Source organism: Georgenia wutianyii, from assembly GCF_006349365.1.
Taxonomy (GTDB): Bacteria; Actinomycetota; Actinomycetes; order Actinomycetales; family Actinomycetaceae; genus Oceanitalea; species Oceanitalea wutianyii.
Genome location: NZ_CP040899.1, coordinates 113,683 through 171,353, shown reverse-complemented (window position 1 = coordinate 171,353; position 57,671 = coordinate 113,683). Strand labels below are relative to the sequence as shown.

At 72.5% G+C, this 57,671-nt stretch carries 45 protein-coding genes and 3 tRNA genes (1 of these 48 running past the window's edge); 16 read left to right on the top strand and 32 right to left on the bottom strand.

Going from position 1 to position 57,671, the window contains the following annotated elements:
- Positions 1 to 120: 120 nt before the first annotated feature.
- The 3 genes from FE251_RS00760 to FE251_RS00750 form a co-directional block, all read right to left on the bottom strand.
- Positions 121 to 1,992, bottom strand: a complete 1,872-nt coding sequence (locus FE251_RS00760; RefSeq protein ID WP_139947413.1) for an MDR family MFS transporter — start codon at positions 1,990 to 1,992, stop codon at positions 121 to 123.
- Positions 1,992 to 2,447: a MarR family winged helix-turn-helix transcriptional regulator gene (locus tag FE251_RS00755; RefSeq protein WP_218013659.1), complete on the bottom strand. Its 456-nt coding sequence runs from the start codon at positions 2,445 to 2,447 to the stop codon at positions 1,992 to 1,994. Before FE251_RS00755 ends, FE251_RS00760 begins: the two co-directional genes overlap by 1 nt.
- 86 nt (positions 2,448 to 2,533) lie before the next feature.
- On the bottom strand, positions 2,534 to 2,806 hold the full coding sequence (locus tag FE251_RS00750; protein WP_139947411.1) for a DUF7218 family protein: 273 nt from the start codon (positions 2,804 to 2,806) through the stop codon (positions 2,534 to 2,536).
- A gap of 172 nt (positions 2,807 to 2,978) precedes the next feature.
- Between FE251_RS00750 and FE251_RS00745 the strand changes: the two genes are divergently transcribed.
- Genes FE251_RS00745 through FE251_RS00735 form a run of 3 tightly spaced genes read left to right on the top strand, consistent with a single transcriptional unit; the run spans position 2,979 to position 5,310 of the window.
- Positions 2,979 to 3,713: an ABC transporter ATP-binding protein gene (locus FE251_RS00745; RefSeq protein ID WP_139072455.1), complete on the top strand. Its 735-nt coding sequence runs from the start codon at positions 2,979 to 2,981 to the stop codon at positions 3,711 to 3,713.
- Positions 3,710 to 5,083: an FtsX-like permease family protein gene (locus FE251_RS00740; protein ID WP_230976486.1), complete on the top strand. Its 1,374-nt coding sequence runs from the start codon at positions 3,710 to 3,712 to the stop codon at positions 5,081 to 5,083. Before FE251_RS00745 ends, FE251_RS00740 begins: the two co-directional genes overlap by 4 nt.
- Positions 5,080 to 5,310, top strand: a complete 231-nt coding sequence (locus FE251_RS00735; RefSeq protein WP_139947409.1) for a hypothetical protein — start codon at positions 5,080 to 5,082, stop codon at positions 5,308 to 5,310. The genes FE251_RS00740 and FE251_RS00735 overlap by 4 nt, the downstream gene beginning before the upstream one ends.
- Before the next feature lie 65 nt (positions 5,311 to 5,375).
- Here the strand turns inward: FE251_RS00735 and FE251_RS15380 are convergent, their stop codons facing one another.
- From FE251_RS15380 to FE251_RS00675, 7 genes are all read right to left on the bottom strand, one after another.
- A complete protein-coding gene (locus tag FE251_RS15380) occupies positions 5,376 to 11,861 on the bottom strand; it encodes a ThuA domain-containing protein (RefSeq protein WP_168202603.1) in 6,486 nt (2,161 codons plus the stop codon).
- 64 nt (positions 11,862 to 11,925) lie between these two features.
- The gene (locus tag FE251_RS00700) at positions 11,926 to 12,783 is read right to left on the bottom strand and encodes a sugar phosphate isomerase/epimerase family protein (RefSeq protein ID WP_139947407.1); all 858 of its coding nucleotides are present in this window, start codon (positions 12,781 to 12,783) and stop codon (positions 11,926 to 11,928) included.
- Positions 12,784 to 12,879: 96 nt separating this feature from the next.
- On the bottom strand, positions 12,880 to 14,121 hold the full coding sequence (locus FE251_RS00695; RefSeq protein WP_139949217.1) for a substrate-binding domain-containing protein: 1,242 nt from the start codon (positions 14,119 to 14,121) through the stop codon (positions 12,880 to 12,882).
- Between the two features lie 82 nt (positions 14,122 to 14,203).
- Positions 14,204 to 15,241 (bottom strand): ABC transporter permease, encoded by a 1,038-nt coding sequence (locus FE251_RS00690; RefSeq protein ID WP_139947406.1) that lies wholly within the window; start codon positions 15,239 to 15,241, stop codon positions 14,204 to 14,206.
- On the bottom strand, positions 15,238 to 16,326 hold the full coding sequence (locus FE251_RS00685; RefSeq protein ID WP_139072644.1) for an ABC transporter permease: 1,089 nt from the start codon (positions 16,324 to 16,326) through the stop codon (positions 15,238 to 15,240). The genes FE251_RS00690 and FE251_RS00685 overlap by 4 nt, the downstream gene beginning before the upstream one ends.
- Positions 16,323 to 17,834, bottom strand: a complete 1,512-nt coding sequence (locus FE251_RS00680; RefSeq protein WP_456237471.1) for a sugar ABC transporter ATP-binding protein — start codon at positions 17,832 to 17,834, stop codon at positions 16,323 to 16,325. The genes FE251_RS00685 and FE251_RS00680 overlap by 4 nt, the downstream gene beginning before the upstream one ends.
- Positions 17,831 to 18,961, bottom strand: a complete 1,131-nt coding sequence (locus FE251_RS00675) for a Gfo/Idh/MocA family protein (RefSeq protein WP_139947404.1) — start codon at positions 18,959 to 18,961, stop codon at positions 17,831 to 17,833. Before FE251_RS00675 ends, FE251_RS00680 begins: the two co-directional genes overlap by 4 nt.
- 152 nt (positions 18,962 to 19,113) lie before the next feature.
- On the opposite strand from FE251_RS00675, the gene FE251_RS00670 reads away from it, so the two are divergent.
- The gene (locus FE251_RS00670) at positions 19,114 to 19,779 is read left to right on the top strand and encodes an SIMPL domain-containing protein (protein ID WP_139947403.1); all 666 of its coding nucleotides are present in this window, start codon (positions 19,114 to 19,116) and stop codon (positions 19,777 to 19,779) included.
- Here the strand turns inward: FE251_RS00670 and FE251_RS00665 are convergent.
- Positions 19,776 to 20,321: a pyridoxamine 5'-phosphate oxidase family protein gene (locus FE251_RS00665; protein ID WP_139072642.1), complete on the bottom strand. Its 546-nt coding sequence runs from the start codon at positions 20,319 to 20,321 to the stop codon at positions 19,776 to 19,778. The two genes, FE251_RS00670 and FE251_RS00665, sit on opposite strands and share 4 nt — an antisense overlap.
- Before the next feature lie 153 nt (positions 20,322 to 20,474).
- Positions 20,475 to 21,371, bottom strand: coding sequence for an alpha/beta fold hydrolase (locus tag FE251_RS00660; protein WP_139947401.1), 897 nt, complete (start codon positions 21,369 to 21,371; stop codon positions 20,475 to 20,477).
- A gap of 86 nt (positions 21,372 to 21,457) precedes the next feature.
- On the opposite strand from FE251_RS00660, the gene FE251_RS00655 reads away from it, so the two are divergent.
- Complete coding sequence (locus tag FE251_RS00655) at positions 21,458 to 21,991, top strand: CGNR zinc finger domain-containing protein (RefSeq protein WP_139947400.1); 534 nt, start codon at positions 21,458 to 21,460, stop codon at positions 21,989 to 21,991.
- 21 nt (positions 21,992 to 22,012) lie between these two features.
- On the opposite strand, the gene FE251_RS00650 is transcribed toward FE251_RS00655, so the two are convergent.
- From FE251_RS00650 to FE251_RS00625, 6 genes are all read right to left on the bottom strand, one after another.
- Positions 22,013 to 23,497: an aldehyde dehydrogenase family protein gene (locus FE251_RS00650; protein ID WP_139947398.1), complete on the bottom strand. Its 1,485-nt coding sequence runs from the start codon at positions 23,495 to 23,497 to the stop codon at positions 22,013 to 22,015.
- A complete protein-coding gene (locus FE251_RS00645) occupies positions 23,494 to 24,702 on the bottom strand; it encodes a fumarylacetoacetate hydrolase family protein (RefSeq protein ID WP_230976485.1) in 1,209 nt (402 codons plus the stop codon). The genes FE251_RS00650 and FE251_RS00645 overlap by 4 nt, the downstream gene beginning before the upstream one ends.
- On the bottom strand, positions 24,699 to 25,877 hold the full coding sequence (locus FE251_RS00640; RefSeq protein ID WP_139947396.1) for a mandelate racemase/muconate lactonizing enzyme family protein: 1,179 nt from the start codon (positions 25,875 to 25,877) through the stop codon (positions 24,699 to 24,701). The genes FE251_RS00645 and FE251_RS00640 overlap by 4 nt, the downstream gene beginning before the upstream one ends.
- Before the next feature lie 5 nt (positions 25,878 to 25,882).
- Entirely contained in the window at positions 25,883 to 26,716 is an 834-nt protein-coding gene (locus FE251_RS00635) for a carbohydrate ABC transporter permease (protein WP_223147554.1), read from the bottom strand.
- A complete protein-coding gene (locus tag FE251_RS00630) occupies positions 26,713 to 27,621 on the bottom strand; it encodes a carbohydrate ABC transporter permease (protein ID WP_139947394.1) in 909 nt (302 codons plus the stop codon). Before FE251_RS00630 ends, FE251_RS00635 begins: the two co-directional genes overlap by 4 nt.
- Before the next feature lie 88 nt (positions 27,622 to 27,709).
- A complete protein-coding gene (locus tag FE251_RS00625) occupies positions 27,710 to 28,972 on the bottom strand; it encodes an ABC transporter substrate-binding protein (RefSeq protein ID WP_139947393.1) in 1,263 nt (420 codons plus the stop codon).
- Between the two features lie 127 nt (positions 28,973 to 29,099).
- Here FE251_RS00625 and FE251_RS00620 point away from each other — a divergent pair, with 127 nt between their 5' ends.
- The 3 genes from FE251_RS00620 to FE251_RS00610 all read left to right on the top strand — a co-directional run bounded on the left by FE251_RS00620 (position 29,100) and on the right by FE251_RS00610 (position 33,192).
- Positions 29,100 to 29,849: an IclR family transcriptional regulator gene (locus FE251_RS00620; RefSeq protein ID WP_139947391.1), complete on the top strand. Its 750-nt coding sequence runs from the start codon at positions 29,100 to 29,102 to the stop codon at positions 29,847 to 29,849.
- A gap of 295 nt (positions 29,850 to 30,144) precedes the next feature.
- Entirely contained in the window at positions 30,145 to 31,980 is a 1,836-nt protein-coding gene (locus FE251_RS00615; RefSeq protein WP_139947390.1) for an alpha/beta hydrolase-fold protein, read from the top strand.
- A 270-nt stretch (positions 31,981 to 32,250) separates the two neighbouring features.
- The gene (locus FE251_RS00610) at positions 32,251 to 33,192 is read left to right on the top strand and encodes a COG1470 family protein (RefSeq protein ID WP_139947388.1); all 942 of its coding nucleotides are present in this window, start codon (positions 32,251 to 32,253) and stop codon (positions 33,190 to 33,192) included.
- A 78-nt stretch (positions 33,193 to 33,270) separates the two neighbouring features.
- On the opposite strand, the gene FE251_RS00605 is transcribed toward FE251_RS00610, so the two are convergent.
- The 4 genes from FE251_RS00605 to FE251_RS00590 form a co-directional block, all read right to left on the bottom strand.
- Positions 33,271 to 33,343, bottom strand: a tRNA-Arg gene (locus FE251_RS00605).
- A 161-nt stretch (positions 33,344 to 33,504) separates the two neighbouring features.
- Positions 33,505 to 35,883: a family 43 glycosylhydrolase gene (locus tag FE251_RS00600; RefSeq protein WP_139947386.1), complete on the bottom strand. Its 2,379-nt coding sequence runs from the start codon at positions 35,881 to 35,883 to the stop codon at positions 33,505 to 33,507.
- Positions 35,884 to 36,058: 175 nt separating this feature from the next.
- Positions 36,059 to 39,022: a beta-xylosidase family glycoside hydrolase gene (locus FE251_RS00595; RefSeq protein ID WP_139947384.1), complete on the bottom strand. Its 2,964-nt coding sequence runs from the start codon at positions 39,020 to 39,022 to the stop codon at positions 36,059 to 36,061.
- Positions 39,023 to 39,150: 128 nt separating this feature from the next.
- Positions 39,151 to 39,552 (bottom strand): MerR family transcriptional regulator, encoded by a 402-nt coding sequence (locus FE251_RS00590; RefSeq protein WP_230976484.1) that lies wholly within the window; start codon positions 39,550 to 39,552, stop codon positions 39,151 to 39,153.
- 31 nt (positions 39,553 to 39,583) lie between these two features.
- Here FE251_RS00590 and FE251_RS00585 point away from each other — a divergent pair, with 31 nt between their 5' ends.
- Positions 39,584 to 40,792 (top strand): MFS transporter, encoded by a 1,209-nt coding sequence (locus tag FE251_RS00585; protein ID WP_139947382.1) that lies wholly within the window; start codon positions 39,584 to 39,586, stop codon positions 40,790 to 40,792.
- A gap of 45 nt (positions 40,793 to 40,837) precedes the next feature.
- Here the strand turns inward: FE251_RS00585 and FE251_RS00580 are convergent.
- Together FE251_RS00580 and FE251_RS00575 are read right to left on the bottom strand one after the other, a co-directional pair.
- Positions 40,838 to 40,926, bottom strand: a tRNA-Ser gene (locus tag FE251_RS00580).
- A gap of 69 nt (positions 40,927 to 40,995) precedes the next feature.
- A complete protein-coding gene (locus FE251_RS00575; RefSeq protein WP_230976483.1) occupies positions 40,996 to 42,327 on the bottom strand; it encodes a threonine/serine exporter family protein in 1,332 nt (443 codons plus the stop codon).
- On the opposite strand from FE251_RS00575, the gene FE251_RS15375 reads away from it, so the two are divergent.
- The 3 genes from FE251_RS15375 to FE251_RS00565 are packed head-to-tail and all read left to right on the top strand — an operon-like array spanning position 42,326 to position 44,511.
- The gene (locus tag FE251_RS15375; RefSeq protein ID WP_168202602.1) at positions 42,326 to 42,502 is read left to right on the top strand and encodes a hypothetical protein; all 177 of its coding nucleotides are present in this window, start codon (positions 42,326 to 42,328) and stop codon (positions 42,500 to 42,502) included. The genes FE251_RS00575 and FE251_RS15375 overlap by 2 nt on opposite strands.
- Before the next feature lie 59 nt (positions 42,503 to 42,561).
- The gene (locus tag FE251_RS00570; RefSeq protein WP_139947380.1) at positions 42,562 to 43,143 is read left to right on the top strand and encodes a PepSY domain-containing protein; all 582 of its coding nucleotides are present in this window, start codon (positions 42,562 to 42,564) and stop codon (positions 43,141 to 43,143) included.
- Positions 43,144 to 43,179: 36 nt separating this feature from the next.
- Entirely contained in the window at positions 43,180 to 44,511 is a 1,332-nt protein-coding gene (locus FE251_RS00565; RefSeq protein ID WP_139947379.1) for a M15 family metallopeptidase, read from the top strand.
- Positions 44,512 to 44,526: 15 nt separating this feature from the next.
- Here the strand turns inward: FE251_RS00565 and FE251_RS00560 are convergent.
- Positions 44,527 to 44,614 (bottom strand) — tRNA-Ser (locus FE251_RS00560).
- Positions 44,615 to 44,691: 77 nt separating this feature from the next.
- Here FE251_RS00560 and FE251_RS00555 point away from each other — a divergent pair.
- Positions 44,692 to 45,663: an NAD(P)H-quinone oxidoreductase gene (locus FE251_RS00555; RefSeq protein ID WP_139947377.1), complete on the top strand. Its 972-nt coding sequence runs from the start codon at positions 44,692 to 44,694 to the stop codon at positions 45,661 to 45,663.
- A 267-nt stretch (positions 45,664 to 45,930) separates the two neighbouring features.
- Here the strand turns inward: FE251_RS00555 and FE251_RS00550 are convergent, their stop codons facing one another.
- The 6 genes from FE251_RS00550 to serS form a co-directional block, all read right to left on the bottom strand.
- Positions 45,931 to 47,175: an AGE family epimerase/isomerase gene (locus tag FE251_RS00550; RefSeq protein WP_139947375.1), complete on the bottom strand. Its 1,245-nt coding sequence runs from the start codon at positions 47,173 to 47,175 to the stop codon at positions 45,931 to 45,933.
- A gap of 104 nt (positions 47,176 to 47,279) precedes the next feature.
- Complete coding sequence (locus FE251_RS00545) at positions 47,280 to 48,233, bottom strand: carbohydrate ABC transporter permease (RefSeq protein ID WP_139947373.1); 954 nt, start codon at positions 48,231 to 48,233, stop codon at positions 47,280 to 47,282.
- Positions 48,230 to 49,216, bottom strand: a complete 987-nt coding sequence (locus FE251_RS00540) for a carbohydrate ABC transporter permease (RefSeq protein ID WP_139072631.1) — start codon at positions 49,214 to 49,216, stop codon at positions 48,230 to 48,232. Before FE251_RS00540 ends, FE251_RS00545 begins: the two co-directional genes overlap by 4 nt.
- Before the next feature lie 65 nt (positions 49,217 to 49,281).
- The gene (locus FE251_RS00535) at positions 49,282 to 50,667 is read right to left on the bottom strand and encodes an ABC transporter substrate-binding protein (RefSeq protein ID WP_139947371.1); all 1,386 of its coding nucleotides are present in this window, start codon (positions 50,665 to 50,667) and stop codon (positions 49,282 to 49,284) included.
- Positions 50,668 to 50,827: 160 nt separating this feature from the next.
- Positions 50,828 to 51,682 (bottom strand): HAD family hydrolase, encoded by an 855-nt coding sequence (locus tag FE251_RS00530; RefSeq protein WP_139072629.1) that lies wholly within the window; start codon positions 51,680 to 51,682, stop codon positions 50,828 to 50,830.
- Entirely contained in the window at positions 51,679 to 52,944 is a 1,266-nt protein-coding gene (serS, locus tag FE251_RS00525) for a serine--tRNA ligase (protein WP_139947369.1), read from the bottom strand. The genes FE251_RS00530 and serS overlap by 4 nt, the downstream gene beginning before the upstream one ends.
- Positions 52,945 to 53,018: 74 nt before the next feature.
- On the opposite strand from serS, the gene FE251_RS00520 reads away from it, so the two are divergent.
- Positions 53,019 to 53,600, top strand: a complete 582-nt coding sequence (locus FE251_RS00520; protein WP_139072627.1) for a 1-acyl-sn-glycerol-3-phosphate acyltransferase — start codon at positions 53,019 to 53,021, stop codon at positions 53,598 to 53,600.
- Between the two features lie 119 nt (positions 53,601 to 53,719).
- A complete protein-coding gene (locus tag FE251_RS00515; RefSeq protein WP_139947367.1) occupies positions 53,720 to 54,925 on the top strand; it encodes a diacylglycerol/lipid kinase family protein in 1,206 nt (401 codons plus the stop codon).
- Positions 54,926 to 54,932: 7 nt separating this feature from the next.
- Here FE251_RS00515 and pheA read toward each other — a convergent pair whose 3' ends face one another.
- The gene (gene pheA, locus FE251_RS00510) at positions 54,933 to 55,883 is read right to left on the bottom strand and encodes a prephenate dehydratase (protein WP_139072625.1); all 951 of its coding nucleotides are present in this window, start codon (positions 55,881 to 55,883) and stop codon (positions 54,933 to 54,935) included.
- An 88-nt stretch (positions 55,884 to 55,971) separates the two neighbouring features.
- Here pheA and FE251_RS00505 point away from each other — a divergent pair, with 88 nt between their 5' ends.
- A protein-coding gene (locus tag FE251_RS00505; RefSeq protein ID WP_139072624.1) for a hypothetical protein crosses the window boundary here: on the top strand, positions 55,972 to 57,671 show its 5' portion. The gene runs 634 nt beyond the window's last position; only the first 1,700 of its 2,334 coding nucleotides appear in the window; it begins with the start codon at positions 55,972 to 55,974; the stop codon falls past the right edge of the window.

Here is a 57,671-nt window from a genome sequence, read left to right as displayed (position 1 = left end):
TCGACCCGGCGCTCCGTCAGGGACGGGGCGCCGGGTGCGGGCGGTGTGCGGCCCGCGGGTGCGGGGCGCATGGGTGTGCGGCGCACGGGTGCGGGTATGAACGCAGGTCGCGAGGTTCGGTCAGCGCGACGTGCCGGTGCGCGGCTCCTCGGTCTCCCTCGCCTCGCACCCGGCGCCGACCGACGGTGCGGTCTGCCGGACCGGACGGCAGATCCCCCGGTCGGTGACGCGGGGTCGCACGTGGGCACGGGAGTCGTCGCGCGGCGCGTCGGTGGCTCGCGGACCAGCGCCGGCACCGGACTCCCCGCGCTCCTGGACGGCGGCGTCGTCGTTCGGCTCGTCGACAGCGGGGCCGACCGGGGTGACGGCCTCGTCGGCGACGTTCACCGTGGCGGGCCCGGCCGGGATGCTCGCGCTCTCCACGGCGCGCTTGACCTCGAGGTCGACGGTGTCGCGCAGCGTCGACCCGCGCATGAGGCCCGCGGCCACCAGCGCCACGACCGAGCAGACCGCCATGATGAGGAAGATGAGACCCATGCCGTCGCCGTAGCCACTGCGCACGATCTCCTGGAGTGGCGCGGGCAGCGCGCCGATGTCGAGGTCCCCGGTCCCGCTCGCGGCACCGGACTCGTAGCCGGCGGCGGTGAGGCGGCTGACGAGCAGCGAGCCGATGTGCGCGGTGAGGATCGCACCGAGCACCTGGACGCCGATCGCACCACCGAGCGACCGGAAGAACGCGACGGCCGAGCTCGCGGCCCCCATGTCCTTGAGGGGCACCGTGTTCTGGACCGCGAGCACGAGGTTCTGCATCGAGGCACCCTGACCGATGCCCATGAGCGCGAGGTAGGCACCGACGAGCCACAGCGGCGTGGACGCCCCGACCGTCGCCATGAGGCCCACACCCAGCGCCTGCACCGAGAGCCCCGCGATGACGTAGCGCTTCCACGTCCCCCTCCGGCTCACCAGCCGCCCGGCGATCGTCGAGGAGAGGAACACGCCGAGCATCATCGGCACCATGAGCAGCCCGGCCGCGGCAGGGCCGTAACCGCGCCCGATCTGGAAGTACTGGCCGAGGAACACCGGCGCGGCGAACATGATGACGCCGACCGAGAAGCTCGCGACGATGCTCAGCGCCGTCGTCCGCTCGGTGAGGATCCACATCGGCACGACCGGCTCCGCCGCACGCCGCTCGACGAGGACGAACACGACCGTACCGAGCACCGCTCCGCCGATCATCGCCGCGCTCGTCCACGACACCCACTCGAAGTACGTGCCGGCGAAGGAGAGCCACAGCAGCAGGAGGGTGACCGACAGGACGATGAGCGCCGAGCCGGCGTAGTCGACCTTCGGCTTGCGCCGGGTGCTCGGCGGCACGACCAGGCGCCGGTGCAGCACCCAGATCGCGATGAGCGAGAACGGGATGGCGCTCCAGTACGTCCAGCGCCAGCCGAGCCACGGGGTGTCGACGATGACCCCACCGATGAGCGGCCCGGACACGGTCGCCACGGCCATGACCGCGCCCATGTAGCCGTTGTACCGGCCGCGCTCCCGCGGGGAGATGATCGAGGCGATCGTCACCTGGACGAGCGCCATCTGCGCGCCCATCCCCACGCCCTGGACCACCCGGAACGCGATGAGCATGTTCGGGTCCTGCGCCATCCCGGCGAGCAGCGAGCCCACGCTGAACAGCCCGATCGCCATGAGGAGGAGCTTCTTCTTGTCGAAGAGGTCGGCGAGCTTGCCGAAGATCGGGGTGCTCGCCGTCGAGGCGAGCAGGGCCGCGGTGACGATCCACGTGTACTGCAGCTGGGAGCCACCGAGGTCGGCGATGATCACCGGCAGCGCGTTGCCGACGATCGTGCCCGAGAGCATGGCGACGAACAGCGCGAGGAGCAGGCCGGTCAGGACCTTCATGACCTCGCGGTGCTTGGTCTCCTCGGCCGGGCCCCGGCGGCTGCCGCCGAGCCTCCCGCGGCGGGACGGACGCGCCATCAGCGGCCCACCTCCTGTGCCGCGTCGAGGAACCGGGAGACCGTCCCGAGCGTCGCGTTGAGGTCGGCGACCTCGTCCTCGTCCCACCCGGCGAGCGCCTCCTGCAGATGACGACGGCGCAGCCGCCGCACCTCGGCGAGCGTCTCCTCACCGCGCTGCGTCAGGCGGATGAGGGTGGCACGCCCGTCGGCCGGGTCGGGCCTCCGCTCGACGTTGCCGCTCTGCTCGAGCTGGCTCACGTGCCGGCTGATCACCGACGGGTCGACGAGCAGCTCCTCGGCGAGGTCGCTCATCCGCGACTCCCCGAGTCGTGCGGCGACGGCGAGCACGGTCACCTGGGCGGCCGGCAGACCGGACTCCCGGTAGACCCGCAGGGTGAGGTTGCGGTGGCGGCGGGCGACGTCGGCGAGGGCGTCGATGAGGCCCTCGAGAGCGTCGGTCGGAGCAGAGGTCACGATGCCCGATTCTAACTGTTACATGCTGCATGCATCTATCTGCGGACGGGGTGACCTCCGTCTCCGGACCGGGGCGCCGGGCCCGGTCAGTGGTCGCGCAGCGCCGTGACGAGCTCGTCCTTCGTCATGCTCGACCGGCCCTCGATGTCGAGCTCGCGGGCACGCCGGCGGAGCTCCTCGACGGTCCAGTCCTCGTAGGACCCGGACCTGCCACCCTTCGCGCCCACCTCCCCGCGCGAGCGGTTCGCGGCGGCGTTGGCGATCCGCGCCGACTTCTCCTTGGAGTTCCCCTCCTCCCGCAGCGCCTCGTAGAGCTCCTCGTCCTTGACGCTCGGGCCGGGGTCCTGCTTCGCGGGCATGGTCGCCTCCTTCTCCTCGGGACAAACAGGATCGGCCGGGGCACGGGCGATCGCATCCGCTGTGTCCACCCGCGGGTGGACCCGCAGCCTCCACCCGGGAGTGGATGCCGCCGTCCTGCGGTCAGCCTGCTACCCGACGCGGCGAGGACCTCCCCCGCCCCAGGCTGGCCGTATGACCGCACACGCCTTCGCCTCGCCCCCTCCGACCCGAGCCGCGGTGCCCGTGCTGCGTGCCCGCGGCCTCACCAAGACCTACGGGATGACCCACGCTCTCGCCGGCGTCGACCTCGACCTGCTCGCCGGGCAGTCGGTGGCCGTCATGGGCGCCTCCGGCTCCGGGAAGACCACCCTGCTCCACTGCCTCGCCGGGATCGTCCGGCCGAGCAGCGGCAGCGTCGTCCTCACCACGAGTCAGGGCAGCGTGGAGGTGAGCGCCCTGCCCGACTCCCAGCGCTCGCGCCTGCGCCGCGAGCGCCTCGGCTTCGTCTTCCAGGAGGGCCTGCTCATCCCCGAGCTCACCGCGGTGGAGAACGTCGCCCTCGCGCTCATGCTCCGCGGGGTGCCCCGGCCCGCGGCCGAGCACCACGCCGGGCTGTGGCTGCAGCACCTCGGCCTGGCCGGCATGGAGGACCGTCGCATCGGTCAGCTCTCCGGCGGGCAGGCCCAGCGGGTCGCGATCGCGCGCGCCCAGGTGACGGGGGCCGAGGTCGTCTTCGCCGACGAGCCCACCGGCGCCCTCGACCACGCCACCTCCCGGGAGGTCATGCACGCCCTCCTGCAGGCGACGGTCGGCGGGGGCCGCACCGTCGTCGTCGTCACCCACGACGACGCGGTCGCCGCCCAGTGCCAGCGCGTCGTGCGGCTGCGCGACGGCCGGGTCGTCGCCGACTCCCTGGAGCAGGCGTGAGCACGCCCGCGACCCCCGCCCCTCCCCCGCCGCCCGCCGGGGACCGCGGCCCGGTCGTCCTCCGGGCCGCCCGGCTCTTCGCCCGCCGCGACAGCCGCACCTCGGCAGTGCTCGTCCTGCCGGTCGTGGCCTTCGCGACGACGACGACGCTGCTCCTCGTCGTCCTCGCCGGCGCCATGTCCTTCCTCCGGTGGGACGACGACCTCGCGGTGACCTACCAGCTGCTCGCGGCGCTGGCCGTCGTCCTCCTCGTCGTCCCGCTCGCCTCGCTCGGGGGCGCGGCAGCGCGGCTCTCGGCACGTCGCCGGGACGACCGGCTCGCCACGCTGCGGCTGCTCGGCGCCACGACGGCCACCGTCGCGCGGATGACCGTGCTCGAGTCCGCCGCGGTGGCGCTCGTGGGTGCCGTCGTCGGCGTCGTCGGCTACGTCCTCGTCGCGCCCTTCGTCCAGCTCGTCCACTTCCGGGGCGAGCCGATCGGCGGGGCGTTCTGGCTCGCGCCCTGGGTCGTCGCCGCCGCTGTCGCCGCGGTCGTGCTGCTGGCCGCGGTGAGCGCGGTCGTCGGGCTGCGGCAGGTGAGCATCTCCCCGCTCGGGGTCCGGCGTCGGCAGGACGTCCCGCGGATCGGGTGGGCCCGTGCCGTCGTCAGCGCCGTCGTCATCCTCACCGTCATCCTGGCGATGCAGGGCGAGTACGCCGACCTCGCGGTCCTCGTGGCCGTCGTCCTCGGCGGGTTCGCGGCGGCGCTCGGTGTGCTCAACCTCCTCGGCCCGTGGGTGGTCTCGGTCATCGCACGGCGTCAGGTGCGTCGAGCCGACCGCCCGGAACGGCTGCTCGCCGCACGGAGCATGGCCCAGTCCCCCAAGGCGGTGTGGCGACAGGTGAGCGGCGTCGTCATGGCGTGCTTCGTCGCCGTCGTCGCCGGCAGCGGCGTCGCCACCATGGCGATGGCGGACGACATGCCCAGCCACAAGGACCAGCTCCTCCTCGTGGACGTGCAGACCGGCATCCTCATCACCGTCGTCGCGAGCTTCCTCATGGTCGCCGCCTCGGCCGGCGTCACACAGGCGGCCGAGGTCCTCGACCGGGGCGAGCTCTACCGCAGCCTCGACAAGCTCGGCGTGCCCGAGGCGACGATGGTCGCGGCGCAGCGACGCACGATCATGACCCCGCTCGTCGTCATCACCGGGATCTCCGTGGCGCTGTCCGCGACGCTCGTGCTGCCGCTCGTCGGGATCGCCGTCGTCACCGCGCCGGTGAGCGTGCTCGTCACGGCGGGCTGCATCGTCGCCGGCGTGCTCCTCGTCCGGCTCGGGGTCACGACCTCACGGACCGTGCTGCGCGGCGTGCTCGCGGAGGGACGGTCGTGACCGCCGCGATCGACCGGGGCGCCTGGGCGGCGGCCCCACGTCCCGGGAGCCCGGTCGCCGACGAGCCGCAGACGCCCGGCAGGGGCCGCGCGCTCACCTGGCTCCTCCTCTTCCTCCTCGGCACCGGGCTCGTCGCGGTCGGCCTCGCCCTCGGGCTGGGGGCGGTGTGGGAGGACCTCTTCGCGTGGGCGCTGCCGCGGGTCGCCGGCGAGCCGTTGCCCGGCTGACCCCGGCAGCACCGAAGCATGCCGGTGGCCGGGCTCCGCGGAGCCCGGCCACCGGCGTCTCTGCGTCAGCCGAGGAGGCCGAGGATCACCTCCACCCGCGCGTGCAGGTCCTCACGCGCCTCGGTGTGGAGCGTGTCGGGCCGCGTCGGGTGCTCGAGGTGCCGGACGAACCGGTCCAGCGCACCCCGCGCCTGCTGCTCGCGCCCCGCCTCGAGGTGGCGCTCGGCCAGCTCGAGCGTGTGGGCCAGCTGGCGGGCGATCGGCCCGGCGACGGCGCCGGAGGCGACGTGCCGGTCGAGCGCCCCGGAGAGCTGTGCCAGCGCCTCGGTCGGGTCCGCGGGTGTCCCGCCGCCCGTGGCGAAGGCGTGGCTCCACTCGGTGACCGCGCCCTCGGCGAGCTCGTAGCCCTCGGCGGCGCGGGCGGTGACGGTGACCGTCCCGCTGCCCGGGTAGGTGCCCGCCGCGACGACCTGACCGTCGACGACGTACTCCACGCCCTCGACCGCCGGGATCGTGTACGTGTCGTCCGCGGTCCCGTCCTCGTCGGTGAACGTCACCGGCGCGGGCGTGACCTCGGCCGGCTCCTCACCGGCGACGGTGAAGGTGAGCTCACCCTGCTCGCTCGTGTTGCCGGCCGCGTCCGTGGCCCGGAAGGCCACGGTGTGCTCGCCCGGCGCGGACACCTCGACGGCGCCCGCGTAGGCGACCCACTCCCCGCCGTCGAGGGAGTACTCGAGCGTCTCGACGCCCGACCCCTCGCCGTCGTCGGCCGCGAGGACCAGGCGAGCCGGTGCCTCGTAGGCCGAGAAGTCGGCGCACGCGATGGGCAGGCCGGGCAGCTCGGGCTCGTGGATCATGATCGACAGCGGCTGCTGCCGGGCCACCCACGTCGCCCCACCGGAACCGATCGCCACGCCCTGCTGGTTGGGCACCAGCCCGCCGCGCGGGTCGCTGCCCGAGGTCGCCCAGATCTCGTTGGGCGGGGCCATCGGGCCGTCCGGGTCGTGCATGTAGTGCCCGCCGTGGTCGTGGCACGCACCGTCGTGCAGGTGCGCGGGGTACTCCGCGCCCCCCGGCAGCCCGGTGACCCGGACCGACACGTCGGTGCGGCCCGAGGACTTCACCAGCGTCGCGGTGCCGGCGATGTCCAGGTCGGTGCGGTCCGTGGGGTGGAACTCCCCGCGGGAGGTGCCCAGGACGTTGCCCTCGACGGTGGGCGCCTCCTCGTCCACGGGCGGCTCGACGTCGCCGCCGGTCACCCGGAACCAGTCGAAGCTCACCGTCACCGGCTCGGTCTGCTGCGGGCCGACGGCGACGAGGCCGACGGCCGAGAGGTCACCCGCGTGCGTCACCGGGCTGCCGAGGGAGGTCCAGGTCTCCCCGTCCTCGCTCACCCAGCCCTCGTAGCTGTCACCGGTGCGGCTCAGCCGCAGGTGCCAGTACTCGCCCTCGGGGTTCCCCGCGAGGTCGATCGCCGAGTTGCCGCCGGCCCCGAAGGACCCGCCGACCTCGGAGACGAGCTCGGCGCCCAGCGAGAGCGGCTGCCCCGGCTCGTTGCGCGCGACGACGTCGAGCTTGACGTACTCGTCGTCGCTCCCGTAGGCGAGCAGGCCGGCGTACTGCCAGCGGTGCGCGAGGGGCGCGTGGAACCGCGTCTCCACGGTCCAGTCACCCTCCGGCGCCGTCTGCAGGACGAAGTTCTCCGGCGAGAGGGGGTTGGCGTTGTCGATGTCGCCCGGCGCGGTGGTGATGTGGAGCTCCCCGTCGGAGACGGAGAGGTTCTCCTCCACGTACCGCACCGTGGCGTCCCAGCGGCACCCGTCCAGCGCGTCGCCGTCGAACTCGTCGTCCGGCTCGCGCTGCCCGTCGTCCTCCCGGTCCGGGGTGAACCGGACGTGGTCGACGACGGCGACGGCGTCGGGCGTGCCCGTGTCACCGGCCGCGACCACGCCGATGCTCGCCCCGGGGTCGAGCGTCGCCGCGCCGTCGAGCGCGGTGAAGGACTCCCCGTCGAGCGAGTACGCCGCGATCACGTCCTGCCCGTCGCTGGTCAGCCGCAGGTGCACGGTGGCCGGCGCGTCGGCCGGGAGCGTGAGGTTCGGGGCGTGCTCGGTGCGCGACCCGCCTGCCTCGGTCCAGTACTCGAGGAACCGGCTGCCGTCCTGGTGCTTGGTGAACGTCAGCTTGGTGTAGTCGTCGTCGGTCGTGTGGAGCATGAGACCGGCGTACTGCCAGTGACGCTCGTGCTCGAGGGTGACCGTCGTGTCGACCTGCCACTCCCCGGCCGGCACCGGCCGGCCGACGAAGCTGATGTCACCGGCGTTGGCGCCGTCGATGTCGCTGCCCGTCACCGGCAGGTGCAGGGCACCGTCGGCGACGGTGACCGGCGCGCCCTCGGCGGACCGGACCGTCGGCCAGCGCCGCGGGTCCAGCTCGCCGTCGAACTCGTCGCTCATGCTCACCGGGCACACCGGGCCGGGGCCCGGCTCCGGGTCAGGTCCGGGCGAGGTCGGGTCGTCGTCGAAGACGAAGTCGCTGAAGACGACCTCGCTCGTCGCAGTGGCGTGGTGCGCGGTGACGAACAGCCCGAGGTCCTGCACCGACGCGGCGCCGGGCAGGGTGACCGGCTCGCCGATCTGCGTGAACGTCACGCCGTCGGTGCTGTGGAACGCGGTGTACTCCGCCCCGTCGCGCACGATGCGCACCCACGCGGGGTAGGCGGTGGAGCCGGACCCGGTCGAGGCGTTGAGCTGGCCGTTGCCGTTGGCCGAGCGCAGCCACTCGAACCCGCCGCTGGGGCGGATGCCGAGCGCCGCGTAGCCGGGGGACTGCCCGGGCGCGGTGATGTCGTTGCGGACGATGAGCCCGGCCTTGGCGCTGCCGTGCGAGTTGCCCTGGCTGACGATCTTCACGGTCGCCGACCAGTTCTCGTCCGCGCCGGCCGGCAGGTACAGCGAGCTGTACTCGTCGGCGGCGTTCCACATGTTCGCCCCGCCGGAGGTGATGACGAACGAGCCGTCCTCACCGCGGTCGAACTGGCCGCGGGCGTTGGTGAACTGGCTGAAGTCGCCGAACGGCTCACCGACGGTCACGGGCACGATGCGCGACGTCGTCGAGACGCCGTTGTCGTTGGTCGCGACGGCGGTGAGCTGGAAGACCGACTCCTCGGTGATGTCCCACGTGACGCCGTAGGGCGCCTCGGTGTCGACCCCGATGGACTGCCCGTCGACGAAGAACTCGACCTGGGTGATCTCGTTCTCGGCGTCCTCGGCGTCCGCGGTGACGGTGACGGTTCCCGGCTCGAGCGACTCGTCGGCGACCGGGGCGGTGATGGTGACGCGCGGCTTGGTCGTCGGGGAGACGCCCTTGCCGTCCGCCTCGATGAAGTTGAGCCGGATCTCCCCGTCACCGGGGAAGACGACGTACAGGGTGAAGGACTCGCCCGGGTCGGCGAGCTCCACCGGGACGTCGGTGTAGCGCGCGAGCCCGCCGGTCGACGGGACGCTCGCGGTGGCGAGCAGCTCCCCGTCCGGGGCGTCGCGCCGCAGCTCGACGTCCCCGCCGGTCGCGGAGGCGACCCGCAGGAGCAGGCGGTCGACCCCGACGAGGTTGACCGGGTCGTAGGAGGCCCACGCCCCGCCCTGGCCGCTGATCGAGGTGCCGTGGCCCTCGACGTCGCGCGACGGGGCGGTGGTGGTGCCCTCGGAGTCCGTGTGGAACTCGGCCTCGCGAGCCTTGGGGAAGAGCAGCGAGGTGTCCTGGCCGACGAGGCTCGGGACGCCGTCGCCGCCGGAGTCCTGGTACCGCGCGTCGAGCACGTAGAAGACGTTCATGTCGTCGCTGTGCCCGCCGCCCAGGCTCGTCGTCACCGAGCCGGTGCGCCCGGTGAACGGCTCGGCCGGGTGGGCGTGGCCGTCGTGGCCGAGGGCCGGCTGGACGATGATGTCCGCGTCGGCGATCTCCTCCTCTGCGTCGCTCGCCTCGATGTCCCACGTGATCGTGTCGCCGAAGTCGAAGAACGCGCCGGTCGGCGGCATGGTGAAGCGGATGTCGGGGCGGGTGTTGCCGACGGTGACCGGGACGGTCGTCGTGCCGACCTTGCCGTGCGGGTCGGTGACGGTGAGGCGGGCGTCGTACACGCCGTTCTCGGTGTAGGTCGTCGTCGGGCTGACCTCGGTGGAGTCGGTCTCCCCGTCCCCGTCGAAGTCCCACGCGTAGGTGAGGTCCTCACCCTCGGGGTCGGTGCTCCCCGAGCCGTCGAAGGTCACCTCGAGCGGCGCCTGGCCGCTGTCCGGCGTGGCCGTGGCCACCGCGGACGGGGAGCGGGAGCCGGTGACGTAGTCGATCCGGTGCAGGCCGGAGTCGGGGTTGTGCCGGCCGAAGCCGCCGCCCCAGTCCAGGACGTACATCGACCCGTCGGGGCCGAACTTCGCCTCGATGGGCGCCATGAACGGCTCGGAGGGCAGGAAGGCGTTGACCTTCTCCAGCCCGCTGCCGTCCTCGGTGAGGAGCATCGAGTACATCGTGTTGCGGGCCCACTCGAAGAAGAACGGCTGCCCGTCGAAGTACTCGGGGAACTTGGTGTCGGACTCCAGCTCGGGGTCGAACCGGTAGAACGGGCCACCCATCGGGGCCAGGCCGCCCCCCTGGGTGACGATCTCGGGGTGGGAGGCACGCTGGTAGCCGTACCACATGTCCGGCGCGACGGCCGGGGGCAGCTCGGTGAGACCGGTGTTGTGGATCGAGTCGTTGACCGGTGCGTCGCAGTCGAAGAACTCCCCGACCGTCACCGGGTTGGTGCGGTAGTCGACGTCGCGGAACGGCTCGTTGTCACCCATGCACAGCGGCCAGCCGTAGAAGCCTGGCTCCTCGACGATCATCCACTCGGCGATGCCCGCCGGGCCGCGGTTCGTGGGGTTGTCGTTGCCGTTGTCCGGGGAGTAGTCGGCGAGCGACAGGTTGCCGGTCACCGGGTCGATGGCGAACTGGAAGGGGTTGCGGAAGCCCATCGCGTAGATCTCGGGCAGCGTCTTCTCGGTGCCGACGGGGAACATGTTCCCCTCCGGGATCGTGTACGTGCTGCCTGCGCCCGGCTCGGCGTCCGGGGCGATGTCCTCCAGCGGCGTGATCCGCAGGATCTTGCCGCGCAGGTCGTTGGTGTTGGCCGACGTCGCGCGGGCGTCGTGGAACTGCCCGTCGCGCTCGGAGATCGGGGCGTAGCCGCCCGACGGCTCGGAGTGCGGGTTGACGTCGTCGCCGACGCCGAGGAAGAGGTTGCCCTCCGCGTCGATCTCGACGACGCCGCCGGTGTGGCCCGGCTCGTCGGGCAGGCGCCGCGCCGGCACCTCGAGCAGCACGCGCTCGGTGTCCGGCTCGATGAGCCCGGTCGAGTGGTCCATGGTGAAGCGGGACAGGACGTTGACGAAGTTCGCCGGGTCGGTGTCGTCCTCGCTTGCCGGGGAGTAGTACAGGTAGAGGTGACCGCTGTCGGCGAAGTCGTTGGCCAGCGCGATGCCGAGCAGCCCGTCCTCACCGCCGGAGTAGACGTCGAGCTCCAGCGCCGTCGTCGTCGTGTGGGAGGCGGGGTCGTAGACCCGCACCTGGCCGCGGACGAGCTCGGTGAAGAAGACCCGGCCGTCCTCGGCGATGTCCATCCCGAAGGGGGCGGAGGTGTTCTGGTCGAGCGCGACGCGCTCGTACATGCTCCAGTCGGTGCCGCCGCAGTCACCCTCGGCCAGGCCCGCTGCCCACTCGACGCCGCCGAGGATGTGCCCGACGAGCTCGGGCTCCTGGAAGTGGGAGGGGAAGTGGCCCATGCCGGTGGCCCAGGCGCGTCCGCCGTCGTAGAGCTTGCACCAGGAGATCGGGTGGTCGTAGCCCATGGCGTTGCCACCCGGCGCGTACGTCGTCTCGTCCATCGTCGCCAGGACGTGGGCGGTGCCGCGGACGTTGTTGGAGAAGTTGTACCACTCGTCCGCGCGCTCCCAGCGCTGGGGCAGGTGCTCGGTCGAGGGGTGGGCGCGGTCCTCCACGCGCACGGTGCCGGGCAGGCCCGGGTCGGTGCCGGTGGCGGCGTGGCCGGGCATGAGGGAGCCGACGAGCTCGTCCCACCACGCGTAGTCGCCGCGCATGTCGGTGGCGTTGTGGATGGCGACGATGCCGTTGCCCGCCTGCTGGTAGGCCTCCAGGGCCGCCTTCTGGTCCTCGGTCCACGGGTCGCCGGAGGTCTGGAACATGACGAGGGCGTCGAACTGCGCGAGCCCCTCGTCGGTGAAGATCTCCGGGTCCTCGGTCCAGACCGAGCCGATGCCCTCGGCGGCGAAGGCGTCGAGCAGCAGCGGGGTGCCCTGCTCGATGGTGTCACCGTGGCGCCAGGCCGCGGTGGCGGTGAAGACGAGGACGTCTGCCCGTTCGCCCTCCCGCGTGTCGATGATGTCCAGGGCCGGGACGGTGTCGGCGGCGGCGGGTAGCGCGGCGAGCAAGGTCAGACCTAGCGCGCCGGCAGACACCGAGGCCACCGCCCGTCCCCAGCCGGGGCGTGCAGTGCTCATGAGTGTGGTTCCTCCTGGTCGAGACTGTGTGCGTCCAGCCGCCCGTCGCCGGGCGGTCCCCCCGTCAGCTCCGCGGCATCAGTCCCTTCAGGTGGGCCAGGCCATCGACGGCGATGGCGTCCTGGGTGACGGCGAGCGGCCTCCAGATGGAGGCGGCCGTCGCGATGGTCTCGTTCTCCCCGGTGAAGGACTCGATGCACAGCGGGCCGGTGTACCCGGCGTCGTCGAGGGCCGCGAGGATCTGCGGCCAGGGCAGGTGGTCGGCGCCGGGGGCGCCGCGGTCGTTGGCGCACACCTGGACGTGGGCGATGCGCGATCCGGCGCGCCGGATCGCGGCGGGCACGTCCCGCTCCTCGATGTTGAGGTGGTAGACGTCGAGGAGGAGCCCGACGTCGGGCAGCGCGGCGAGCGCCTCCAGTGCCTGGTCCACGGTGTTGAGCAGCGACGTCTCGTACCGGTTGAGCGGCTCGACGGCGATCCGCACCCCGGCCTGGCGCCCGTGCTCGGCGACGGGCGCGAGGTTCTCGGCGAGCTCGGCGTAGCAGCGGCGCCGCTCCTCCTCACCCATCCGCCACGTGCGCCCGACCGAGGCGTAGGCCGGCCCGGCGATGACCGGGGAGCCCACGGCGTGCGCGGCGTCGACGACGCCCCGCAGGTAGTCCTGCGTGGCGCGCACGGTCTCGGCGTCGGTGGCGACGAGCTCGCTGCCCTCCCCCATGACGAGGGTGACGGTGGCGCCCAGGCCGAGGTCGGCGAGCAGCCGCGCGGCGGCCTGCGGGTCCCAGTCGCCGAGGTGCTCGACGGGCAGCTCGATGAGGTCGAAGCCCCAGTCCCGGACCCTGGGGGCCAGGCGCCGCAGGGACTCGTCGGTCAGCGGCGAGGTCCACACCCACGTGTTCACGCCGATCGGGCGAGACGTCATCGTCCATCCACTTCGTCGTCGGGCCGGGCACCGGTGCCCGGCAGGACCGCTGCGGGACGCCACCCCCCGGGGCGTCCCGCAGCGGGGTGCGGTGGCCTACCGGCCCTGCCACGCCTCCGGGTAGCCCGGGAGGTCCTCGCCGCCGAACTTGGCGTAGTGCAGCGAGGGCATCTCGGCGTTGCGCTCGAGGTACTCCTCGAGGTCGTCCTCGGTGACCGGCTGCTGGGGCAGGACCCACTCGGCCGGGACCTCCTCGCCGGCCCAGATCATCTGGGCGGCGAGCACGGGCGTGCGCCACTGGAAGTTGGAGTAGCTCAGGCCGATGGCGTTCATGTCGGTCTCCTGCCACTTGCGCATGAAGCTGAGCTCGTCCTCCCCGACGAACACCGGGTAGTCCGCGCCCATGTCCTCGAAGGCCTCGACGGCGGCGACGGCGCCGTCACCGGCGTCCATCCAGATGCCGTCGACGTCCCCGCGCTGGAGGTACTGGGTGACGACGTCCTTGATGCGGGCGGCGTCGCCCTCGGTGAACTCCACCCCGACGACCTCGAGGTCGCTCTGGGAGAAGATGTCGTTCGCCGCGCCCCAGCGGTGCTCCAGGACGTCGACGCCGGGCAGGATCCGCAGCGCGAGGACGCTCGAGCCCGGCTCGAGGTTGTCCACGAGGAACTCCGCGCCCGAGGCGCCGTAGGCGTAGCCGCCGATCGGGTGGATGAAGGTCACCGCGCAGTCGGTGTTGACGCCGCGGTCGAAGACGATGACCGGCGCGCCGCTCGCGCAGGCCGCCTCGACGGCCGGGGTGAGGGTGGCCGTCGTCGAGGGGGAGATGACGATCGCGTCGCAGTCTCCGTCGGAGACGAAGGACTGGATGTCGGAGATCTGCTTGTTGTCGTCGTCGGCGGCGTCCGCGACGCGGAACTCCCCGATGACGCCCTCGGCCTGGAGGACCTCGACCTGCTGCTGCATGGTCGTCCAGCCGGTCACGCGCCACGGGTTGGAGACCGAGGCGTTGGAGAAGCACAGGGTGTTGGGGCCCTCGGAGACGAACTCGGAGGTGTCGACCATCTCGACGGGCTCGATCATCTGCAGCCACGGGGTGGCGTCGTCGCCCTCCGGGGTCATGTCACGCTGGGCGAGCTCGCGCTCGTAGTCGGTGCGGACGAAGAACTCCCCCTCGGGGGTGCCGCCGGTGGTCTCGGCGCCGTCGGTGGGGGCGTCGGTCGCCTCGGTGGCCGCGGGCGTGGGGTCCGCGGACTCGGTCGGTGCGTCGGTCGTGCAGGCGGTGAGGACGAGGCCCAGGCCGAGGAGGCCCGCGGTCAGGCGTAGCGTTCGCTGCATCATTACCCTCCTTGGTAGCGATGAGTGGTGGGTGTCGGGTCGTCGGGACGGCGGACTGGCACGCAGATCTGCACGGGTCAGGTCATCGGACTCCCACGGGCTGCGGCTCGGCAGGCGTCTGGGGTGCTGTCCTGCCCCGCCGGGTGCGCGACTGGTTCGCCGCGAAGGCCACCGCGGCGATGATGATGACGCCCTGGATCGTCGGGTTGAGCGTCGAGGGCATGTCGAGCTGGACGAGCAGCCGCTCGAGCAGCTGGTAGGTGAGGGCGCCGGCCATCGCGCCGACGACCCAGCCGCGGCCACCGCCGAGGAGCACCCCGCCGAGGACCACCGCGGTGATCGCGGTGAACTCCAGGCCCTGGCCGACCTGGGCGGAGACGCCGGCGAAGCCGCCGATGAGGATCCCGGCGACGGTGGCGAACAGGGCCGACAGGACGAACGCGCCGGTGCGCACGAGCCACACCCGTCCGCCCGCGTACGTCGCGGCGGTGGCGTTGTCGCCGGTCGCGACGAGCACCCGGCCGTAGGACGACCGCATGAGGAGGATCCCGACGACGGCGAGGGCGACCATGATGAGCAGCGCGTAGGGCAGCTGGCGCAGGACGGGCATGTCGATGCCCGTCCGGCCCCACTGGCGGAAGCCCTCGGACAGCGCGCCGGTGGGCGAGCCGCCGGTCCACAGGCGGATCGCCCCGAAGAGCACGAGCATCGTGCCGAGGGTGGTGATGAACGAGGGGACCCGCAGGAGGGTGGTCACCAGGCCGTTGACGAGGCCGACGAGGAGCCCGAAGCCCACCATGAGGGCGATGACGGGCCACGTGCGGTCCTCCTCGCCGTTGATGAGGCGGGCGGCGATGACGACCTGCGCCCCGACGAGGCTGCCGACGGACAGGTCGAACTCCCCCGAGACGATGACGAAGTACTGGCCGATGGCGAGGACGACGAGCGGGGCCGCGTTGCGCAGGAACGCCATGAGCGACGGCGGCTCGTAGAAGCCGGGGTTGAGCACGGCCATGGCGAGCACGAGCACGGTGAGCACGACGAACACCGGGCCGCTGCCCGCGCGGCGCAGCCGGTCGAGCACGGACGGACGCGCCGCCTGGTCCGGCGTCGTCGTCATGAGCGGCCTCCTCGGCTCGTTGCCCCGGCTGCCCGGGAGGTGACGTCCCGGAAGCGCGCCCTGGCCTTCCTCGGGTCGATCTGGCGGCGGGCGTACAGGGCGACGGCGGCGATGATGATGACTCCCCGCAGGACGTCGCGGAAGAACGGGTTGATCTGCAGCTCGTTGAAGAGGCTGTCGAGCACCGCGAGGATGAGGACGGCGGCGATCGTGCCACCGATCCCGCCGCGGCCGCCGAGCAGGAGCGTGCCGCCCAGGACGACGGCGGCGATGGAGTCGAGGTCGTACCCGGCGCCGTAGATCTGGGCGCCGACGCCGGTGCTGAAGCGCGCCGCGAGGAGCAGCCCGGCGAGCCCGGCCATGAGGGAGCACAGGACGTGCGCGACGACGAGCGTGCGGTCGGTGCGGATCCCGGAGAGCCGGGCGACGTCGATGTTGCCGCCGACGGCGAACATCGAGTGCCCCAGGCGGGTGCGGTGGAGCAGGACGACGCCGGCGGCCGCGATGACGAGCATGACGACCGCCGACAGCGGCAGCACCCCGATGCGGGTGTACCCGAAGCTCTGGAAGGCGGAGGGGACCGACCCGGACGGGCCGGGGTAGCGGGTGTCGAGGAACCCCTTGATGATGAGGCCGGAGCCGAGGGTCGTGATGAAGGCGTGGACCCCGAGCCTCGTCGTCACGAGGCCGTTGAACAGCCCGACGGCGGCCGAGACCCCGAGCGCGGCGGCCACCCCGAGGACGATCCGCGAGGGGTCCCCGTCCATGACGACGGCGGCGACGAGGCTGCTCAGCGCCGCGACGTACCCGACCGACAGGTCGAGGGAGCGGCACAGGATGACGAGGGTCTGCCCGATCGCGATGAAGCCGAGCAGGCTGGAGCGGGTGAGGATGTCGACGATCGACCCGCCGCTGAGGAGGTTGTCACCGCGGGCCGCCATGAGCACGGCGGCGACGACGAGCAGGATGAGCAGCGCGACGTAGATGAGCGGGACGTGACGCAGCGCCGAGACGCGGCTGGGCATCGGCCGGGGCGCGGGCGGTCGGCCGGTGGGCGCGGTGCCGACCTCGGGACGGGCGGTCATGCGCTCTCCTCCACGGTGTCGTGCCGGGTGGCCAGGGCCATGACGGCCTCCTCGTCGCAGCCGCCGGGCAGCTCGCCGCTGATCTCGCCGTCGTGGAGCACGATGATCCGGTCGGCCATGCCGATGACCTCGGGCAGCTCGGAGGAGATGAGGACGATCGCCACGCCCTCGGCGGCGAGGTCGCGCATGAGCTCGTAGACGGCGTGCTTGGCCCCGACGTCGATGCCGCGGGTGGGCTCGTCCATGACGATGACGCGGGGGTCGGTGACCAGCCACTTGGCCAGGACGACCTTCTGCTGGTTGCCGCCGGACAGGAAGCGGACCTCGTGGCCGCCGCTGCGGGCGGTGAGCTCGAGGGAGGACAGGATCCCGGGGATGCGGCGCGCGCGCTCCGCGGCCCGTCGCGGGGTGACGGCGTCGAGCACGAGGCGGGCGTTGGCGACGACGGACTGGTTGAGGGCCAGGCCCTCGGCCTTGCGGTCCTCGGTGACGAGCGCGAGGCCGGCCCGGACCGCCTGGCGCGGGGAGCGCGGGGAGACGGGGCGGCCGTCGACCTCGATCTCGCCGGTGCGGAAGCGGTCGACGCCGAACAGGCCGTGGGCGATCTCGGTGCGCCCGCTGCCCTGGAGCCCGGCGAGCGCGACGATCTCCCCCGCCCGTACCTCGAAGCCGATGTCGCGGACCATGTGGTTGCCCGCCCCGCGGACGGTGAGGCGGACGTCGCCGAGCGAGGTGCCCTCGCGGGGCGCGGGGAACAGCGAGCTGATCGAGCGCCCGACCATCGTGCGGACGAGCTCGTCGGGCGTGATGTCCGCGGCGTCGACGGTGGCGACGAGGTTCCCGTCCTTGAGGACCGTGATCCGGTCGCACAGGTCGAAGATCTCCTTGAGCCGGTGGGAGACGTAGAGGACCGCGACCCCGCGGTCGCGCAGGCGGCGCACGAGCCGGTAGAGCAGCTCGACCTCGTGGTCGGCGAGCGCCGCCGTGGGCTCGTCCATCGAGATGATGCGGGCGTCGAAGGACATCGCCTTGACGATCTCGACGACCTGCTGCTCGGCGACGGACAGGCTGCGCACCTTGACCTGCGGGGAGATCGTGTCGACCCCGAGGTCCTGGAGGAGCGCACCGGTGTCCTTGACCATGCGGGCGCGGTCGACGAGGCCTCGGCGCCGCGGCTCCCGGCCGAGGAAGACGTTCTCCGCGACGGTGCGCTCGGGCAGGAGGTTGAACTCCTGGAAGACGGTGGTGACGCCGGCGGCCTGCGCCTCCAGCGGGTGGCCGAAGCTCACCTGCTCACCGTCCAGGGTCACGGTGCCGCTGTCGGCGGGCTGGACCCCGGCGAGGATCTTCATGAGGGTCGACTTGCCGGCGCCGTTCTCACCGACGAGGGCGTGGACCTCACCGGCCCGGACCTCGAGGTCGATCCCGGACAGGACCTGGACCCCGAAGAAGGACTTGGTGATGCCCTCCATGCGCAGGAGCGGGGCCCCCCGACCCCCGGTGGTCACGACTCGACCTCGGTCCAGGCCTGTGTCTCGGCGGAGCGGAGGACGGCGTCGGCGATCCGGCAGGCGCGCAGGCCGTCGGCGAAGGTGGGCAGCCCGTCCGGGGTCTGCCCGCCGATGGCCCGGGCGGTGTCGGCGACGAAGTTCGCGAAGCACTCCTGGTAGCCCTGCGGGTGCCCGGCGGGCACGCCGGCGTACGGGGCGGCGGCGGCCGACAGGACGTCGGGGTCGCGCACGAGGAGGCGCGAACCCTGCCGGGCGCCGACCCAGAGCTTCTCCGGGTCCTCCTGGTCGAAGGAGATGCTCGCCTCGGAGCCGGACACCTCGAGGAGGAGGCGGTTCTTGCGGCCCGGGGAGACCTGGGAGACCGTCGCGGTGCCGAGCACGCCCCCCTCGGTCTCGAACTGGAGGACGACGACGTCCTCGGTCTCGACGGCGGAGCGCCCCCCACGCTCGGCGTTGACGGTGGCGCTCCGGGCGTTGACGGCGCGGATCGGGTCGGCGGTGACGAACTCGAGGAGGTCGCACCAGTGGGAGCCGATGTCGCCGAAGGCGCGGCTGGCGCCGCCGAGGCGGGCGTCGACCCGCCAGTTGTCGTCCTGGGCGCCGCTGAGCCAGTCCTGCAGGTAGGAGCCGTGGGCGAGGACGACGCGGCCCAGGCCGCCGGAGCGCACCATCTCGCGCGCCTCCCGGACCATGGGGTGGAACCGGTAGATGAAGGGGACGGCGCCGACCAGGCCCCGGGCGGTGACCGCCTCGGCCATCCGCACGGCGTCCTGCGGGTTGGTGGCGAGCGGCTTCTCGCACACGACGTGCTTGCCGGCCTCGATGGCGGCCATGGCCAGCGGGTAGTGCAGGTAGTTGGGCGTGCAGATGTGCACGACGTCGATGGCGTCGTCGGCGAGCAGCTCCTCGACGGCGGCGTACCCGCGGGTCGCCAGCAGCGTGTGGGCCGCGACGGCGGCCCGCCGCTCGCTGCTGGCGACGACCCCGGCGACCTCGCCGCCGTTCACCCGGATCGCGCGGGCGTGGACCTCCCCCATGAAGCCTGTGCCGATGATCCCGGCGCGGTAGGACGTGGCGGACCCCTCAGTGCGCCCCCCGTCAACTGTGACGTTCGCAACTGTCATGGTTCGAGAACGTATTGGAGCCTTTCGTCGCGCGTCAAGCAAAAGCCGCATATCTCTTTTTGCACATGTGTGTCCCGGCTCGCGGGGGCCGCCTCGACACAGGTCGCGCCATCACCCTCCGCACCGCGCTGACCTGCTGGTACGTTGCCCAGGTGACCGACGTCGAGATCACCGTGCGGGGCGCGTGCCGGACGTCCCACCCCGCCGAGCGGGGGACCGTGAGCGCCCACATCTCGGTCGAGGGCGACGACGCCGCGCGGGTCTTCGCCGCCGTCGTCGAGCACTCACACCTTGCGCGCACGAGCGTCGTCGCCCTGCACGACCCGGAGGCCGGACCGGTGACGTCGTGGGTCGGCCAGGACGTGCGCACCTGGGCGACGCGGCCGTGGAGCCAGGACGGTGCGCAGCTGCCGCTCGTCCACCACGCGCGCACCGACCTGCGGGTGACGTTCCGCGACGTCGTCGCGCTCGGGGCGTGGCTCACCGAGATGTCGACGGTCGAGGGCTTCGGCGTCGAGCAGGTCGAGTGGACCCTCACCGAGGCGCGCGAGGAGGAGCTCACCCGCACCGCCCGGTCGCGGGCCGTCGCCGACGCGCGGTCCAAGGCGCGGGACTACGCCGCCGCCCTCGGGCTGGGCGAGGTGCGCGTCGTCGCGCTCGCCGACGCGGGCATGCTCGGGCCCCACCCGCCGGAGGAGCCGGGCCACCTCGCGCGGGTGGCGCTCGCCGGCGGCGGACCCGACCTCGCGCTGGTGCCGCAGGACGTCGAGGTCTCCTGCGAGGTCGACGCCCGGTTCACCGCCGGGCCGCCCGCCTAGGGGGTCGGCAGACCGGTGGGCAGACCGTCGAGGCTCACCCGGTTCTTGCGCTGCTGGTAGTCGCTGACGCCGTCGGGACCGCGCTTGCGCGCCCAGGACTCCATGAGGGGGCGCTGGTCGACGTAGTCGAGGAGCGGGACGCCGAACCCGCACGAGGTCATGGCGAGGTCGACCTCGAGGTCGAAGACGTTGCGGGCGCCCTCGAGCGGCGGGAAGAGGCCGAGGAGCTCGGGCCAGTCCGCGTCCCCGGCGTGGACCGCGCGGGCCGTGCCGTAGAGGCGCAGGATGAGCGGCTTGCCGGCGAAGGCGCAGAACATCAGCGTCATCCGCGGGGTGTCGAGCAGGTGGGCGGCGGTCTCGTTGCCGCTGCCCGTGCCGTTGAGCCACACGACGCGGTTCGGCCCGAGCACCCGCAGGCTGTCCAGGCCCTTGGGCGAGACGTTGACGCGGCCCTCACGGGCCGCCGTCGCGACGAAGTACATCGGCTGCGCCTCGATGAAGGTGCGCAGCTCGTCGGTGATCGCGTCGTACTGGCGGGACATGAGGCCAGTCTGACAGTCCTGGTGCGTGGGTACCGAGTCGCGCTCCGCGTCGAACCGGTCCCGCGCCGGTGGCGATCGGCGTCGACCACCTCTTCGAGCCGGTCGTTCTCGTCGAGGCGGGGGCGTACGCGATCCTCCACTGACCGCCCGGACCTACGCCCGCGCGGCTACGGCGGGAGCCGGCGTCGGGAGTGCGGTGGCGAGGAAGTCACGGATGATCGCGGCGACCTCGTCGAGGGCGGACTCGAGGAGGAAGTGACCGCCGGGCAGCAGCTCGACGCGGGCGTCGGGCAGGTCCCGGGTAAACGCCGCGGCGCCCGCCGGGCCGAAGATCTCGTCCCCCTCGCCCCACACCGCGAGCAGGGGCACCCCGGTGGTACGGAAGTACTCGTGCAGCCGCGGGTAGAGCGCGCGGTTGGTGACGTAGTCACGGAACAGGCTGAGCTGGACGAGGTCGTTGCCGGGCCGGGAGACGAGGGCGTGGTCGTGCTCCCAGGTGCCGGGGTCGACGAGCGAGGGGTCGGCGACGCCGGTCAGGTACTGCCAGCGGATGGCCTCTCGGGTGAGCGCCTGGCGGACGGGCGCCTCCGTCGTCGCGTCGGGGTGCGCGGCGTAGGCCCACAGGTCGGCCCAGAAGTCGTCGACGAAGCCCTCCTCGTAGGCGTTGCCGTTCTGGGTGATGACCGCGGTGACCGCGTCCGGGTCGGCGAGCGCGAGGCGCCAGGCGATCGGCGCGCCGTAGTCCTGGACGTAGACGGCGTACCGCTCGACCCCGAGGGAGGCGAGCAGGCCGGCGGTGATGTCGGCGAGGGCGTCGAAGGTGTAGTCGAAATCCTCGACCGGGGGCGCGTCGGACAGGCCGAAGCCGAGGTGGTCGGGCGCGATGACGTGGTAGCGGTCCGCGAGGAGCGGGATCAGGCCGCGGAACATGTGCGAGCTCGTCGGGTAGCCGTGGAGCAGGACGACGGTCGGGGCGTCGACGGGCCCGGCCTCCCGGTAGAAGACGCGGTGCCCGTCGACGACGGCGTGGCGGTGGTGGACTGCGCTCATTGCTCTAACCCTTTCTCGATGTTTGATGTGGTTAGACAACCACCGCAGGTGTAACCTGTCAACAGCCGATGAGGAGGTTAGACCTGATGGACGTCGTGACCCGCGCCGACGAGGACCTGCTCCTCGACCTGCTCAACACCACCCCCGTCGTCGCCGGGAGCCAGGTCGACGAGCTCCTCGGACCCGACGCCGGCCGGTGGGCGGCCGACCACGGGGGCACCGGCGCACCCGCCGAGGTGACCGCCCTCCGCGAGGCCCGCGACGCCATGCAGGCCGTCGTCTCCGGGGAGGCGCAGGCCTCCTCGCTCGCCCCCCTCCTCGCGCAGGTCGCCGTCCGCCCGCGCTGGCAGGACGGCGCCCTCACGTGGGAGGTCTCGAGCGGTGACGGCAGCACCCTCGCGGCGCGCGCCCTCCTCGCCTGGGCCGCGGTGACCGAGCGCTCCCCCGAGCGGCTGCGTCCGTGCGCGAACCCCGAGTGCTGCCGCTTCCTGCTCGACCGGAGCAACGCCAACGCCGCCCGGTGGTGCTCGATGGCACTGTGCGGCAACCGCGCCAAGGCGCGGCGCCACTACCGCCGCAGCCGGGCCGGTGACGCCGATGGGACCGCCCAGCCCGGGTGACCCGCCCGCGAGCGCCCGGCGTCAGGACCTGAGCACGCCGTCCACCCGCCGGGGCACCTCGCTGTCGTCCCTCATCTCGGCGGGCAGCACCCACTCCGGGGCGTTCTGGAACGCGACCGGACGCAGGAACCGGCGGATCGCCGTGGCACCCACCGACGTGTGCTGGGAGTTCGTGCTCGGCCACGGCCCGCCGTGGTGCTGCGCCCAGGAGACCCGGACACCCGTCGGGTAGCCGTCGAACACGATCCTGCCGGCCCGCTCGGTGGCCACGGCGAGCACCTCGGCAACCGCGTCACGGTCCACGTCGTCGGCATGGATCGAGACCGTCAGCGACCGCGCCATGTCGCGCAGGGCCCGCACCACCTCACCTGTCGCGCGGTACCGGACGACGGTGAGGAGCGGTCCGAAGCACTCGTGCGCGTCCTGCGGGTCCAGCCGCTCGGCATCGGTCTCCAGCAGCTCGGCGGCGACGCCGATCCCGGCGGGGTCCGGGCGGGAGGAGGCCACCCGCACGGCACCAGCCGCCACCTGCGCCTCGACGCCGTCGGTGAAGCTCTCGCGGATCGTGCTCGACAGGAGGACGGTGGCAGGAGCCTGCCCGACCATCTCCCGCAGACCGCGGACGAGCCGGTCACCGGCCTCCGTGTCGGGGACGAAGGCGAAGCCGGGCTTCGTGCACAGCTGTCCCCCCGATCCGGTGAACGACGTGAACAGACCGTGGGCGATGTCGTCCGCCCGGCTGTCCGCCGCCCCCGGGAGCACGACGAGCGGGTTGAGGCTGGACAGCTCACCGAAGAACGGGATGGGCTCCTCACGCTCGGCGATGACGTCGAGGATCCCGCGGGCCGCGGCCACCGACCCGGTGAGGGTGACCGCCCTGGCCGCCGGATGGCGGACCGCGTCGAGCCCGGCCTGGAAGCCGTGGAGCAGGTGCAGCCCGTCGGCTCCGAGCACCTCCTGCGCCGCCTCGGTGACGATACGGGCGGAGAGCGCGGAGGTGAGCGGGTGCGCTGGGTGCGCCTTCGCCACGACGCCACATCCCGCCCCGAGGGCCGAGGCGGTGTCGCCCCCGAGGACCGAGAACGCGAACGGGAAGTTGCTCGCCCCGAACACCACCACGGGCCCGACCGGGACCAGCATCCTCCGCACCTCGGGGAGGGGACCGTCCGCGTGGTCGACCATGACCTCGAGGTACCCGCCGTCACGGAGCACGTCCGCGAAGAGCCCGAACTGGTGGGCTGCCCGGTCCACCTCGCCACTGAGCCGCGACGTCGGCAGTCCGGTCTCACCGGCCGCGGTCTCGACGAGAGCGTCCTTGGCCTCGAGCACGCGCGCCTCGAGGAGGTCGAGCAGGGCAGCCCGGCCATCTCTGCCGGCTCTGCGCAGCACCGAGGTGTCGTCCACCGCCGCGGCGACCGCTGCATGGACGTCGGCGGGCGTGGACTCCTCGAGGTGGGTGGGCACGGTCCGACCCGTGCGCGGATCTGTCGTGAGGACGGTGGTCACAGCACTCCCCTGTCTGCCAGAGCGGTCATGAGGTCACGGACACCGAATGTCCAGGGCGGGCACTCCTCGGAGTGGTCGACGACGTTGACGAGGGCACCGAGCGGCGCGGCCGAGATGGTGACGACGTCACCGAGTCGGTGGGTGAAGCCTCCCCCCGCGAGATCCCGGTCCACCACCGGCGCGAACATCGTCCCGAGCATGAGCACGACACCGTCGGGATACTGGTGGTGCCTGCCGACGAGCTGCGAGACGAGGTCCTCCGGGTCGCGCGCGATCTCCTCCATGGCGGAGACCCCCTCCAGTCGGAACCCGTCCGTCCCCCGGATCTCGAGCTGCACGCTCATGGTCCTGACGTCGTCCATCGTGAAGGCGTCGTCGAAGAGCCTGATGAACGGTCCGAGGGCGCAGGAGGCGTTGTTGTCCTTCGCCCGCCCGAGAAGGAGGGCGGAGCGGCCCTCGATGTCGCGGAGGTTGACGTCATTGCCGAGCGTGGCGCCGACGGCGCGACCGCTCGACTGGATGACGAGCGCGACCTCCGGCTCCGGGTTGTTCCACGAGGAGTCCGCCAGCACACCGACCGCCGCCCCCGTGCCGACGGCGGAGAGGACCGGGCCCTTCGTGAAGATCTCTGCGTCGGGGCCGATCCCGACCTCGAGGTACTGGCTCCACAGGCCGTGCTCGGTGAGGTACTCCTTGACCCGCGTCGCCTCCGCCGAGCCCGGCACGATTCGGCTGATGTCCGCTCCGAGGGCCGCTGCGGCGAGCTCGCGCCGCACCCGCGCCGCCTCCCGGTGGTCACCTCCGGCGCGCTCCTCGATGACGCGTTCGACCATGGACGCCGTGAAGGTGACTCCTGCCGCCTTGAGCACCTGAAGGTCCACCGGGGCGAGGAGCCACGGCCGCTCGTCCGTCCTCACCACCGTCGCGGTGTTGGCCAGGACGTCGGCGACGTCACCGAGCACCGGCCCCGAGGCGTCCCGCGCCGCGGCGGCAGGGTCCTCCTGCTCGCACAGGTCCCGGACGGTGGGAAAGGTCTGCGTGACGTCGACGAGCTCGTCGCCGCGGACGACGACGACGCTGGGGCCACGCGCGGCAGGACTCCAGGCGCGCCCGACGAGGACGGCGTCGGCGTCGTCGGGCAGCGCGCCGGACGGCGAGCCGAACCAGGGCTCGTCCGCGGCGCCGGTGTGGCGCGAGGAGCTCACCGTGCGTCCAGGTTGAAGAACGAGGCCTCGTCGTCAGGCCGGATGTCGTACGTCGCGTCCGCGAAGAGCCGCAGGGGCCGAGGGACGAACGGGTACCGCTCCATCGCGCCCGTGTCGAGCGTGATTCCCAGACCGACGCCGTCAGGGATCATCACGTCTCCCTCAGGTGTCAGGGCGAGGCGTTCGGAGGAGATGTCAGGTCGCCACGGCACGTCGGTCGCCATGATCTCCAGGTAGTGGAAGTTCGGGACCGTCGCGCCGATCTGCAAGGTTGCCGCCGTACTGACCGGCCCGCTCGGGTTGTGTGGCGCGAAGCCGACGTACGACATCGCCGCCAGGCCGGACAGGAATACCAGCTCCGCGATGCCACCGGCGTGGGTGACGTCGGGCTGGACGAAGTCCACGACGTGACGGGCCAGCGCCGGCGCCACGGCCTGCCGACCGAACCACCGCTCTCCCGCTGCGATCGGAACGGGAGACGCGCGCCGCACCTGGTCCAGGGCATCGAGGCTGTCCGGAGGACAGGGTTCCTCGAACCAGACGGGATCGAAGGGTGCCAGCTCGCGGGCGATCTTCGTCGCGGTCCGGACGTCGAACCTGCCGTGACCCTCGATGAACAGCTCGACCTCCGGGCCGACCTCGTCCCGCACGGCCTGGATCTGGGCCAGCGCACGGTCGAGCTGTGCGGTCGTGACCACGAGGTCGTAGTTCTCGAACGGGTCCCACTTGAGCCCCCGGAAGCCGGTGTCGACCGTCCGCCGGGCGGCAGCGGCGTACTCCTGAGGCGTCGCTGCCTTGGAGAACCAGCCGTTCGCGTAGGCGCGCACCCGGTCGCGGGTCTGTCCACCGAGCAAGCGGTGGACCGGCACCCCGAGCGCGCGGGCAGAGATGTCCCACAGGGCCATCTCGATCGCACTCAGGGCGGTCATCATCACCGGTCCGCCCCGCCAGTACCCGTCACGGACGGTCTCGTGGACCATGTGGCTGACCCGAGTTGGGTCACGTCCGACGACCGAGTCGGCGATGTCCGCCAGCGCACCGAGCACGGCGCGCTCCCGCCCCTCGAGAGTCGCCTCACCGATCCCGACGACCCCCTCGTCCGTCAGGACCTCCACGAGGACGAGGTTCGTGCGGTAGAAGTCGACGGTGTGGGGCTCGACGGCTGTGATCTTCACGGTGGCTATCCCTTCACTGCGCCTGCGGTCATGCCCGCCACGACGTACTTCTGTGCGAACAGGTAGAACACGACCGCCGGCAGGGTGAACATCAACGCCACTGCCATGACCGTCTGGAGCGGGGTCCCGAGCTCGCCGATGAAGTTCGCGATCCCCACCGACGCGGGCTGGATCTGCGGGTCGAAGATGAACGTCACGGCGAAGACGTACTCGTTCCACGCGTGGAAGAAGGCGATGACGGCGGTCGCCGCTATCGACGGCACGATCAACGGGAGGTTGATCCGCAGGAGAACGGCCAGCGGCCGCGCTCCGTCGATACGCGCGGCTTCCTCGAGCTCCCTGGGGACACCGTCGATGGCGCCCTTGAGGATGAGTCCGACGATGGGCAGGACGAAAGCGGAGTTGGCGAGGACGAGCCCACCGAGCGAGTCCAGCAGGTCGAAACGACGGAAGAGCGCAAAGAGCGGCACCACCATGAGCGCCTCGGGGAGCATCTGCGTGAAGAGCATGACGAGGGCGACGACGACCTTGCCGCGGAAGCTGAACCGCGACAGCGCGTAGCCCAGGGGAATCCCCAGCCCGATCGAGAGCACCATCGTGCCGGTGGCGATGGTGAAGCTGTTGACCAGCCATCCCAGCGCCTTGCCGTCCGCCAGCGCGGTCCCGAAGACGCCGAGCTGCCCGAGGTCGGGGAACAGGCGTGCCTCCGGCGCGAAGAGCTCGGCATTCGTCGACAGGGCGGTGACGAGCATCCAGTAGAGCGGGAACACGGCGATGCCGAGGGCGACGAGAACGGCGATGACGCGCAGGACGAGGCCCGCCGTGCTGGTGCGGTTCACGACAGTCTCCGCTCTGCCACCCGGGCGACGGCCGTGCTCGCGCCGATCACCGCCAGGGAGATGAGGACGCCGACCATGCCGATCGCTGCGGCGGTGCCGAGCTGCTGGGACTGGAAGGCCTGGGAGTACAGGTCGATGACGATCGTCTCCGTCGTGCCCACCGGGCCTCCCTTGGTCATCAGCCAGATGAGCTCGAACCGCCGGATGGACCAGATCGTCATGAGGAGGGCGAGCAGCCCGACGGTCGGCTTGATCACCTGCCACGTCACGGCACGGAAGGTCCACCATCGGCCGGCACCGTCCATCGTCGCCGCCTCGACGAGGTCCTGGGACACCGACTGCAAGGCGGACAGGAGCACGACCGACGTGAACGGGAACAGCTGCCAGATCGTGGTCACGAGGATCGCCGGCAGCGCGTACTGCTGGCTGTCGAGGATGGAGCCCCCGGGCACTCCGAGGCCGATGGCGTCGAGGAACCGGTTGACGATGCCGTACTGCGCGTTGAACATCCAGGTGGCGATCAGTGCCACGGCGATCCCGGGTGCCGCCCACGGGACGGTGACGAGTGCCCGGGCGACGCCCCGCCCACGGAACGACCTGTTGAGGAGCAGTGCCAGCGCGAGTCCCACACCGACCGAGCCGACGACGCACGCGACGGTGTAGACGAGCGTCGTGCGCAGGGTGCGGTGGAACTCCGGGTCGACGAAGATGCGCTCGTAGTTGGCCAGTCCCACCCACTCGCTGCGCGTGGGGTTGAGGAGGGTCGTCTCGGTGAAGCTCAGGTAGACCTGCTGCACCAGCGGAACTCCCTGGAACAGCAGGATGTAGACCGCAGCGGGCGCGAGGAACACGTACGGCGTCCACCGGCTCCCGAGCGGGCTCTTTCGCCGGATCGAGGCTCTCACCTCGGGCGGCACAGTCTGCACTGCCAATGTGACTCCCTGGGACGGGCCGTGGCCGGCGCGCGGGCGCGCGCCGGCCACGGCGGGCCGGTCATCCGACGAGACTGACCGCCTCCTCCTGCGCCCGGTCGAGGGCCTCCTGCATGCTGACCTCGCCCTGGAGTGAGGCGAGCACGTTCTCCACGACGATCTTGCGAATGTCGGGAGTCCGTGACTCGAAGCCGAGGACGACGTGCGGAAGGCTGGTGTCCGTGAGCTCGTCGAACACCGTGAGGAACGGCGTCTCCTCGAGGGTCTCCGGGCTGCGCTCGGTGACGGTGGCGACACTGCTCGCGCCGAGGATCTCCTGGAGCTTGACCTGGTTCTCCGGCTGCAGCACCCACTCGATGAAGGTCGCCGCCGCCTCCTTCGCCGGGCTCGCCTCGTTGATGACGATGGGCGCGAGGATCGTGCCCTGGGCCCGGACCGGGAACGGGATGGGTGCCACGCTGAAGTTGAGGTCTGGTGCCTGACCCTGTGTGGCCGAGACGTAGCCGCCGTTGTTCAGCTCCATGCCGACCTTGCCCTCGGCGAACATGCGGCGGAACGTGGCCGCGTCCGCGCCACGGGGGATGACCTCGGCGTCGTAGAGGGACTGGTAGGCCTCGAGCCCCTCGACGTTCTCGGCCCGGTTGATCGTCAGCTCCTCGCCGTCCGACCAGGCGCCCCCGAAGCCGTAGACGTAGTTGAAGATGTCCTGCCAGACACCGGCCTCCTCCTCCTGGGTCTGCCGGAAGGCCAGACCGAAGGTGTCGCCCTCCGTCAGCTCCTCAGCGGTCTGGACGAACTCCTCGAACGTCGTCGGAGGCTCGGGGATGAGGTCGGCGTTGTAGAACATGCCGTAGTTCGAGGCCTCGAAGATGACTCCGTGACGGACGCCGTCGTGGACCATGAACTGGTCGGGCTGCTGGAGCAGGTCGTACTCCTCGAGGTCGATGTAGTCGTCCAGCGGGGTGATGAGGCCGGCCTCGGAGGCCGAGGCGAACTCAGGCATGTCGAAGCGGATGAGATCCGGGCCCAGGCCGCTGCCCATCTGGGTGAGCACGGTCTGCCCGAACGTCGGGTAGGGGACCGCCGCAGCCGACACACGGATCTCGTCCTGGCTGGAGTTGAACTCGTCGACGAGCTCGAGCAGCAGCGGCCCGCGACCCGGGTCACCGAATGTCGAGGCCGCGAACGTCACCGTCGTCACGCCACCACTGCCCTCGGGGTCGGCGGCGTCCTCGTCGCCCCCACTGCTGCATCCGACGAGCGCCAGAGCGAGGGCAGAAGCCGTTGCCGTCACCGCCGTCCGGCGCGAGTGATTCGTTCTCATGATTACTCCCTTGTAATGAGACGGACGTCGCGGACGCGCAACGCGACCCGCAGCATGCGCAACAGTAGCCACGCGTTGCAATAGGTCCTAGCATGCGTTGCAGAGATTGCAACGGAGGTTCTGCGTTATGTCCCAGTCGGTCCAGCGTGCGATCACGCTGATCCAGCGCTCGGCCCAGGGCCCGCTCTCGCTCACCGAGGCGGCTACCCTGCTCGACGTCCACAAGTCCACGGCGCTGCGCCTGCTGCAGACCCTGGAGTCCGCACGGTTCGTCCGGCGGACGGGCGCGGGGACCTACGTCTTCGGCGGGGGCCTCATCGAGCTCTCCGAGCTCACCCTGGGCTCGATGGACCTGCGTCAGCTCGCCGGCCGGCCGCTGCGCGACCTCCAGCGCCGCACCGGCCACACGGTGCACCTGGCCCAGCTGACCGGCGACGAGATCATCTACATCGACAAGGTCGACAGCCCCGCCCATCCCACCGTGCAGCTCCCGTCCCGGGTGGGGCACGCGGTCTCGATCCACGCGAGCGCGGTGGGCAAGGTGATCCTCGCCCACCTGCCACGTGCCGACCGGGAACGGCTCCTGTCCTACGTGACCCTCGAGCGCCACACCCCGACGACCATCACCGACCGGGACTCCTTCGAGGTCGAGCTCGCGACCGTGCGTCACCGGGGCTGGGCCGCGGACAACGGCGAGCGCGACTCCTACGTCGTGTGCGCCGCCGTGCCGGTCCGCGACTCCCGGGGCAAGGTCGTCGCCGCCATCTCGATCAGCTCGGTCGAGGTCGTGGCCTCGCTCCCGCAGCTGGAGGAGCACCTCCCGCTCCTGTTCGCGACAGCCCGCGTCGTCTCCGCTGAGCTCGGGCACGCCCACTAGCCAGATCCGCAACCCGTGGTGCGCATAGCGCAACACTCTGTTGACATGCCTTTCCTGCCGCCACCATCCTCAGCGCAACGGCGCCACAGGCGCCGCGGATAGGTGTCCAGGGGGGCTCACCTCGACGTTTCGACTCAGGGAAGACTCGAACGCATCGCCCGCACGGCGGAGTGCCGACACGGCGACCATCCGTCGTCGGTGACGACGACACGCGCAACCCGCATCGTCGCCGTGCGCAGTTCCGGCGAGCGCTCCTCACGACGCTGACCCACGTCCAAGATTCGAGGAGACTGGCATGAAGATCTCGTCTTTCCGCCTGTTCCGGGGCGGTCCTGGCTCGCCACCGACCGCCTCGTCGCGCAGACGACGTTCCCGAGAGGTCCTGATCGCGGCATCCGCCGTCGGAGCCCTCGCGCTCGGCATCGCCGGCGCCGCGCCGGCCGCCGCCGACACGGAGGCAGACCTCGGCCCGACGCTCGTCAAGACCGACGTCGCACCCACGGGGTACTCCGTGAAGTTCCGCTACGAGGCCCCACCCGGGGTCGAGCAGGTCCACCTCTACGGCGACTGGACCTACGCCCAGCCCGAGACCATCACCTGCGACGGCTGCGGTGAGCACCGGCTGCCCTCCCAGTGGCGCCCGGGGGACGTCGCCGCGACGCAGTGGCGCACCATCCCGATGGTCAAGGGCGCCGACGGCGTCTGGGAGGCCACGACCCCCCTGCCCGCGGGCACGTTCCGCTACGCCTTCACCCACGACTGCGCCAGCGACGTGGCCACAGGCTGCACGCTGCACTACGACCCGGCCAACCCGTGGGAGATCTTCCCGCAGTACCCCGGGGCGCCCGGTGCCGTGCGGAGCACCTTCTGGGTACCCACCCACCCCGACTTCCCGACCTACGCGACGGACTACCAGCGGCCGCTGCCGGCGGACCAGATGGGTGAGCTGCAGTCGCTGCGCTACGACTCGCCACTGTCCACCAACCCCGCCGGCGTCCACGACCTGCTGGTCTACACGCCGCACGGCTACGACGCCGACCGCGCCGAGCCGTACCCCACCCTCTACCTGAGCCACGGAGGCGGGGACCACTCCACCGCGTGGTTCATGCAGGGCGTCGCCCACTACATCGTCCAGAACGCCATCAACGAGGGGGCGGCGGAGGAGATGGTCGTCGTCGCGACCGACTTCAACGGCCTGCCGGGCGGGAACGTCGGCTTCGTCGACGAGCTGCGGAACAACATCTTCCCGTTCGTCGAGGAGAGCTTCAACGTCTCCACCGACCCTGCCGACCGCGCGTTCGCCGGCTTCTCCGCCGGAGGCAGCCGGGCGCAGACCCTCGCCTACGACTACACCGACCTCTTCGGCTACCACGGCGTGTGGAGCATCGGCGGAGGACCGGCCTCCGCCGAGCAGGTCGAGCGGATGAAGAACGTCTCCGGAGCCATCATGTGGGGCACAGGGCTGCAGGACCGCCTGGGCAACATCGCGGTGAACTCCGTCGCAAGAGCTGCTGCTCACCGGGCCGCCGGCATCGACCTCATCGAGCACAACGTCCCCGGCGGGCACACGTGGCACTCCTGGCGTCCGCTGCTGAACTTCTACGTCCGCAACGTCGTGTTCCAGGACCCGGCGGACCGCAGCGGCATCCCGCTCAAGGCGAACGTCACCGAGACCTCCGGAGCGCTCACGCTCTCGGTGGCCAGCTACGGCGACGCCGTCGAGCTGGGCGACGAGAGGCGGCTCGCGGACCGGCTCACCTTCCGGGGCACGCTGCCGACGGTGACGGTCACCGACTCGCGCAGCGCGAACCAGGCAGCCGGGGGCGGATGGTCCGTCACCGGCCAGTCGAGCGTGTTCCGTAGCGGCTCGCACGAGCTCGACGCCGGGCACCTCGGCTGGAAGCCGCTGCTCGTCAACCCGAAGCCCGGGGTGACACCCGGTCCGACGGTCGCCAGCATCATCTCCGGGGGACGAGGCCTCGCCGCCCCGGCGACGCTGGCCGCCGCCGACCAGGCCGGTCGGCGCGGTCAGGCACAGATGACGGCGGACCTCCTGCTGGAGTTCCCCGTCGACGCCGCCTTCGGCGAGTACACCGCCAACCTCTCGGTCTCGCTCTTCCCGACCGACTGACACGTGGGAGCGGCCGGCCGGTGGTGGGAGCCGGCCGGCCGCGACCCCACCTCTGGGGGCACCATGTCACGCACCTATGCACGTCCACTCGGCGTGGCGGCGGTCCTGGTGACCGCCACCGCGTTCCTCGCACCCTCCGTCGCGGCATCGCCCGGCACAGCGGCGACCACCCGACCGGTGTCGGAGGCGTCCGCCGACTCCCTGACCACCTGGGGACTCCATCCCTCGACGGACGGAGAGCCGGACGGCCGTGTCTCCCTCCGCCACTCCGTGGAGGGCGGCACAGAGCTCTCCGACGAGGTGGCCCTCACCAACTTCGGAACGGAACCGGCGACGTTCGCGGTCTACGGCGGGGACGGGACGCTGTCGCCGGACGGGAGCTTCGACCTCGCCCCCTCGGACCAGGAGCCGACCGGAGGCGGGTCCTGGATCACCGTCCTGCCCGCGGGCGGCTCCGAGGCCCGCGACGGCGGTGGGCTCATGCTCGAGGTGCCCGGCCAGACCACCGTCGCCATCCCTGTCGAGATCCGGGTTCCTGCGGACGCGACCCCGGGTGACCACCCCGCGGGCATCGTCGCCGAGCTGGCCGACACCGGGACGACCAGCGTGCGGATGACCTCACGGGTCGGGGTGCGCGCCCACCTGCGGGTCACGGGGGACATCCTGGCCCAGCTCACCCACGAGCAGGTCAGCGCGACGTACGCACCGTCGTGGAACCCGTTCGCACCCGGCACCACGACGATCACCTACACCGTGGTGAACTCGGGGAACGTCCGCCTCGGAGCCGACTCCGCCGCCACCGTCAGCGGCCCGTTCGGCCTGTTCGACGCCGAGAGCCTCACCGAGGACCGCGAGATCCTCCCCGGAGACCCCGTCAGCCACACCGTCGCGGTCCCCACGTGGCCGACCGTGCACGCGCGCGGGTCTCTCACCAGCACCCCGGGCATCGTGGGCGAGGACGTCGTCGACGTCCCTCTGGCGGCGGCCACCAGCACCGTGAGCGTCTGGGCAGTCCCGTGGTCCCAGCTCGCCCTGCTCGCCCTGATCTGCGGCGCCCTGCTGCTCTTCCGCAGGCATCGGCGACGTGCAGCGCAGAAGGTGCAGGACCGCATCGCCGCGGCCGTCGCTGCGGCAACGGGCTCCGCGGCCGCCGCCGACGTACCCGAGGACACGGATCCAGGGCTCCCGGACTCGGTCCCGAGCCGGCGGTGACCCGCCCTCCGGCGCCATTCCGCCGAAAAGAGCGAGAGCCCCGCCGGTGACCGGCGGGGCTCTCGCTTTCTCTTCCTGCGCGCCCGGAGGGACTCGAACCCCCAACCTTCTGATCCGTAGTCAGATGCTCTATCCATTGAGCTACGGGCGCATGACCCCGTGGGGCCGTAGTCGAGCATAGCCGCAGGAGGGCGGCGGGGAAAATCCCAGGAGCCCCTCGAGCACGTGAGTTCCGCCACGCACGACGGTGAGGGGCCCGGACGTGCGGAGGCGGCCCGGCCCTCGAGGTGAGGACCGGGCCGCCGTGGGTCGTCAGCCGCAGGAGTGGGCGGCGTAGGGGACGGTCAGCGGGACCGTCACCCCGTCCGCCGACAGGGTCACGTCCACCTCACCGGCAGGCACGGAGACCTGCCTCGTGGTGAAGGCGTGGAGCGCACTGCGCCCGGCACCGAGGTCGGTGAGGACCTTGGACCCGAACGCGGTGTCAGCCTGCACCGTCACCGGGTGGTCCTCCCCGTTGGTCACCCGCAGGGTGAGGACGGAACGTCCGACGACGCACCGCGCGTCGGTCGTCACCGTGACGTCGAGCGTGGGCTCGCCGCCCGCCTCGGTGAACTCCCACGTGTCGATCTCGAGGAGGTCGCCCGCGGCGCCGGCGTAGGTGAAGAAGACGTCGTGCGTGCCGGTCGCGCCGGTGAGCTCGGCCGTCACCTCGGTCCACTCCCCGACGGTGCCGTCGACGTCGACCGTCCCGAGCACCGGGCCCGTCTCGCTGCCGGCGCGCACCTGGATCCGCACGTCCTCCTGGAGCGGGCGCACGTGCGCGGTCACCGAGGCCGCCCCGGAGTCACCGAAGGCGACGGAGGACAGCGCGGTCCAGTCCCCGTTGTCGACGTCGGTGACGACGAGGTTGGGCACGTCCGTGCCGAACTCCGCGGACGGCAGGTCCGTGCGGGCGGTCGTGATGCCCTTGGTCCAGCCCAGCGTCTCGGCCTCGAACACGCGGTACGGGTCGAAGTCCCGGACCTGCTCGACCCCGGCGTAGGTGCCGACGACCTGGACGGCGGTGCCGTCCTCGTTGAACGTCAGCTCCTGGATGTGAGGGCTGCGGTAGCCCTGCGTCTGGTTGCCGTTGATCCGCTTGTTGAGGGTCGGGGCGTGGTAGGTGAAGTAGAACTTCCCCTCGTACTCGAAGACCGACTGGTGGTTGTTGCCGCCGGTGCCCGTCCCGAAGAACTCCGCCTGGTTCGGGAAGATCACCCCGGCGTAGGTGTCCTTGTCCCACACCGTCGGGTCGTCGGAGATCATGTAGCCGATCTGGCCGCCGCCGGGGTAGCCGGGCAGGGGCGTCTGGTTGCCGCCGAAGTCCGAGCCACCGAAGTGGGAGGAGTAGGTGAGGTAGTACAGGTCGTCGCGCTTGAAGACGTGCGCGGCCTCGAACGCCACCGGCGCGTCGACGACGAACGCCGAGCCCTCGGTCGTGACGAGGTCGTCCGCGAGGCGGATCCCGCGCAGGTTCTTCGGGTTGTTGTACCGCTCCGCCGGCGGCATCGAGGTCGCCGCCGGGCCGCCGCCGAAGTACAGGTACGGCTCGCCGTCGTCGTCGACGAACGGGGCCGGGTCGAAGCGCCACGCCACGTCCTCGGTGCCCGGCGTCGAGGCGTTGATGAGCGTACTCGTGCGCTCGCTGGACCAGGGGCCGAGCGGGCTCTCGCCGGTGATGACGTTGCTCGAGCCGCCGCCGTTGGCGTAGTAGAGGAAGGTCTTCTCCACGCCGTCGACCGTCTGCGTGACGGCGCCCGGGGCCCACGAGTTGTTCGTGAAGGGCGCGACGCCGTTCGGTCCGGCCACCTGGATCTCGCCGTGGTCGACCCAGTTGACGAGGTCGGTCGAGGAGATCACCGTGATCTGGTTGATGTCCCCGTAGTTGATCTGCGGGGAGATGCCGGTGACCGGGTCGGGCGCGTAGCCCTGGGTGTCGTTGGTCATGTACATGTACACCCGGCCGTCGTGGACCATGCCGAAGCCGTCGGCGCCGAACTTGTGGCCGAGGAGCGGGTTGTGGTCGCCGGGCAGCTTGCCGGCGACCTCGACGGTCCGCGAGGGCGGCGGCGGGGGCGGGGCACCGACGAGGGAGACGTCGTCGACGACGAAGTCCATGAGGTGCAGGTCCGGGTCGGCGCCGGGTTCGCTCGTCCACGGGGTCTCGAGGAAGAGGCGCGCCGTCGTCACGCCCTGGCCGGCGGGGACGGTGAAGGTGCTGTTGATGTGGGCCCACTGGCCGCGGGTCGCCACGACGTCACCGACGTTGGTGTAGGTCCCGCCGCCGTAGTGCATCGTCGCGAAGAACTGCTTGGTCGCCGGGCTGGCCGGGTTGTCGTACTTGATCCGGGCCTGGACCGTGTAGGTCGAGCCGGCCTGCAGCTTGCCGCTGAGGTCCTGCATCGGGCCCGAGCCGGTGGTCTGTCGGCCGGTGGTCTGCGCCGCCGCGTCGCCGCTGAACGCGTCGTCGGTGACGGCGAGGGACGCGCCGTCGGTCGGGTTGCCGTTGTTGACGAACCATCCGCTCAGGCCGTCCTCGAACCCACCGTTGACGATGAGCTCCTCGCTCGGCGCCTCGTCGGCCTGGACCGGTGATGTCGCCACCGCCAGGCCCGCCGACAGGAGCGCGCCGATGGCGATGAGGGACATTGCTGCGCGTCTGTCGTGCCGTCGTTCTAGTGCCACGAACTGTCCTCCTCAGGTGCTACGTGCTGGTCGTGGTCCGCGGGGACGGACCTGCGTGCTCGGCTGGGCCGCGGGCTCTCGCCTCACGGGGGCCGGTCGGGGTGGGGCGCCCTCGCCTCCTCCTCTCTCCGCCCGAGGATCAGGCGCCGCAGCTCTGCGCGACGTGGGGGACGGTGAGCTCGAGCGGTGAGCCGCCCTCGGGCGTGACCGTGACGGACACCTCGCCCGGGGGCAGGACCACCTGTCGGGTGGTGAAGGCGTGCGCGGCGCTGCGTCCGGGCGCGAGGTCGGCGAAGGTCCGCGACCCGTGGGCCGAGTCGGCCCGCACGGTCACCGGCACCTCCTCCCCGTTGTGCGCCCGGACGGCGAGGACCGCCCGGCCGACCACACAGCGGGTGTCGGCGGTGACGGTGACGTCCAGCGGCTGCTGCGCGGTGAGCACGCCGAGACGCGCGAGCTCCAGGCTGAGCGCGCGCTCCGGCGCGTCGACCTGGTTCTGGGTGGAGAAGCCGCGCTCCCAGGCAGCCTCGGCCTTGGCCAGCTCGCGCTGCATGGCCGCCCACTCCGGCGCGGGGTGGTCGGCGGCGTCGAGGGTGTGCGCGTGGGCGATCGCCGCCTCCAGGGGTGCGGTGTCGATCCCCGCGCCCTGCGCGGTGAGCGTGTCACTGAGGAGGAAGTGGTCGAAGTCGACGTGCCCGCCGGTCTCCTCGGTCGCGTAGTTGAACAGGCCGAACCGGTGGCCCATGAAGTGCGCGAGGGTGCCGTCGAGCGTCTGCGGACCCACGCGCTGCCCGAGCGGGCTCCAGGTCTCGCCGTCGAGGCTGTAGTAGAAGGTCGTCCACAGCTGGCCGGTGGGCGAGGCGAAGTCGGCGTCGGCCTTGAGGTGCACCTCGGTGGCCTCGCCGAGGTCGACGGTGGTGCCGGGCAGGAACGCCTCGGTCGCCTCCTGGTCGACGACGACGGGGAAGGGCTGGACCCGGTTGACGACACCGAGCGTCGTCTCCCCGCCGTCGCGGCGGACCGCGACGTAGGAGAAGCCGCGGTTGTAGACGGCCAGGCCGGCCGTGTCACCGTCGCGCATGCCCGAGAAGTCCAGGGTGGTCTCGGCCGAGGAGCGCGGCCCGAAGGTCCGCTGGGACAGGGTGTTGCGGGCCTCCTCGAGGTAGGTGAGGCCGGGCCGGTCGCCGAGCTTGGTGAAGACGTAGTCACCGGTGACGGCCTTGCCCGTGGTCAGCCGCAGCCAGCCGTCCCGGTCGGTGAGGGACCAGTAGCGGTTGTCGGGCGCGTGGTTCCACTGCCACACCTCGTCCAGGCGCGAGCCGTTGAAGGCGATCTCGTCCGGGTGGGGGAGCTCGGTGACGGTGGGCCGCCCGACGAGGGAGACGTCGTCGACGAGGAGGTCCATGACGTGCGCGGCGGGGTCGGCGGCGACGGTGGCGCTGTTGACCCAGGGGGTCTCGACGAACAGACGCATCGTCGTCGGCGGCTGTCCGGCCGGGACGGTGAAGCTGCCCTCTATGCGGGCCCACTCCCCGCGCCGGGCGGTGACCGTGGCGCGATTGGTGTAGGAGCTGCCGCCGTTGTGGGAGGTGATGAAGAACTGCTTCGTCGCCGGGCTGGCCGGGTCGTCGTACCGGATCATCGCGGAGACGTCGTAGGTGATCCCCGGCTGCACCTTGGCGGTGACGTCCTGGATCGGCCCCGAGCCGGTGTCGACGCGGCCGGTGACGCGCAGGGCCTGGTCCCCGGAGTAGGCGTCCTCGCTCGCCGCGAGCTGGGCGGTGCCGTTGACCTGCCAGCCGGTGGTGCCGTCCTCGAACCCGCCGTTGGTGAGGAGCTCGACGCCGAGGAGCGACTCGTCGACGTCGGGCGCCGCGGGGATGTCCCACTCCTCGTCCATCCACGGCCGGTGCGGGGCGTCGTTGTCGAAGTCGTCCGAGGCGACGATCGCGCGCTGGCGCTCGAGGCGGTGCTCCGCCTCGCTCAGCTCGATGGGGCGGGGGAAGGCGCCGCCCACCGGCACGACGCCCGCGTTGCCGAACACCGGCCACCCGTCGGACCAGGTCGCCGGGATGAGCGCGGGGATGCGGCCGATGGGGAAGGTGTCGCGGAAGAACATGCCGTGCCAGGTGTCCTGCCCGTCCTCCCCGGCGATCGGCACGAGGCTGCCCTGGGCGAAGCCGTTGGAGTTGAGCCCGCTGCGCGCGACGTAGGGGTTGGACCCGTCGGCCGTCGCGTGGCGGCCGAGCAGCTCCTCGGCGCGGAAGAGCACGACCTGGCGGCCCTGGCCCGATGGCCAGGTGATGAGCACGAGGTAGTAGTACCCGTCGATCTCGAAGACCTGGGTGCCCTCGAAGAGGCCGCCGACGAACGGCTGGCCGGGGTAGTCCGCGGGCCGCACGATGTTCGGGTACTCGGCGACGATCTGCGTGAGGTCCTCGCTCAGCCGCACGGCGTGCACCGCGCCGCTGCCGTAGAAGACGTAGGGCGTGCCGCCGTCGGACTCGTCGAAGAACAGGGAGCCGTCGTGCAGGCCGCGGCCGAGGGCGATCTTGTCCCAGCTGCCGTTCTCGACGTCGTCGGTGCTGTAGATGTAGGCGCCGCCGAGGTTGTTCGTGTTGAAGAAGACGTAGAACCGGCCCTCGTGGTACCTCAGCGAGGAGGCCCACTGGCCCTGCCCGTAGGAGTTCTCCCCGTTGCGCAGCGAGAAGGAGTCGTTGATGCTGCCGCGGTCGAAGACGTAGTTGACGATCTCCCAGTTGACGAGGTCGTAGGACCGCATGATCGGGGCGCCCGGGCTCAGGTGCATCGTCGTGCTGATCATGTAGTAGACGTCGCGGCCCTCACCGCTCTCGGCGGCGGGCACGCGGGCCACGCTGATGTCCGGGACGTCGGCGTTGAACAGCGGGACGGTGTACGTGCCGTCGCCCTGGTCCGTCGAGGTGAACGACGGCGCGGGGTCCCACGCCGGCGTCTCCCCCTGCGCCGAGGCGCTCGGGGCGAGGAGGGAGGCGGCGAGCCCGAGGGTGGCCACGAGGGCGCCCGCAGCACGTGCCGTCCGGGAGCGTGGGCGGGCTCCGCCCGCGGGGTGGCGCTTGCGCATGACGAGCTCCTTCGCTGGTCGGCCGCCCGCGTCGTCGCGGCGCTGTGTTAGCGCGCACATCAGGCGTCGAACTCACCGTAGAGGAGCACCCGGCCCCGGTCAACAGGAAGCCGGGCCCTGGCCGCCGCTCAGGAGGTGCCGGTGAGGACCGCGCCGTGCTCGGTCTGCTCGAGGAAGCGGCGGATCGTGTCGCGGCTGCGCGTGAGGCAGGCGATCCGATCCTCGAGGTCGGCGAGCTCGGCGGCGAGCTGCTCGGCCACGCCGCGGCTGCACGTGGCAGCGCGCTCGGGGGCCTCGATCCCCTCGAGGTCGAGGATCGCGCGGACGAGTCGCGTGGGGACGCCGGAGCGGACGAGCCCCGCGACCCGCTGCACCCGCTCGACGTCGTCCTGCGAGTAGGTCCGGTAGCCGTTGCTCGCGCGGCCGGCGGCGATGAGGCCCTGCTGCTCGTAGTAGCGCAGCAGCCGCGGCGCGACGCCGGTGCGCTCGGCGAGCTCCCCGATCTTCATCTCCGGAATCCCCCTTGACATTGACATCAATGTCAAACTCTACCGTCGTCGCATGGATGAGAACAGGCTCCCGTGGCCGGCTCTGACGGCGATGGCACTCACCGTCCTCGTCGTCGTGAGCGGCGAGATGATGCCGACGGCGGTGCTCCCCGCGCTCGCCGCCGACCTCGACGTGACGCTGGCGAGCGCCGGGCTGCTCGTCTCGGCGTGGGCCGCGACCGTCGTGGTCGCGACCTTCCCCCTCGCGCGGCTCACCGCGCGCCTCGACCGGCCCGCCGTCATCGCGGTGGCACTCGTCGTCTTCGGGCTCGCGACGCTCGGGACGGCGGCGGCGAGCACCTACGGCGTCGCGATGGCCACCCGGCTCGTCGCCGCCGCGGCCACCGGGCTGCTGTGGTCGACCGTCAACGCCCACGCAGCCTCGATCGTCCCCGAGCAGCGCATCGCGCGGGCGACGGCGGTCGTCCTCGCCGGCGGCACGGCGGGGGCCGTCGTGGCCGTCCCGGCGGGCAACGCGCTCGCGGGCGCCGCCGGCTGGCGCACCCCGTTCCTCGCCGTCGGGCTGCTCGGGCTGGTCGCGGCCGTCGCCGTCGCCGTCGTGCTCCGGCGGGCACCGGTCCTCGCCTCCGGGGGCGCGGCCGGGGACGCTCCGGTCCCCTCCCGCTCGGTCCGTCCGCTGCTCGCGCTGGCGGGACTCGGCGGGCTCATGCTCGTCGCGCACTTCATGGTCTTCACGTTCGTCGCCGAGCTGCTCACCCCGAGCGCCGTGCCGACGCCCGCGCTGCTGCTCGTCTTCGGGCTGGTCGGCGTGCTCGGGGTGGGCGCCGTCGGCGCGACGAGCGACCGCTTCCCACGCGCCGTGCCCGTCACCGCCGCGCTCGTCATGACGCTCGGGCTCCTCGGGGTCACGGCGGTCGGCGGGACCGCCTGGCTGGACCTCACGCTCGTCCTCGTCTGGGGCCTGGCCACGGGCGCGATCGGCCCGGCGGTGCAGGCCGCGCTCATGCGCGCCGCCGGCGTCGCACACCGGACGACGGCGGGCACGCTCATGCCGGTCGCGATGAACCTCGGTATCGCCCTGGGCGCCGCGGCGGGCAGCGGCGCCGTCGAGCGCTGGACGGTCGACGCGCTGCCCCTGCTCGCGCTCGTCCCGGCGCTCCTCGCGGTGGCCGGGTTCGCGGGGCTGGGACTGCGCCCGCGCGGGGCGGCCCTCGCGACGGTCGGTGCTACCGCGACGGGCGGGGCGGCGCGCGGCCGCTGAGAGACGCGGAAGGGGCCCGTCGTGGACGGGCCCCTTCGCAGCGAGCGGAGACGGTGGGATTTGAACCCACGGACCGGTTGCCCGGTCACGGCCTTAGCAGGGCCGCGCACTAGACCTGACTATGCGACGTCTCCAAGGTCCTGCGCGCTCAGGTTACCGGGTCGGGCCTGCCGAACCAAAGCGCTGTGGGAGAGGCCACGTCCTCACCGCTCGAAGGCCCAGTTCCGGTCGGTGAGCATGCGGGAGACGGCCAGCCCGACGCCGATGCCCATGATGACGAAGGACGCCTCGACGCCGTTGGCCAGGGCGGCGGAGACCTCGCCCTCGTTGAGGTGGACGAGCGAGCGGTAGACCATGACGCCGGGCACCATGATGACCACCGCGGGCACCGAGAGCGTGACCCGCGAGGGCCGGCCGCGGGAGGCCGCGAGCGCCGCGAGGAGTCCGACGACGCAGGCCGCGACGAGCGAGGCGGCCTGGGGCGCGACGCCGGACTCGACGAGGTAGATCCGGGCCGGGTTGGCGATCCCGCCGATGAGGGCCGCGACCGCGACCGCCTTCGGGGAGGAGTTGAAGAGCATCGCGAACCCGGCGGCGGCGACAGCGCTGGCCACCACCCGCATGACGAGCAGCAGCGGGCCGTCGAGGACGGCGGAGGCGGGCCCGTCGAGCTCGAGCCCCGCGAGCCACGACACCGCCCACACGCTCATCCCGGCCGACAGGAGCGTCACCGTGACGTAGGCGAGGCGGGTGAGGCCGGCCGAGAGGTCCATCCGCACGAAGTCGAGGACGGCGGTGACGAGCGGGAAGCCGGGGACGAGGTAGAGGACGGCGGAGACGAGCCCGGCCTCGTGGGAGGTGTCGGCGAAGTCGAGGCTCTCGAGCCCGAGGACGACGCCCACGTAGAGGGTGCTGGAGACCGCGGCCGCGAGCGCGGTGACGGCGAACTTGTTGAGCCGGGCGTGCTGGAGCCGGCGGCGCACCGTCTGGCCCAGGCCGGCGGCGAGGAGCACGGCCGAGCAGACGATCGGCCCGCCGTTGTTGAGGAAGGCGAACGCGGCGCACGCGAGGGCGACGGCGAGCACGCTCGCCACCGGCCCGTAGTGCCGCGGCGCCCGCTCCACGTCGTCGAGCGCGCTCTCCAGTGCGGCGACGTCCGTGCGCGGGCCGAGCCGCTCGACGACGCCGGCGATCGCGTCGATCCGGTCGGCGTTGACACCGACGTCGCGCTGCTCGATGACCTCGGTGCGCACGTGGTCGCCGTCGCGCGCCGTCGTCGTGATCTCGGTGAGCGTCACCTGGGCGCGGTGCTCGTGCAGGTCCAGCGCCTCGGCGGCCCGCCGCATCGAGTCCTTGACCCGGTAGGACCCGGCTCCCGCTCCCAGCAGGAGCGAGCCGAGGCGGAGCACCGCCGCCGACCTCCGGACGAGCGACTGGGTCACACGGTCGTCCTCCACGAGGACCATCATGCCCTGCCCGGAGGCCGCCACCCCGGGCCGTCCGGGCCGGGCCTCCCGTGGGAAACTGCTCCCCATGCGCCGTAACGACCTCCTCACCGTCCTGCTCGTCGTCCTCGCCGTGGTCGTCGCGTGGTGGCTCGTCGGTGCGCTGTTCAGCGCCGTGTGGTTCCTCTTTCGGCTCGTCGTCGTCCTCGTCGTCGCCGCGGTGCTCTACCTCGCCGTGCGCTCCTGGTTGCGCAAGCGCGACTGACCCCCCGGGGGCGGACCTCCCCGGGTGCGCACGTCCCCGGCCGTTGGTAGGCATGGGGGATGAGACATCCCGGACGTGTGGCCGCGATCGCCGGCCTGACCGCCGGACTGGTGGTCGGGTGCACGAGCAGCGAGGAGCCCGCCGAACCCAGCGTGTCCGCGAGCGAGGTCGTCACCGACCGTGAGCCGGACAACCCCGAGATGACCCCCGGCGACGACGCCTCCCCCGACCCGATCTCCGGTGAGGACGGCGCCGTGCGCGCCCTGAGCACCGCCGCAGAGGAGCTCGATGGCCAGGCGTTCGAGATCGACCGCACCGACGACGCCGGCGAGGAGCTGTGGGAGGTCTCGGTCGCCGTCGGGGACGAGAAGGTCGAGGCCTATGTCTCTGCCGACGGCAACGCCCTCGTGCGCGAGGGGGAACGTGAGCCGCTGGACGCCGAGGACCGGCGCCGCCTGCAGGAGGCGACGGTGACGGCCTCCGAGGCCGCGACCACGGCCGTGCGCGAGCTCGGCGCGACGGTCGAGGACGTCGACCTCAGCGAGGAACGTGGCGTGCTCGTGTGGGAGATCGAGCTGCGCACCACCGACGGCGCGACCACCGAGGCGCGGGTCGACGCGGTGAGCGGCGAGCTGCTCTAGACGCACTGCTGCTCCGGACGAGCTGGGGGGACGGCGATGGGGCCACGAGGACCGGCCCGCGGCCTGGCCGTCGTCGCCGCGACTGCCGCCCTCGTGGCGGGACCGCTCGCCGGCGGCGCCACCGCGCAGGACGCAGGCTTCTTCCTCGACGACTCGTGGGACACCTCGGCCGACCACGTGTTCGTGTACGGGCGGTTCACCGACGACGTCCTCGTCGGTGACTGGGACGGGGACGGCCGCGACACCGTGCTCGTACGCCGCGGGGACACCTTCCACGTGTCGAACGAGCCGCGCGGCGGGCCCGCGGAGCGGGTGTTCCGCTACGGGCGCGCCGGTGACGTCGTCCTCGTCGGGGACTGGGACGGGGACGGCCGCGACACCCTCGCCGTGCGGCGCGGGGCGGAGTACCACCTGCGCGACGACCTCGGGCCCGGCCCGGCCGGCCGCGTGGTGGTCTACGGGCGCGCGGGCGACGAGGTGCTCGTCGGGGACTGGGACGGCGACGGGGCCGACACGCTCGCGGTGCGCCGCGGCGCGACGTACTTCGTGCGGAACTCCATCGGTCCGGGCGCAGCCGACCGCGCCGTCGTCTACGGTCGGGCGCAGGACGTCACCCTCGCGGGCGACTGGGACGGTGACGGCGACGACTCCCTCGCGGTGCGCCGCGGGGCGCAGTACCTCGTGCGGGACGCGATCGCGCCCGGGGCCGCCGACCGCACCCTCGTGTACGGGCGCCCCGACGACGAGGTGTTCGTGGGCGACTGGGACGGTGACGGCACCGACACCCTGGGGGTGCGCCGGCTGCCGCCGTTCCGCTCCGCGGTCGTCGCGGTTTCGGCGGCGGACATCGGCTCCTCCTGGCGCCCCGGCTGCCCGGTGGCACCCGCGGACCTGCGCACGGTCGTGGCGAGCCACTGGGATGCCGAGGGCCGGCTGCGCACGGGCCGCGTCGTCGTCGCCGCCGGGCTCGCCCGCGACGTGACCGCGATCCTCGAGGACCTCTACCGCGCCCGGTTCCCGGTCCAGCGGATGGTGCCGGTGGCGCAGTACGGCGGGAGCGACGCCGCGAGCATGGCGGCGAACAACACGAGCGCGTTCAACTGCCGGGCGGTCACCGGGGGCACGTCGTTCTCCGAGCACGCGTACGGCCGGGCGATCGACGTCAACCCGCTGGTCAACCCCTACGTCGTCGGGAGCACGGTGCTGCCGCCCGCCGGCGCCCCGTACGCCGACCGCTCGCACCACGCCCCCGGCACCATCCACCCCAGCGACGCGGTGGTCCGCGCCTTCGCGGCCCGCGGGTGGAGCTGGGGCGGGGACTGGCGCAGCCCCAAGGACTACCAGCACTTCTCGACCACGGGCCGCTGAGGCCACTGGGCGCTGCGGAGGGCAAGGGATTCGAACCCTTGGTGCGGGGTTACCGCACAACGGTTTTCAAGACCGTCACATTCGGCCGCTCTGTCAGCCCTCCCTGCCGCTGGCCTCTCGGCGCCACGGCGCCGCCCAGTCTACGCAGCGCCGCGGGTGGGTTTGGGGTACTGATGGGACATGCGCGCCATCACCGTGTCCGACGACCGGCTCGTCCTCACCGAGGTGCCCGACCCCTCACCGGGCCCCGGTGAGGTCCTCCTCGACGTCGCGGCGGCCGGGGTCAACCGGGCCGACCTGCTGCAGCGGGCGGGGCACTACCCGCCGCCGCCCGGGGCGAGCGACGTCATCGGGCTCGAGGTGTCCGGCACCGTCCGCGAGCTGGGCGAGGGCGTGACCGGCTGGCGGGTGGGCGACCGCGTGTGCGCGGTGCTCGCCGGCGGCGGGTACGCGACGCGGGCGGTCGTCCCCGCCGGTCAGCTGCTCCCGGTCCCGCAGGACTGGGAGCTCGTCGACGCCGCAGCGCTGCCCGAGGCGGTGTGCACGGCGTGGTCCAACCTCGTCGACGTCGGCCGGCTGGCTCCCGGGGAGACACTCCTCGTCCACGGAGGCTCGGGCGGGGTGGGGTCGGTTGCGGTCCAGCTCGGCCGGGCGCTGGGCGCCCGCGTCCTCACGACGGCGGGCAGCCCGGCTCGCGCGGCGCGGTGCGAGGACCTCGGCGCCGACGTCGCCGTCGACCACCACGATGACGTGCCCGCCGCCGTCACCGCCGCGACCGGCGGCCGGGGCGTGGACGTCATCCTCGACGTCCTCGGGGCGGGGGCGCTGGCCGACAACGTCGCGATGCTCGCCACCGGTGGGCGGCTCATCGTCATCGGGACCCAGCGCGGCTCGCGCGCGGAGGTCAACCTGCTCACCCTCATGCAGAAGCGGGCCTCGGTCCACGGGACGACGCTGCGCTCCCGCCCCCTGGAGGACAAGGCGCGCATCGTCGCCGCCGTGCGGGAGCGGGTCTGGCCGATGGTCGCCGACGGCCGGCTGCGCGCCGTCGTCCACGAGCGCCTGCCGCTCGCCGAGGCCGAGCGCGCCCACGCGCTGCTCGACTCCGGCGAGGTGTTCGGAAAGCTCCTCCTCATCACCGACACGGCCTGACCGCACCGACGACGCGCGCGACGACGTCCGTCACGGCCCAGAACTCTGCTCTCGCGCGAAAGTCGGCTCTCGCACACAACTCTGCTCTCGCGCGCAAGTCGGCTCTCGCACACAACTCCGCTCTCGCGCGCAAGTCGGCTGTCGCGCGGAACTCGGCTGTCGCGCGGAACTCGGCTCTCGCGCGGAAGTCGGCTGTCGGGCGGAAGTCGGCTGTCGCGGGGAAGGGCAGGGAGGGCGGCGGGTGGGGTGGGGTTGCGACCCGGCGGGTCAGCGGAGGGGGTGGCGGACGTCGAGCAGGCCGGCGGCGAGCGCCGGGGCGAAGGCGGGGGCGAGGGGCAGGCGCGGGACGAGCGTCGCCTGCAGCGCGTGGTAGGTGTCCGGCTTGCCGGGCCACGTGCGCGCGCTCGGGGCGTTGTGCTCGTCGAGCTCGTGGCGCCAGGCGCCGGGCCGCTCGATGAGGTGGGTCGCCGCGTAGTCCCAGGCCCGCTGGTACCACTGGGCGTACCGCTCCTCCCCGGTGACCGCCTCGAGCGCGGCCGCGGCGCCGATCGCCTCGCACACCACCCAGTGCATCCGCTCGTGGACCACCGGCTGCCCGGTGAAGTCGACGGTGTAGACGAAGCCGTCCGCGCCGTCGGCCGCCCAGCCGTCGCCGGTCGCCCGGTCGAACAGACCCTGGGCGGCCTCGAGCAGCCACCCCTCGGTCTCCCGGCCGCGGGCGACGAGCCCTTCACGGGCGTGGAGCGCGAGCCGCGCCCACTCCAGCCCGTGCCCGACCGTCACCCCGAAGGGCCGGAACGGGTGGGCGGGGTCGTCGGCGTTGTAGTCCGGGACCGGCTCCCACGTCCGCGTGAAGTGCTCGGGGATGCGCCAGTCGTGGTCGCGGGCGTACCCGTCGAGCACGCGGCGCAGGATGCGCACCGCCCGGTCGAGCCACACGTCCTCACCGGTGACGTCGGCGGCCGCGAGGTAGGCCTCGACGGTGTGCATGTTCGCGTTGACGCCGCGGTACTCCTCGGCCGTCGTGAAGCCGCGGTCCCAGGACTCCAGGACCGCGCCCTCGTCCTCACGCCAGAACCGCTCCTCGCTCACCCGCAGCGCCTCGGTGAGCAGCTCGCGGGCGCCGGGGCGCCCGGCCGCCGTCGCGGAGGAGGTCGCGAGGACGACGAACGCGTGCGCGTAGGCCTCCTTGGCGTCGTTCACCGGGCCGTCGGGCCCGACGGCGGAGAACCAGCCGCCGTGCTCGGCGTCGCGCAGCGCACCGGAGAGCGCACGCACGCCGTGGTCGGCGAGCGGGGCGGTGCCGGGGACGCCGAGCAGGGAGCCGAGGGAGAAGCAGTGCGTCATCCGGCAGGTGACCCACAGCTCGACCGGGCGTGAGGGGTCCAGCCGCCCCTCGGCGTCGAGGTAGCCGAAGCCCTGGGGGACGGCCGCGGCGCGGGCGAAGTCGAGCAGTGCGCGTGACTCGGTCTCGAGCCAGCGGGCATGGGCAGCGGTGCCGAGCCACGTCATCGTCGTCGTCCTCCTGGGTTTGCCGGACCGTCAGGTTACCGGCCGCCCAGGGGCCGCCCGCACAGCGGCGCGCCGCCCCGGGGAGGGGCGGCGCGCCACCGATCTCAGCCCTTGACCGAGCCGGCCAGCAGGCCGCGCACGAAGTACTTCTGCAGGGAGAGGAACACGATGAGCGGGACGATGATCGAGACGAACGCACCGGCGGTGAGCAGGTGCCAGTCCTGCCCGCGCGAGCCGGCCATCTCCGCCAGGCGGGCGGTGAGCGGCTGGACCGCGTTGTTCCCGCCGGTGAAGGTCAGACCGACGAGCAGGTCGTTCCACACCCACAGGAACTGGAAGATCGCGAACGCGGCGATCGCCGGGACGAGCAGCGGGAGCATGACCTTGAGGAACACGGTCGTGTGCCCGGCGCCGTCCACCCGGGCGGCCTCGATGAGCTCGCGCGGGATCTCGGACATGAAGTTGTGCAGGAGGAACGTCGCCAGCGGCATCGCGAACGCCGCGTGCGCCACCCAGACCGCGAGGTAGGGGAACGCCTCGGAGGCCGCGGAGCCGGAGAAGATCCGCAGCAGCGGGATGAGCGACATCTGCAGCGGGACGATCTGCAGCGCGAACACGATGATGAAGACCGTGTCCCGCCCCCGCCACCGGAGCACGGAGAACGCGTAGGCCGCCATCGTCGCGAACACGAGCGGGATGACGGTGCCCGGCACCGTGATGACCACGGAGTTGAGGAAGAAGTTCGACAGCGCGCCGGAGGAGGCCCGCCCGAACAGCACCTCCTGGTAGTTCTCCAGGGTGAAGGACGGGCTGGTGAAGAAGGTCCACCAGCCGGAGGTGCGGATCTCCCCCTCCGGGCGGATCGAGCTGACGAACAGGCCGACGGTCGGCACCGTCCACAGGATCGCGATGACGATCGCGGCGGCGGAGCCGACGCGGGAGGTGAGGCGGCTCTTCGCGCTGCTCACCGCCGAGCGCCGGGTCGGGCTCATCGGGTCGGGCAGCGACCGGGCGGGACCGGGCTCGCTGATGGCCGGGTTGGCTGGTGCCACGCTCATGCTCCACGCACCTCCCGGTTGCGGATCATCTGTCGGATGTTGAAGACCACGACGGGGATGACGAGGACGAAGATCATCACGGCCAGCGCCGACCCGATGCCGTTGTTCCCGAACGTGAAGGACTGGTCGTACATGGAGTTGGCGAGCACCTGCGTGTCGAACCGGGCGCCGGTCATGGTGCGCGGGATGTCGAAGATCTTCAGCGTCGCGATGATGATCGTCGTGAGGACGACGACGAGCGTGGGCCGCACGCTCGGGAGCGTGATCCGCGAGAACATCTGCCACGGGTTGACGCCATCGAGCCGGGCGGCCTCGACGATGTCACCCGGGATCGCCTTGATCGCCGCGGAGAGCAGCACCATCGCGAAACCGGCCTGGATCCAGATCATGACGACGATGAGGAAGAACGTGTTCAACGGGGAGTCCTGGAGGAACCGCACGGGCTCGAAGCCGAGCCCGACGATGATCGCGTTGAGCAGGCCGATCTGCTCCTGGGCGGCCCCGCGGTACTCGTAGACGAACTTCCAGATGATGCCGGCGCCCACGAAGGAGATCGCCATCGGCATGAAGAGCAGCGACTTCGCGACCTTCTCGAAGCGGGAGCCGTCGACGAGGATCGCGTAGACCAGACCGACCGCCGTCGAGACCAGCGGGACGAGGATCACCCACCAGAAGGTGTTGACGAACCCCTGGAGGGACGCGGGGTCGGAGAAGACCCACTGGTAGTTGGCCAGGCCGACGAACTCCTCCGAGCGGCGGTCCATGAAGGACATGACCGTCGTGCGGATCGCGGGGTAGACCAGGCCGACCCCGAGCAGGAGGAACGCCGGACCGGCGAACGCCGCACCCACCAGGAACGTCCGGCTGCGGCCGGCGTACCGGTCGGCGAGCCGGGCGCCCCCGAGGAGGACGGCGACCACGGCGAGCAGGGCGATGACGGCCAGGAGCATCTGGCCGACCTTCGAGTACAGGAAGAAATCCATCATCGGCTCCTTCATGACGCCGACGGGGGCGCGGCGGGTCGCCGCACCCCCGTCGGACCGTCAGATCACGGCCAGGACTGCTCGACGGTGTCGAGCACGCCCTGGGTGTCCGCGCCGTTGATCCACTCGACCATCCCGGTCCAGAAGGACCCGGCACCGACCTCGGACGGCATGAGGTCCGAGCCGTCGAAGCGGGCGACGGCGTTCTCGTCCTGCAGCAGCTCGATCGCCAGGCGCAGCACGTCGGAGGACGCGGCCTCCGGGTCGACCGCGCGGTTCGCGGAGACCACGCCGCCGATCTCGACGCGGGTGTTGGCCCACTCGCCGGAGGACATGAAGGCCTGGACGGCCTGGGTGGCCTCCTCGTCGTTGAACGCGCCGACGAACTCACCGGCGACGAGCAGCGGGGCCTCCTCGGCGGTCACGCCCGGCAGGTAGAAGGCGAAGACGTCGCCGTCGGGGCTGACGTCGGTGCCCTCGGGCCACTGGGCCTCGTAGAAGGAGGCCTGGCGGTGCATGAAGCAGTTGCCCTCGAGGATCGGCAGGCCGCCGTCGTTGAAGGACGTCGTGGCGATGGAGCGGGAGTCGCCGATGCCGCCGTTGGTGTAGTCGTCGTTCTTGAGGATCGCGCCGGCCATGTCGACCGCCTCGACGATCTCCGGGGAGTTGAACGCGAGCTCGCCCGTGACCCACTGGTCGTAGGCCTCGGCGCCGGCGGACCGCAGGACGAGGTCCTCGATCCAGTCGGTGGCCGGCCAGCCAGTCGCGCCGCCGGACTCGATGCCCTGGCACCACGGCTTGACGGTCTCCGAGCCGTGGTCGGCGGAGATCTGCTCGGTCAGGGCCATGAGCTCGTCCCAGGTCTCGGGGACCTCGTAGCCGTTCTCCTCGAACGCACTGGGCGAGTACCAGACGAAGGACTTCACGCTCGACATGAGCGGCGCGGCGTAGAACTCGCCGTCGACCGTGCCGTAGGCCTTCCAGTCCTCGCTCCAGCCCTCGTCGGCGTTGGCCTCCACGGTGTCGGGGGCCGGGACGAGGTGGCCGTCGGCGACCATGCGCTGCAGGAGGCCGGGCTGCGGGAAGATCGCGATGTCGGGGGCGTTGCCGCCCTCGGCCTGGACGACCACCTGCTGCTCGAACTCACCGGAGCCGTTGTGCTCCACGGTGATGCCGGTGCACTCGGTGAACGCCTCGAAGGTGTCCTGGAGCTGGTCAGCCTCCACCTCGCGGATGGAGCTGAAGACCGTGACGGTCTCCCCGTCGAAGGTCCCGTACTCCTCGAAGGCGGAGCAGTCGGCCCCACTGCCGGTCGCATCGGTCTCGGTGTCGCTGCCCCCACCGCCACCGCCGCCGAGGTCGTCCGCGCCCCCACACGCGCCCAGGACGAGGGCCAGCCCGGCGGTTCCCGCCAGCAGAACCCTTGCCCGCTTGTGCTTGAGCATCTTCATCGATCTCCTCCAACGACGTCGTCGAACAGGCACACAGATATGTGCACGTCTCCAACAAACCGCTGCAGCCGGATTTCAGCAAGGTTTTCACCCGTGTGGGGGGTAACGATCTGGTCACGCATCGCACCGCCCCCCACCGGGCGGGACCAAAGGGCCCGGCTCAGCCGCGCAGCAGAGCCTCGAGCACGGGGACGACGCCGTCGGCGTCGACCGGCCCGGTGACGAGGTCCGCAGCCGCGCGGGTGACGTCGTCGGCGTCGCCCATGGCCACGCCCAGGCCCGCCCAGCCGAGCATCTCGACGTCGTTGCGGCCGTCCCCCACGGCCACCGTGGCCCCCGGGGCCACGCCGGTGCGCTCACGGAGCATCTCCAGCGCGGACGCCTTGGACACACCGTCGGGCGCGAGGTCGAGCCACGCGGTCCAGCCGACGGCGTAGGAGACGCCGTGCAGCCCCACCCGGTCGACGAGGGCGTGGAAGTCCTCCGCGGACAGGTGCGGGGCGCGGATCGTCACGCGGCTGGCGGGCGCGGTGAGCAGGTCCTCGAAGTCGACGACGGTCACCTCCCCGCTCAGCTCACCGAACGGGAACGGGCTGGTCACCTTGAACCCGCGGCCGAGGTCCTCGACGGCGTAGAGCGCGTCGGGCAGCTCGCGGCGCAGCAGCCGCAGCGCGGGCTCGGGGTCGAAGGTGATGACGTCGCTGATCTCGTAACCGCCCTCGAGGGCGGGATCCAGGCGCAGGCACACCGCGCCGTTGGAGCACACCGCCCACCCGTGCCCCAGCTCGAGCTCCTCGAGGATCGGCAGGACGGCGGAGACCGACCGCCCGGTGGACAGCACGACGTGCGCGCCGGCGTCGCGCACCGCGCCGACCGCCTCGCGCACCGCCGTCGTCATCCGCTGCTCGTGGTCGACGAGCGTGCCGTCGATGTCGAGGGCGACGAGCAGCTCCGGCCCGGCGGCCGGGACCGACGCGGGCAGGTGCGCGCGGACGGTGTCGACGGTCAGCGTCATCGGCCGTCCACCGGGGTGAGCACCTCGAGCCCGCCGAGGTAGGGACGCAGGCCCTCCGGGACGCGCACCGAGCCGTCCGGCAGCTGGTGGTTCTCCAGGATCGCGACGAGCCAGCGGGTCGTGGCGAGCGTGCCGTTGAGCGTGGCGACCGGCTGGGTGCCGCCGGCGCCGCGGTGGCGCACGCCGAGGCGGCGGGCCTGGAAGGTCGTGCAGTTCGAGGTCGAGGTGACCTCCATGTAGCGCTCCTGGCTGGGCAGCCAGGCCTCGCAGTCGAACTTCCGGGCGGCGGAGGAGCCGAGGTCGCCCGCGGCGACGTCGATGACCCGGTAGGGCAGCTCGACCTTGGCGAGCATCTCCTCCTCCCAGGCCAGGAGGCGGGCGTGCTCGTCCTGCGCGTCCTCGACCGTGGTGTAGCTGAACATCTCCACCTTGTTGAACTGGTGGACGCGGATGATGCCGCGGGTGTCCTTGCCGTAGGAGCCGGCCTCGCGCCGGTAGCAGGTGGACCAGCCGGCGTAGCGCAGCGGGCCGCCGGACAGGTCGAGGATCTCCTCGGCGTGGTAGCCCGCGAGCGCCACCTCGGAGGTGCCCGTGAGGTAGAGGTCATCGGTCTCCAGGTGGTAGATCTCGTCGGCGTGCGCGCCGAGGAACCCGGTGCCGCGCATGATCTCGGGGCTCACCAGCGTCGGGGTGATCATCGGGGTGAACCCGGCCGCCACGGCCTGGTCCATCGCGGCGTTGAGCAGCGCCAGCTCGAGCCGCGCCCCCACACCGGTGAGGAAGTAGAACCGGGCCCCGGAGACCTTGACGCCGCGCTTGACGTCGATGGCCGCCAGTCCCTCGGCGAGCTCGAGGTGGTCGCGCACCTGCTCGAGCGCGCGATGCTCCCCCTCGGTGCGCAGGACGACGTAGTCGTCCTCACCCCCCTCGGGCACCCCGGGGACGACGACGTTCGACAGCCGCATGGCCGCGGACTCGGCCTCCTCCGCGGCGACGGCGGCCTCCCGCTCCGCGACCTTGACCCGTTCGGCGAGCTCCTTCGCGCGGGCGAGGACGGCGGGCCGCTCCTCCGGGGAGGCCTTGCCGACCGAGCGGCTGACCTCCTTCTGCTCCGAGCGCAGCTCCTCGAACGTGGTGAGGGTGGCGCGGCGCCGCTCGTCGGCGGCCAGGGCACGGTCGACGAGGGCAGGGTCCTCGCCTCGGGCGCGCTGGCTGGCGCGGACGACGTCGGGATCCTCACGCATGGCTCTGAGATCGATCACGGGACGAGCCTATCCGGGCACGGCCCACCGCTCACCGGCAGGACCGGGCGGCGGCGACCACTAAGGTCTGGGTCGTGAGGATTCGACATGCCCTGGCCCAGGCCTACTGGCGAGTGAGCCGCTGGTCCCCCGACCCCACGCCGCCCCCTCCGGGCGGCGGCGGCATCCTCATCGGAGCGCCGCACACGTCGAACTGGGACTTCGTCATCATGCTCGCGCTCGCCTGGCACTGGGGCATCAACGTCCGGTGGCTCGGCAAGGACAGCCTCTTCAAGCGCCCCTTCGGGCCGGTCATGCGCATGCTCGGCGGCATCCCGGTCCACCGGGAGAACCCGGCCGGGCTCGTCGACCACATCGTCGACCGGGTGCGCCAGAACGGCCCCACCTACCTCGTCATCACCCCCGAGGGCTCGCGCAGCCCGGTGCCGTACTGGAAGTCCGGCTTCTACCGCATCGCCCGCGAGACCGGGATGACGGTGACGCTCGGCTTCGTCGACCGCCGCACGATGACCACCGGCCTGGGCCCGACGCTGACGATGACCGGCGACGTGCACTCCGACATGGACGCCATCCGGGCCTTCTACGCCGGCATGGTCGGCGTGCGGCCCGGCGGCGAGCGCATCCCGCGCCTCCACGCCGAGGACACCCAGGCCTGACCCGCCACGGGCCGGCCGGCCGCCCGGCAAGCCCGCCGGGGCACCCGTCGACCGACCGGCGAGGAGCGTCCGTCGACACCTGCTGAGCGCGCCGGCCCGCCAGCCAGTACGGTGCGGGCGTGGGTTGGGAGCAGTGGGTCGCGGTCATCGCACTCGTCGTCGCGGTCGCGGGGCTCGTCATCGGGCTCGTCGTCCTGCGCGCGCTGGGGCGCCGCACGCCGCCCTTCTCCCACGAGGACCCGGTGACGACACCCGACGAGCGCCCCAGCGGGCCTCCCGCCGTCGTCTTCAACCCGTCCAAGAGCGCGGACGGTGAGCGCCTCCGCGCGCTCGTCGCCGAGGTCGCCGCCGACTCCGGGCTCCCCGAGCCGATCTGGCTCGAGACGACGGTCGAGGACCCGGGCGTCGGCCAGGTGCGCGAGGCGCTCGAGAAGGGCGCCTCCGTCATCGTCGCCGCCGGCGGGGACGGCACCGTGCGGGCGGTCGCCGAGGGCCTGGCGGGCAGGACCACCCCGATGGGCATCCTCCCGCTCGGCACCGGCAACCTCCTGGCCCGCAACCTCGACCTCCCGCTCACCGGCCACCGCGACATGGTGACCATCGCCCTCACCGGCCGGAACCGGGCCATGGACCTCGGCTGGCTGCGCATCGAGCGCCCGCGTGCGGCGAGCGACCCGGAGCACGACGTCTACCGCGGTGAGCCCGGGCGCACCGAGGTCGCGGCCACGCCCCCGGGCGGCACCCAGGCCCCGGACGTCACCGCCGGGGAGGTGCCCGGCGCCGACCTGGACAAGGAGCACGTCTTCCTCGTCATCGGCGGCATGGGCTTCGACGCCGCGATGGTCGGCGGGGCCCCGGACGACCTCAAGGCCCGCATCGGGTGGGTCGCCTACTTCGTCGGCGGGGTGCGCCACCTCCTCGGCCGCAAGATGCGCGCCACCCTCGAGCTCGGCGAGTCCGGGCAGAGCGACACCTTCCAGGCCCGGACCGTGCTCGTCGCCAACTGCGGGCGGCTGCCCGGCGGCGTCGTCCTCCTGCCCGACGCCCAGCTCGACGACGGCTGGCTCGACATCGCCGCGATCGACACCCGCGGCGGGATCATCGGGTGGGCCGACCTGCTGCGCAAGGTCGTCCTCCAGGGCCTGGGCGTCCGTCGCGACCTGCTCCCCTACAGCACCGGCACCATCGAGTTCCGGCGCACCCGGACGCTGACGATCCGCACCGAGGAGCCCGAGCACGTCCAGGTGGACGGCGACCTCCTCGGGGAGGCGACCGTCGTCCACGCCCGCGTCCAGCCCGCCGGCCTCGTCGTGCGGACCGCCTGAGACCGCGTCAGACGCGGCCGGCGCGCAGGTCCTCGACCCACTCGCGGGCGGCGACGAAGTCGGCGTCGTGGGTCCCCGGCGCCATGTGCGGGGCTCTGCGGTCCCAGCGCGGGTAGGACCCGAGGAAGCGCACGAGCGGGCACACCCGGTGCAGGCCGATGAGGGCCGCGGCCACCCGCTCCTCGGCGACGTGCCCCTCGAGGTCCATGGAGAAGGAGTACCGGCCCAGGGAGTCCCCGATCGGGCGCGACTCGATGCGCGAGAGGTTGACGCCGCGAACGGCGAACTGCTCGAGCATGGTGAGCAGCGCCCCGGCCTCGTTGTCGGGCAGGTGGACCATGAGGGTGGTCTTGTCCGCGCCCGTCGCCTCGGGCAGCGGGCCGGGGCGGGAGACGACGACGAAGCGGGTGACGGCGTGCGGGTTGTCCGCGACGCCCTCGGCGAGCGTCTCGAGCCCGTACCGCTGCGCCGACAGCGCCGAGCAGAGCGCGGCGTCGAACCCGGCTTCGCGGCCCCGCTCGGCGAGGAGCGCCGCGGCGGCCGCCGTCGACGTCGCCGGCATGTGGGCGGCGTCGGCCAGCTCGCGGGCGACCCAGCCGCGGCACTGCGCCCACGCGTGGGGGTGGGTGGAGATCCAGCGCACGTCCTCGCGCCGGGTGCCGGGGACGACGGCGAGGACGAACGACACCGGGACGACGACCTCCCCGACGATGACGAGCGGCTCGCGCGACCCGGCGAGGGTGTCCATGGTGACGTTGACCCCGCCCTCGACGGAGTTCTCCATGGGCACGACGGCGAGGTCCGCGTGCCCGCCGCGCACCGCCTCGAGCGCGGAGACGACGTCGGCCGCCGGCTCGCTGTCCACCTGCTCGGTCCCGACGAAGGCACGCAGCGCCGCCTCGGTGAAGGTGCCCTCGGGGCCGAGGTAGGTGTAGCGGGCGACAGGCTGGTCGGGCATCGGGTCTCCTCGTGGTTCGGCGCGCCGGGACGCTGCGCCAGAGCCTAGGCCAGATGAGTCGGCCCGGGCCGCCACGTAGGCTGCCGGGGTGAGGCGTCGTCGGAATGTCCAGCGGGTGGGCTTCGCGCTGCTCGCCCTCGTCCTCGTCGCCGCGCTCGTCCTCCCGCTCGCCGGGGCGGCGTTCGGCGCGACCCAGGAGGACGAGGCCGCAGCGCCGGAGGGACCGGTCGTGGTCCTCGGGACAGGGGGGCTGCGCTGGGGCGACCTCTCCGCCGTCGCCACCCCGACCCTCTGGGGCCTGGCGGACGAGGCGGGCGTGGCGAACATGGTCGTGCGCTCGGTGCGCTCCTTCACCTGCCCCGCGGACGGCTGGCTGGTGGTCTCGGCCGGCCGGCGCGCCGCGGACGTGCCCGCCCCCGCCTGCCGGATGCTCGAGGACCCCACCGACGGCGTCGTCCCCGGATGGTCGGACTACCTCACCGCGGCGTCCGAGGCCTCCTACGACGCGCGGCCCGGCCTGTTCGGCGACCTCCTCGCCGAGCAGGGCGTCAGCGCCGCGGCGATCGGGCCCGGCGCCGCGATCGCGCTGGCCGACGCCGATGGACGGGTCGTCGGGCAGTACGCCCCACGCCCGGGGGAGCCCGCGCGGCTCACCGAGACGGTCGCCCGGGCGGCCGCGGAGGCCGAGCTCGTCGTCGTCGACCTCGGCGCCGTGCGGGACCGCAGCCACTCCCTCGTCCCGGCCGACGACCCGCGCTTCGACCCCGAGGTGGAGCAGACGGCCCCGGCGTGGCCGCTCGCCGAGCCGGACCGCACGGCCCAGGTCGCCGCCGTCGAGCAGCGGGCCGCCGCCGCCCTCGCCGCCCTACCCGCGGACGCCACGGTGCTCGTCGCCTCGCTCGCCGACTCCGGGCGCACGCCCTCGATGCAGCTCATGACGCTGCGCTCCCCCGACAGCCCTGCGGGGCTGCTCGAGACCCGCTCCACCCGCCAGCCGGGCATGGTCCAGTCGACCGACCTCCTGCCCACACTCCTCGCCCGTCTCTCGCTCACCGCCCCCTCCGGCCTCGCCGGCGCCCCGATGCGCACCGAACCGTCCGGCACCGACGGCGCCGACCGCATCGCGACCCTCGTCGACGAGAACCGGCACGCGATGGCGGTCCGCCCGCTCACCGCCCCCTTCTTCTCCGGCCTCGTCCTGCTCAACCTCGCGCTCTACGCGATCGTCACCGTCGGCCTCAACCGGCGGGTCATCGACCGCGTCGGCCGCTGGCTCGACGGCCACCGCTCGCGGGCCGGGCTGGCCCGCGCCGTGCGCGCCCTGCACCCCGACTCCGCGCTGCGCGTCCTGCGCGCCGTCGCGGTCACCGTCGCGGCCGTGCCGCTCGGCAGCTACCTCGCCAACCTCGTGCCGTGGTGGCGCTCGAGCTCACCGGGCCTCGTCGTCTACACGGTCACCCTGGCGATCGCGGCGCTCGTCGCGGGCCTCGCGCTGGCCCGGCCGTGGCGTCGGCAGCTGCTCGCGCCGGTCGCCGTCGTCGCCGGGCTCACCGCGTTCGTCCTCGCCGTCGACGTCCTCACCGGCGCACGGCTCCAGCTCGCGGCGCTCATGGGGGTCCAGCCGCAGGTCGGCGGGCGCTTCTACGGGATCAACAACTCCTCGTTCGCGCTGTGGGCGACGAGCACCCTCCTCGCCGCGAGCTGTCTCGCCGAGCCGCTCGTCCGGCGCGGCCGGCGCGTCGCCGCGGCCGCCGTCGTCGGCGTCGTCGGCGTGGTGGCCACGGTCCT

Coding starts and splice junctions, on each gene's coding strand:
- FE251_RS00760 (WP_139947413.1), bottom strand. CDS start 1,992: ATGGCGCGTCCGTCCCGCCGCGGGAGGCTCGGCGGCAGCCGCCGGGGC.
- FE251_RS00750 (WP_139947411.1), bottom strand. CDS start 2,806: ATGCCCGCGAAGCAGGACCCCGGCCCGAGCGTCAAGGACGAGGAGCTC.
- FE251_RS00745 (WP_139072455.1), top strand. CDS start 2,979: ATGACCGCACACGCCTTCGCCTCGCCCCCTCCGACCCGAGCCGCGGTG.
- FE251_RS15380 (WP_168202603.1), bottom strand. CDS start 11,861: ATGAGCACTGCACGCCCCGGCTGGGGACGGGCGGTGGCCTCGGTGTCT.
- FE251_RS00700 (WP_139947407.1), bottom strand. CDS start 12,783: ATGACGTCTCGCCCGATCGGCGTGAACACGTGGGTGTGGACCTCGCCG.
- FE251_RS00695 (WP_139949217.1), bottom strand. CDS start 14,121: ATGCAGCGAACGCTACGCCTGACCGCGGGCCTCCTCGGCCTGGGCCTC.
- FE251_RS00690 (WP_139947406.1), bottom strand. CDS start 15,241: ATGACGACGACGCCGGACCAGGCGGCGCGTCCGTCCGTGCTCGACCGG.
- FE251_RS00685 (WP_139072644.1), bottom strand. CDS start 16,326: ATGACCGCCCGTCCCGAGGTCGGCACCGCGCCCACCGGCCGACCGCCC.
- FE251_RS00675 (WP_139947404.1), bottom strand. CDS start 18,961: ATGACAGTTGCGAACGTCACAGTTGACGGGGGGCGCACTGAGGGGTCC.
- FE251_RS00665 (WP_139072642.1), bottom strand. CDS start 20,321: ATGTCCCGCCAGTACGACGCGATCACCGACGAGCTGCGCACCTTCATC.
- FE251_RS00660 (WP_139947401.1), bottom strand. CDS start 21,371: ATGAGCGCAGTCCACCACCGCCACGCCGTCGTCGACGGGCACCGCGTC.
- FE251_RS00655 (WP_139947400.1), top strand. CDS start 21,458: ATGGACGTCGTGACCCGCGCCGACGAGGACCTGCTCCTCGACCTGCTC.
- FE251_RS00625 (WP_139947393.1), bottom strand. CDS start 28,972: ATGAGAACGAATCACTCGCGCCGGACGGCGGTGACGGCAACGGCTTCT.
- FE251_RS00620 (WP_139947391.1), top strand. CDS start 29,100: ATGTCCCAGTCGGTCCAGCGTGCGATCACGCTGATCCAGCGCTCGGCC.
- FE251_RS00615 (WP_139947390.1), top strand. CDS start 30,145: ATGAAGATCTCGTCTTTCCGCCTGTTCCGGGGCGGTCCTGGCTCGCCA.
- FE251_RS00600 (WP_139947386.1), bottom strand. CDS start 35,883: ATGTCCCTCATCGCCATCGGCGCGCTCCTGTCGGCGGGCCTGGCGGTG.
- FE251_RS00595 (WP_139947384.1), bottom strand. CDS start 39,022: ATGCGCAAGCGCCACCCCGCGGGCGGAGCCCGCCCACGCTCCCGGACG.
- FE251_RS00590 (WP_230976484.1), bottom strand. CDS start 39,552: ATGTCAAGGGGGATTCCGGAGATGAAGATCGGGGAGCTCGCCGAGCGC.
- FE251_RS00585 (WP_139947382.1), top strand. CDS start 39,584: ATGGATGAGAACAGGCTCCCGTGGCCGGCTCTGACGGCGATGGCACTC.
- FE251_RS15375 (WP_168202602.1), top strand. CDS start 42,326: ATGCGCCGTAACGACCTCCTCACCGTCCTGCTCGTCGTCCTCGCCGTG.
- FE251_RS00575 (WP_230976483.1), bottom strand. CDS start 42,327: ATGGGGAGCAGTTTCCCACGGGAGGCCCGGCCCGGACGGCCCGGGGTG.
- FE251_RS00570 (WP_139947380.1), top strand. CDS start 42,562: ATGAGACATCCCGGACGTGTGGCCGCGATCGCCGGCCTGACCGCCGGA.
- FE251_RS00565 (WP_139947379.1), top strand. CDS start 43,180: ATGGGGCCACGAGGACCGGCCCGCGGCCTGGCCGTCGTCGCCGCGACT.
- FE251_RS00555 (WP_139947377.1), top strand. CDS start 44,692: ATGCGCGCCATCACCGTGTCCGACGACCGGCTCGTCCTCACCGAGGTG.
- FE251_RS00550 (WP_139947375.1), bottom strand. CDS start 47,175: ATGACGTGGCTCGGCACCGCTGCCCATGCCCGCTGGCTCGAGACCGAG.
- FE251_RS00545 (WP_139947373.1), bottom strand. CDS start 48,233: ATGAGCGTGGCACCAGCCAACCCGGCCATCAGCGAGCCCGGTCCCGCC.
- FE251_RS00540 (WP_139072631.1), bottom strand. CDS start 49,216: ATGGATTTCTTCCTGTACTCGAAGGTCGGCCAGATGCTCCTGGCCGTC.
- FE251_RS00535 (WP_139947371.1), bottom strand. CDS start 50,667: ATGAAGATGCTCAAGCACAAGCGGGCAAGGGTTCTGCTGGCGGGAACC.
- FE251_RS00530 (WP_139072629.1), bottom strand. CDS start 51,682: ATGACGCTGACCGTCGACACCGTCCGCGCGCACCTGCCCGCGTCGGTC.
- pheA (WP_139072625.1), bottom strand. CDS start 55,883: ATGCCCGACCAGCCTGTCGCCCGCTACACCTACCTCGGCCCCGAGGGC.